The 44,953-nt window shown below is 68.5% G+C and carries 39 protein-coding genes; 31 read left to right on the top strand and 8 right to left on the bottom strand.

The window, feature by feature from the left end; translation table 11 throughout:
* On the top strand, positions 1–518 hold a 518-nt coding region (locus VGF12_RS08390; protein WP_331175580.1), incomplete at its 5' end, for a tryptophan 7-halogenase.
* Positions 519–594: 76 nt separating this feature from the next.
* Here the strand turns inward: VGF12_RS08390 and VGF12_RS08395 are convergent.
* Both VGF12_RS08395 and VGF12_RS08400 read right to left on the bottom strand, forming a co-directional pair.
* The gene (locus tag VGF12_RS08395; protein WP_331175581.1) at positions 595–3,723 is read right to left on the bottom strand and encodes a TonB-dependent receptor; all 3,129 of its coding nucleotides are present in this window, start codon (positions 3,721–3,723) and stop codon (positions 595–597) included.
* Between the two features lie 161 nt (positions 3,724–3,884).
* Positions 3,885–6,398, bottom strand: coding sequence for a glycoside hydrolase family 2 protein (locus VGF12_RS08400; RefSeq protein WP_331175582.1), 2,514 nt, complete (start codon positions 6,396–6,398; stop codon positions 3,885–3,887).
* Positions 6,399–6,709: 311 nt separating this feature from the next.
* Between VGF12_RS08400 and VGF12_RS08405 the strand changes: the two genes are divergently transcribed.
* The 7 genes from VGF12_RS08405 to VGF12_RS08435 all read left to right on the top strand — a co-directional run bounded on the left by VGF12_RS08405 (position 6,710) and on the right by VGF12_RS08435 (position 14,999).
* Entirely contained in the window at positions 6,710–7,933 is a 1,224-nt protein-coding gene (locus VGF12_RS08405) for an extracellular solute-binding protein (protein ID WP_331175583.1), read from the top strand.
* Complete coding sequence (locus VGF12_RS08410) at positions 7,930–8,817, top strand: sugar ABC transporter permease (RefSeq protein WP_331175584.1); 888 nt, start codon at positions 7,930–7,932, stop codon at positions 8,815–8,817. The genes VGF12_RS08405 and VGF12_RS08410 overlap by 4 nt, the downstream gene beginning before the upstream one ends.
* Complete coding sequence (locus tag VGF12_RS08415) at positions 8,814–9,695, top strand: carbohydrate ABC transporter permease (protein ID WP_331175585.1); 882 nt, start codon at positions 8,814–8,816, stop codon at positions 9,693–9,695. Before VGF12_RS08410 ends, VGF12_RS08415 begins: the two co-directional genes overlap by 4 nt.
* A 1-nt stretch (position 9,696) precedes the next feature.
* Positions 9,697–11,865, top strand: coding sequence for a GDSL-type esterase/lipase family protein (locus tag VGF12_RS08420; RefSeq protein ID WP_331175586.1), 2,169 nt, complete (start codon positions 9,697–9,699; stop codon positions 11,863–11,865).
* The gene (locus VGF12_RS08425) at positions 11,862–13,082 is read left to right on the top strand and encodes an AGE family epimerase/isomerase (protein WP_331175587.1); all 1,221 of its coding nucleotides are present in this window, start codon (positions 11,862–11,864) and stop codon (positions 13,080–13,082) included. Before VGF12_RS08420 ends, VGF12_RS08425 begins: the two co-directional genes overlap by 4 nt.
* The gene (locus VGF12_RS08430) at positions 13,079–14,089 is read left to right on the top strand and encodes a glycoside hydrolase family 5 protein (protein WP_331175588.1); all 1,011 of its coding nucleotides are present in this window, start codon (positions 13,079–13,081) and stop codon (positions 14,087–14,089) included. The genes VGF12_RS08425 and VGF12_RS08430 overlap by 4 nt, the downstream gene beginning before the upstream one ends.
* Before the next feature lie 109 nt (positions 14,090–14,198).
* Positions 14,199–14,999, top strand: coding sequence for a class II glutamine amidotransferase (locus VGF12_RS08435; RefSeq protein ID WP_331175589.1), 801 nt, complete (start codon positions 14,199–14,201; stop codon positions 14,997–14,999).
* 11 nt (positions 15,000–15,010) lie between these two features.
* Here the strand turns inward: VGF12_RS08435 and pgm are convergent, their stop codons facing one another.
* Positions 15,011–16,657, bottom strand: a complete 1,647-nt coding sequence (gene pgm / locus VGF12_RS08440; RefSeq protein WP_331175590.1) for a phosphoglucomutase (alpha-D-glucose-1,6-bisphosphate-dependent) — start codon at positions 16,655–16,657, stop codon at positions 15,011–15,013.
* Positions 16,658–16,768: 111 nt separating this feature from the next.
* Positions 16,769–18,361 (bottom strand): galactarate dehydratase, encoded by a 1,593-nt coding sequence (gene garD / locus VGF12_RS08445; RefSeq protein ID WP_331175591.1) that lies wholly within the window; start codon positions 18,359–18,361, stop codon positions 16,769–16,771.
* A gap of 116 nt (positions 18,362–18,477) precedes the next feature.
* Here garD and VGF12_RS08450 point away from each other — a divergent pair, with 116 nt between their 5' ends.
* The 6 genes from VGF12_RS08450 to VGF12_RS08475 all read left to right on the top strand — a co-directional run bounded on the left by VGF12_RS08450 (position 18,478) and on the right by VGF12_RS08475 (position 25,490).
* Positions 18,478–19,203 (top strand): FadR/GntR family transcriptional regulator, encoded by a 726-nt coding sequence (locus VGF12_RS08450; RefSeq protein ID WP_331175592.1) that lies wholly within the window; start codon positions 18,478–18,480, stop codon positions 19,201–19,203.
* 149 nt (positions 19,204–19,352) lie between these two features.
* Positions 19,353–20,264: a 5-dehydro-4-deoxyglucarate dehydratase gene (gene kdgD, locus VGF12_RS08455; protein WP_331175593.1), complete on the top strand. Its 912-nt coding sequence runs from the start codon at positions 19,353–19,355 to the stop codon at positions 20,262–20,264.
* 33 nt (positions 20,265–20,297) lie between these two features.
* Positions 20,298–21,260 (top strand): tripartite tricarboxylate transporter substrate binding protein, encoded by a 963-nt coding sequence (locus tag VGF12_RS08460; protein WP_331175594.1) that lies wholly within the window; start codon positions 20,298–20,300, stop codon positions 21,258–21,260.
* A gap of 6 nt (positions 21,261–21,266) precedes the next feature.
* Positions 21,267–22,598: a glucarate dehydratase gene (gudD, locus tag VGF12_RS08465; protein WP_331175595.1), complete on the top strand. Its 1,332-nt coding sequence runs from the start codon at positions 21,267–21,269 to the stop codon at positions 22,596–22,598.
* A gap of 5 nt (positions 22,599–22,603) precedes the next feature.
* A complete protein-coding gene (locus VGF12_RS08470) occupies positions 22,604–24,055 on the top strand; it encodes an aldehyde dehydrogenase family protein (protein ID WP_331175596.1) in 1,452 nt (483 codons plus the stop codon).
* A gap of 64 nt (positions 24,056–24,119) precedes the next feature.
* Positions 24,120–25,490 (top strand): MFS transporter, encoded by a 1,371-nt coding sequence (locus tag VGF12_RS08475; RefSeq protein ID WP_331175597.1) that lies wholly within the window; start codon positions 24,120–24,122, stop codon positions 25,488–25,490.
* Here the strand turns inward: VGF12_RS08475 and pelA are convergent.
* A complete protein-coding gene (gene pelA / locus VGF12_RS08480) occupies positions 25,474–26,775 on the bottom strand; it encodes a pectate lyase (RefSeq protein WP_331175598.1) in 1,302 nt (433 codons plus the stop codon). The genes VGF12_RS08475 and pelA overlap by 17 nt on opposite strands.
* Positions 26,776–26,869: 94 nt before the next feature.
* Between pelA and VGF12_RS08485 the strand changes: the two genes are divergently transcribed.
* Both VGF12_RS08485 and VGF12_RS08490 read left to right on the top strand, forming a co-directional pair.
* Positions 26,870–28,249, top strand: coding sequence for a metallophosphoesterase (locus tag VGF12_RS08485; RefSeq protein ID WP_331175599.1), 1,380 nt, complete (start codon positions 26,870–26,872; stop codon positions 28,247–28,249).
* 192 nt (positions 28,250–28,441) lie between these two features.
* Positions 28,442–29,875, top strand: coding sequence for a S41 family peptidase (locus VGF12_RS08490; protein ID WP_331175600.1), 1,434 nt, complete (start codon positions 28,442–28,444; stop codon positions 29,873–29,875).
* 70 nt (positions 29,876–29,945) lie between these two features.
* Here the strand turns inward: VGF12_RS08490 and VGF12_RS08495 are convergent, their stop codons facing one another.
* Positions 29,946–31,127: an MFS transporter gene (locus VGF12_RS08495; protein ID WP_331175601.1), complete on the bottom strand. Its 1,182-nt coding sequence runs from the start codon at positions 31,125–31,127 to the stop codon at positions 29,946–29,948.
* 73 nt (positions 31,128–31,200) lie between these two features.
* Between VGF12_RS08495 and VGF12_RS08500 the strand changes: the two genes are divergently transcribed.
* From VGF12_RS08500 to VGF12_RS08555, 12 genes are all read left to right on the top strand, one after another.
* Positions 31,201–32,124: a LysR family transcriptional regulator gene (locus tag VGF12_RS08500; protein ID WP_331175602.1), complete on the top strand. Its 924-nt coding sequence runs from the start codon at positions 31,201–31,203 to the stop codon at positions 32,122–32,124.
* Complete coding sequence (locus VGF12_RS08505; RefSeq protein ID WP_331175603.1) at positions 32,121–32,870, top strand: molybdopterin-synthase adenylyltransferase MoeB; 750 nt, start codon at positions 32,121–32,123, stop codon at positions 32,868–32,870. The genes VGF12_RS08500 and VGF12_RS08505 overlap by 4 nt, the downstream gene beginning before the upstream one ends.
* Before the next feature lie 63 nt (positions 32,871–32,933).
* Positions 32,934–33,809, top strand: coding sequence for an LOG family protein (locus VGF12_RS08510; protein ID WP_331175604.1), 876 nt, complete (start codon positions 32,934–32,936; stop codon positions 33,807–33,809).
* A complete protein-coding gene (gene rocF, locus VGF12_RS08515) occupies positions 33,806–34,726 on the top strand; it encodes an arginase (RefSeq protein WP_331175605.1) in 921 nt (306 codons plus the stop codon). Before VGF12_RS08510 ends, rocF begins: the two co-directional genes overlap by 4 nt.
* 22 nt (positions 34,727–34,748) lie before the next feature.
* Positions 34,749–36,176, top strand: a complete 1,428-nt coding sequence (locus VGF12_RS08520) for an amidohydrolase family protein (protein WP_331175606.1) — start codon at positions 34,749–34,751, stop codon at positions 36,174–36,176.
* Between the two features lie 17 nt (positions 36,177–36,193).
* Positions 36,194–36,736 carry a hypothetical protein gene (locus VGF12_RS08525; RefSeq protein ID WP_331175607.1) on the top strand — a complete coding sequence of 181 codons (543 nt, stop codon included), beginning with the start codon at positions 36,194–36,196 and terminating at the stop codon, positions 36,734–36,736.
* Positions 36,737–36,783: 47 nt separating this feature from the next.
* A complete protein-coding gene (locus tag VGF12_RS08530; RefSeq protein ID WP_331175608.1) occupies positions 36,784–37,155 on the top strand; it encodes a c-type cytochrome in 372 nt (123 codons plus the stop codon).
* Positions 37,156–37,209: 54 nt separating this feature from the next.
* Positions 37,210–38,082 (top strand): metallophosphoesterase family protein, encoded by an 873-nt coding sequence (locus VGF12_RS08535; protein ID WP_331175609.1) that lies wholly within the window; start codon positions 37,210–37,212, stop codon positions 38,080–38,082.
* Entirely contained in the window at positions 38,079–38,417 is a 339-nt protein-coding gene (locus VGF12_RS08540; protein ID WP_331175610.1) for a cupredoxin domain-containing protein, read from the top strand. Before VGF12_RS08535 ends, VGF12_RS08540 begins: the two co-directional genes overlap by 4 nt.
* Positions 38,414–38,680 (top strand): sigma factor, encoded by a 267-nt coding sequence (locus tag VGF12_RS08545; protein WP_331175611.1) that lies wholly within the window; start codon positions 38,414–38,416, stop codon positions 38,678–38,680. The genes VGF12_RS08540 and VGF12_RS08545 overlap by 4 nt, the downstream gene beginning before the upstream one ends.
* Positions 38,681–38,710: 30 nt before the next feature.
* Complete coding sequence (locus VGF12_RS08550) at positions 38,711–38,944, top strand: sigma-70 family RNA polymerase sigma factor (protein ID WP_331175612.1); 234 nt, start codon at positions 38,711–38,713, stop codon at positions 38,942–38,944.
* Complete coding sequence (locus tag VGF12_RS08555; protein ID WP_331175613.1) at positions 38,944–39,627, top strand: anti-sigma factor; 684 nt, start codon at positions 38,944–38,946, stop codon at positions 39,625–39,627. The genes VGF12_RS08550 and VGF12_RS08555 overlap by 1 nt, the downstream gene beginning before the upstream one ends.
* 392 nt (positions 39,628–40,019) lie before the next feature.
* Here VGF12_RS08555 and VGF12_RS08560 read toward each other — a convergent pair whose 3' ends face one another.
* Positions 40,020–40,832, bottom strand: a complete 813-nt coding sequence (locus VGF12_RS08560; protein WP_331175614.1) for a DUF429 domain-containing protein — start codon at positions 40,830–40,832, stop codon at positions 40,020–40,022.
* Between the two features lie 38 nt (positions 40,833–40,870).
* On the opposite strand from VGF12_RS08560, the gene VGF12_RS08565 reads away from it, so the two are divergent.
* Both VGF12_RS08565 and VGF12_RS08570 read left to right on the top strand, forming a co-directional pair.
* Positions 40,871–42,583 (top strand): diguanylate cyclase, encoded by a 1,713-nt coding sequence (locus VGF12_RS08565; RefSeq protein WP_331175615.1) that lies wholly within the window; start codon positions 40,871–40,873, stop codon positions 42,581–42,583.
* Between the two features lie 48 nt (positions 42,584–42,631).
* Positions 42,632–43,669, top strand: a complete 1,038-nt coding sequence (locus tag VGF12_RS08570; RefSeq protein ID WP_331175616.1) for an asparaginase — start codon at positions 42,632–42,634, stop codon at positions 43,667–43,669.
* Between the two features lie 10 nt (positions 43,670–43,679).
* On the opposite strand, the gene VGF12_RS08575 is transcribed toward VGF12_RS08570, so the two are convergent.
* Positions 43,680–43,955 (bottom strand): hypothetical protein, encoded by a 276-nt coding sequence (locus VGF12_RS08575; RefSeq protein WP_331175617.1) that lies wholly within the window; start codon positions 43,953–43,955, stop codon positions 43,680–43,682.
* A gap of 207 nt (positions 43,956–44,162) precedes the next feature.
* Between VGF12_RS08575 and VGF12_RS08580 the strand changes: the two genes are divergently transcribed.
* Positions 44,163–44,795: a TetR/AcrR family transcriptional regulator gene (locus VGF12_RS08580; protein ID WP_331175618.1), complete on the top strand. Its 633-nt coding sequence runs from the start codon at positions 44,163–44,165 to the stop codon at positions 44,793–44,795.
* Positions 44,796–44,953 lie beyond the last annotated feature (158 nt).

Genomic DNA, 44,953 nt, shown 5'->3' on the forward strand with positions numbered 1-44,953 from the left:
TCGGCATGTCGGCCGGCTTCGTGGAACCGCTGGAGTCGACGGCCCTACATCTGATCCAGATGGGGGTGGCCCGGCTCATCGAGGCCTTCCCGCACCGCGGCTTCGACCCAGCGGAGATCGCAGAGTACAACCGTGTGAGTCGCGAACGTTATGAGTCGGTGCGCGACTTCATCGTGCTGCATTACCACCTGAACCAGCGGGAGGATGGTGGCTTCTGGCAGGCGTGCGCCAACATGGCCATCCCCGACAAGCTGCGATGGCGCATGGACCTCTATGCCGCAAGCGGACGCCTCGTCTATGTCGAAACCGACCTGTTTCGCGAGCCGAGCTGGTTCGAGGTCATGGAGGGCCAGAACCTGCGCCCCAGGGGCTGGCTGGCCCTGGCTGACCTGCAGGGTGTTGAGGACACGGTGAACTACTTCAAGGGCGTGTCCGACACCATCTCCAATTGCGTGGCGGCGATGCCCGAGCATTCGGAGTTCATCCGCAGATACTGCGCAGCGGCGCCGCTGAAATAGGTCCTCAGATCGGCAATGAACAAGGGCACCAACAACGGTGCCCTTGCTGTTTGAGCCGGCTCCACCGGCGCGAAGGTCAGAAGTTGTACTGCGCGCTGAGCTTGAAGCTGCGCCCCGACGTGAAGTAGTTGTGGCCGATCATGCCAATGTGCTGCTGCATGATCTGCTTGTACGTCTTGTTCGTCAGGTTGGTCGCGTCCAGACCCATCGTGAAGTTGTCGGTGAACTTGTAGTGCAGGCCCACGTCCACCTGGCCATACGCGTCCGCCCACAGCGGCAGGCCCAGCGGCAGGCTGATGTCATGCCGGTTGTAAGTGGGGCTCGCTGGGTTGGTGTCCAGCGCATTGGTCTGGTTCGGGCCGGTGTTGTCAGAGTTCAACGCCACGCCGTACAGGTACCTGCCGCGCCAGTTGTAGGCAATGCGCGCGGACAGGGGGCCTCGATCGAACAGCAGCGCGATGTTGTAGGTGTTGCGCGAGAGGTTGTCCAAGGGCATGTCGCCAAAGGAGCGGCCATCGGTATCGCAGCCGTTGATGAACAGGTTCAGGTTGTCCTGCCCCGCCCCCGGCGTGCAGTAGGCGGAATAGACCGCGTTGTAACGCTTCACCTTGCTGTCGACGTAGGTGTAGTTGGCCTGCACGCCCAGGCCCTGCAACCAGGACGGCACCCAGTCGAAGTACTGCTGGTAAGCGAGTTCCGCACCCCGCGCATAGCCCTTCGCGCCATTGACGGGGCCGTTCATCACAAAGCTCACCGGCTTGCCGTCGCTGTCAGAGATGGTGCGCTTGAAGGTCTGGTTGAGGATGATGTCCTTGAGGTTCTTGTTGAACACCGCCATGGTCAACGAGCTGCTCTTGCCGAAGTACCACTCGGCCGTCAAATCCTCCTGCGTCGACCTGATGGGCTTGAGCGTCGGATTGCCACCGGCGTTGCCGGTCAGCTTGACGGTCTTGACGACCGGCGGAAGGGTGGAGCCCTCTTCCGGCTGGTCGACATCCAGCGTCAACTTCATCGGCAGATAGGCCTGCATCTGGCCCAATTGCGGACGCGACAGCGCGCGCGACACGGCGAAGCGGAACTGCAAATCCGGCGCAGCCTTGAGGCGCAGGTTCAGGCTTGGCAGGAAGTCCGTGAAGCTCTGCCGAATGTCCTGCATCGTGGTGTTCGCCGCAATCGCCGCTGCGGTGAAGTTGGGCAGCACGACGCCATTCGCCAGCACGGCACCGGCGGGCGCAGCCTGAACGCTCAGCGAGGTATAGCCTTGCGCCTCGTTCTTGGTGTGCACGGCGCGCAGGCCGATGTTGCCGTCCAACGGCAAACCCTTCTCCTCGAACGAGAAGCGCAACTGGCCGTAAGCCGCTGCCGTGGTTTCGGTCTGCGAGTTCGTGCCCTTGGGGTCGGTGCCGAAGGAGGCCACCTGCCACTTGCCGCCGCCCTGGTAGCTGTTGGCCTGCTGCGCGCAGCCTGCGCCATCCCAGCCTGCGGTGGCCGCGAAGGCCGCGCACTTGTTGAGATAGAGCTGGTGCAGCTGGTTATAGCTGTCGGGCCAACCGAATGCCACGGACGCGGCCGGGAAGTACAGCGAAGGCAGGTTGACCTTGCCGCCGCCCATGAAGTTGTTGAAGCTGTTCTTGTAGGTCGGAATGTTGGACTGGTTGATGTAGGCCAGCTCGCCAATGTTCCAGCCCAATTGCCAAGCGTGGGTGATGGTGGCCCAGTTGTAAGAGTCGCCTTGGCCATTCATGCTGTTGATGGTCTCGGCGTCGCGCTTGGCGATACGCACGCCGAAGCGGAAGTCCTCCAGGATGGGGTTGTCGCGGAACGTCCACCGCCCGTCGACCTTCCAGGCCTTCTGCGTTCCTTTGCCCTTGTCCAGGTGGTCCATCATCATGGCCCAGTAGTACTTGGACGGATCGTTCAGGATGCCCATCGCGCTGCTGTCGAACACCAGGCGCGGCATGGAGCCCGTGTAGTCCACCTGCTCGCTGGGCAGTTGCACACCCGTGCCTACGGTGGAGTCGAAGTTCTGGGTCTTGGACCTGATGTACTGCAGGTCTGAAGTCCATGTCAGCTGATCGTTCACCCGGCCCTGGATCTTCCAGGACAGGTCATCGGTCTGCGAGCTGCGCTTGGAGTAGCGGGTCTGGTTCTCGACCTCGATGCCGGTCACGTCGCCGCTGCCGTTCACGCCAGTCAGCGTGCCCTTGGTCATCACGCCATTGCTGTCATACGTGCCGTTGAGCACGCGGACGTTGTAAGGATCGACCTGGTTGCTGACATTGTTCTCGTTCCAGTCGAAGCGGTACTTGGAGCGGAAGAAGGTCAGCGAGGATTCGACATCGCCATTGCGCCATTGCGCCGCCGCGTAAAGGCCGTCGCGCACGCGCTCATAGAACTGCTGCCGCCACGTGATGCCGCGCGAAATCCAGGTGCTGCTGGTCGCCGACTGCTTGTAGAAGGGGTCGAGCACGAGACCGTCCGTGCGGTTGGCGCTGAGGGAATGCGCAACGTCAACCAGCAGGCCGATCTTGCCGATGTCGGTGTTCCAGGTGTTGGTCAGCAGGCCCGAGACACTGGGCTTGTTCTTCGCGGCAAGGCTGTTGCGGCTCACATCGACGGAGAGCGAACCCTTGAAGCCCGGGAAGTCGAAGGGCAGTGCCGTGCGCAGGTTCACGAGGCCGCCGATGGCACCCTCAATCTGCTCGGCCGAGGGATTCTTGTAGACGTCCACGCCCGCCATCAGCTCGGGCGGCACGTCCTCGAAACCCAAGTTGCGGCCCTGGTTGGCGCTGAAGGTTTCACGACCGTTGAGCTGGGCCGCCACGTAGGTCAGGCCACGGATGTTGACACCCGAACCCTCGACGGAAAAGTGCACTGGATCGTTGGATGCTGAAACACGCGACATCGTCGCCCCGACGATGCGCTGAAGCACTTCGGACACTGAGCGGTCCGGCAGCTTGCCGATCTCCTCAGCGACGACCGAGTCGACGATCTCGTCCGACTCCTGCTTGAGCTTCTGTGCCGACGCGAGCGCAGCGCGACGCCCGGAGACGATAACGGTCTCCAAAGCCTGCGGGCCTTTGTCCGTGGCCGGTGAGGCCGCAGGCGCCGGCGCCGCCGCGTTCTGCGCCAGCGCTGGTGTGGCTGCCCAAACCAGCGCCTGAACGGCCGCTAGTGACAGCGTTGTCCGCTTGAATTGTCTCATCCTCGTTGCTCCTCTTTGGTGGGAAACATCCAGTCCTTGACGGGCTTGGTGTCGGTCCTGCAGGTTCAATGACGCAGGTATCTGGTAACGCTACCAATGTTTGTTCCAGTCAACATTGGGACTATCAGGGATAGGGGATACACGCATTTCTGCCTTTGCACTCACCCACCTCCTTTCAGCAGATTGAAAGTTGTTGCGGGAAGGTCAAGCGCCGTTGCCGTCAACGACCTTGGTAGCGCTATCCCAGAGGCGACACACCGCCCAACACCCGGCATCAGGTCGATGAAGTTGTCGTTCAGGGCCAGGCCTTCGTGCCGAATCCAGAGGCCCTTGACGGGCCGGTCACAGCTCAGGCGCAAGACCTGGTCCTCGGCCGCGATTTCAAGACGCGCACCCGCCAGGCTGTAGAACTTGAAGGGCTCGGTCCAGGCGCAGTCACGCGCCAGTTCCCGGCCATCCCGCGGGTCCAGCGCCAGCACCTCAGCCACCACAGGTTCATCGAACCCGGGCAACGCCAGCACCGTCTCCACGCAAGTCGACGGCGGCGCCTCCTGGGCCACGCCGGTCTCAGCCAGCACCTGCCCGTCCATCGCGAAAACGCGCAGCTGCAGCTTCACTGCAGCCGGGGCCATGGCACCGTTCATGACGGCCAGCCGCGCCCCGCCTGCCTCCAGCCGCACGGCCACGGCCAGCATGTCCATCGCCCGACGCACCGCATGCCAGGCCGGCTTGACCGCACCCGACGCGTCGATGAGGGCCCAGCTCGTCACCGGCCAGCAGTCGTTGAGCTGCCAGACCAGCGCACCGCCCACCGCACGCGCACCGGGCCGCTGCCAGCGGCGGCGGAAGTCCTGGTAGGCCACGCGCATGGCCTCAGCCTGCACGAACTGCGTCGCGTAGACATGGTCTGCCAGCGTAGGGCCGACGCGCAGGTTGTCGGCCAGGTAAACCGCCAGGCGCCTGTGTCCGTCCGGCCCCGCGGCCGAGCCGGCCTTGTTGTGCCATTGCACGGTGCGGCTCTCGGGAAAGCGCTCGGCTGGCGGCAGCACCGACTCGAACAGCGCCAGCGATGGATGCGACTGCATGCCGAACTCACTGACAAAGCGCGCCTGGACGTCGCCATAGCGCTGGTAAGGCAGCATCTGCTGGTGCCAGACCTCCCAGCTGTGGCGATCGCCCACTGTCGCGTCGGAGGACTTGACGCCCTGGCCCGACGCATCAGCCGGCGTGAACGGGCTGCCGGGCCAGTAAGGGCGATCCGGATCCAGCGCCGCGCAGACCTCGGGCAACAAGCCTTCGTAGAGAGCGCGCGCCTCAAAGCGCTCCGCCGGCACGCCCGGGCCAGCGAGGCCGACCGACTCGGCCAGCATGTAGTCCTCGTTGTTTCCGCACCAGAGCGCTAGGCAGGCGTGATGGCGCAGACGCTTCACGGCCGCTTCGGCCTCCGCGCGTACGCTGGACATGAAGGCCGCATTGGCAGGGTAGAGGCCGCAGGCAAACATAAAGTCCTGCCAGACGAGCAGGCCTTGCTCGTCGCAGGCCTCGTAGAAGGCCTCGTGCTCGTAGATGCCGCCGCCCCAGACGCGCAGCATGTTCATGTTCGCTGCTGCGGCCTGTCCCACGCGCTCGCGGTAGCGCGCCGGTGTGATGCGCTCCAGCAGGTTGTCGTCGGGAATCCAGTTCGCGCCGCCGGCGAACAAGGCCTGGCCGTTGACCTCGAAATGAAAGCTGCTGCCGACCTCGCCGTCCACGGGCTCCTGCACCAGGCGCAGTGTGCGCAGGCCCACACGGCGGCGGCTTTCAGCCAACATGCGCTCGCCGTCAAGCACGCGTGCGACGAGCGTGTAGAGCGGCTGGCCGCCCAGGCCCCGGGGCCACCACAGCCGGGGATCGGCCACCACGAGCGTCGCACTCGCCCTCGCACGCCCGGACGTGGGCACGGCTTGCGTCGCGACGCTGCGGCCTTCAGGGTCCAGCAGTTCGAACTCGCAGCGCCCCCCCTCCCCCTCGAGTTGGGCTTCGACCCGAAGCGTTGCCATTCCGGCGCCCAGTTCACTGCGCATGCTGAGGTCTTCGATACGCGCGCTCCAGCCGTGGCGGCGCACGGCGCGCCACGGCCCCGCGACGATGAGCTCGGGGCCCCAGTCCCAGCCGAAGTGGTACTGCGCCTTGCGCACATGCAGGCGAGCACTGTCGCCATTCCACAGTTGGCGCTTGCCTTGCACCGCCTCGACATCGCGGGCGCGCGCCAGTGCCGGCTCAAAGCACAGCAGCAGCTCGTTGCGGCCCGGCTTCAAGCGCTCACGCACGTCCACGCGCTGCGGCACGAACATGTTGTCGGACACCAGCAGGCGTTCGCCGTTGAGCCAGACCGCGCAGTAGGTGTCCAGGCCCTCGAAGACCAGGTCCTCCTTCAACGCCAGTTCACCGGCCTCGAAGCCCAGCCGCCAGGCCCAGCGACGCTCGCCCACCCAGCGCACGTCGGCTTCATTGCGGCCATAGAAGGGGTCGGGAATGCGGCCGGCTGCGAGCAGCGCACCATGGGCCGTGCCAGGCACGGCGGCTGGCAGCCAGGCGTCGGCCGGCAGGGCCGCCAGCGCCGGGCCGTCCAGGCCCTCTGGCACCTCGGCCATTTGCCAGCCGTCATGCAGATCGATCAGTCGTTCGAGGCTCACGGGTGGGAGTCGTTGCGGTTGCGTTGCACGCCCGCCCGCGGCGGGAAACGCGCGCGCCCGGCATTGCCGGACAGCCGCTGCACCGCGCGTCAGGACGATCGCGGTTCGTCTCCTGCCTCGCCTTGGGCAAAGCTAAACAGTGTTTTGTTGCGCATTCTGTTTCTCTAAAACACTGCCGACACTCGGGGATATTCCCGATGTTTTCTGGATGAGACAGCCAACACGACCCGGTTGTGCACGAACATAATTCAGTCCGTTTAGTAAACATCAAGAGACAAGATGGCCTTGCAGGCCATGCGCTTCCCAACGTCATGAAAGCCCTGCTCGTACAGGTGGCGCTGGCCTTCGGCCTCGCGGCCAGCGCGCCGCCGACCCAAGCTGCCGGCCTGGTCATCTGGATGGTGGGTGACGACAAGACGCCCCAGCTGATGCAACCCGCCGTCGCCGCGTTCCGCGCCGCCCATCCGGATATCGCCGTCGAGGTGCGTGACGTGCCCTGGGCCGACGCGATGACCAAGTACTCCGCCGCCCTGGCCAGCCGTCGCGGACCGGACCTCGTCACGGGCAGCACGTCCTACGCCATCGCATTGGGCGCCAAAGGTGCGCTGGTGGACCTGAACGAGGCAGCGCCCGACCTGGCCCACCAGCTCGAACAGCACGCCAACCCCGGGGCACTGCGCGCCATCCGTCGCCCCGACGGCAGGCTCTTCGGGGCGCCCTTCGACATGCATGTGCAGCTGCAGTACTACCGCAGCGACCTCCTGCCCAAAGCGCCTGCCGATTGGGCCAGCTTCCTCGCCGCCGCACGTGCGCTGCGCGGTCAAAACCATGGCTTTGCACAGCAGTGGGGCAACACCAGCTGGCTGGGCTTCTATCCCTACCTGCGCCAGGCCGGCGGTGCGGTCTACGACGCAAGCTGCCGGCGCGCCGTGATTGACAGCCCCGAAGCCGTCCGCGCGCTGTCTTACTACGCCCGCCTCTACCGCGAGCTGCAGGCGCCCACCGACGCGTGGCCCGACGCCGACGGCGGCCTCGAGAGCGGCGCCTACGGATTGATGCAGTCCGGCAGTTGGCTGCTGTCGCGCATGGACATGGTGCACAAGGGCCTGATGGGCCGATGGGCCGCCGCGCCGCTTCCCGCCGGCCCGACGGGCAGGCGCACCGCAGTGCTGGGCGGCACGGTGCTGGCCATCACGCGCTTCTCGCCGCGTCGCGAGCTGGCGCTGCAGTTCATGCGTACCGTCTACCGGCCCGAGGTCACGCGCCGGATGGCCGAAGCGGCCCTGGTCCATGGCGGCATGTGGCTGCCATCCGGCCGGCAGGATCAGATCGCCAGCCTGCCGCTGCCCCACCGCGACGCGCTGCTGGCCCAGCTCGACGACGCCGAGGGCCCGCCACCTTGTCCCGCCTGGATGCGGCAGGACTACCTCGTCACTCGCGCCGTGCAGCGTGTCGTCCTGGCCGGCGGCGACGCGCAGTTGGAGTTGAGCCGCGCGGCGGCCGTCATGAACCGCGCCTTGGGGACCCGGCAATGAAGATGTGGCGCCGCCATGGGCGAGACATGCTGCTCGTCTCGCCCTTCTTCGCGCTGTTCGGGCTGTTCGGCGTGTGGCCCGTGCTTCGCTCCGCGTGGCTGAGCCTCACGGACTACCACGCCACCGATACACCGGTCTTCATCGGCCTGGGCAACTATGCCGAGCTGCTCGCCGACGAGCGTTTCTGGACGGCGCTGGTCAACACCGCCGCCTACATGACCTCGGTGTCCGTCATCGCAGTAGGGCTGGGGCTGCTCCTCGCGTTGAACTTCGGCAGCAACTCGCGTCTGCATCAATGGGTCCGCGTGGCCTTTTTCCTGCCGGCCGTTGCCGGCGGCGTGGGCGCCATCTCGGCCTGGAAGTGGCTGGCCAACTCAGAAACCTACGGCCTCTTCAACAGCCTGCGCGCCGCGCTGGGCCTGGAGCCAGCACGCTTCCTCGGGGACCCGCAGTGGGCGTTGCCGGTCCTGGTGCTGGTCGGCGTCTGGTCGGTGCTGGGCTACAACCTGGTCATCTTCGTCGCCGGCCTGCGCGCCATCCCCGAGGAGCTGTACCAGGCCGCGCGGCTGGACGGCGCGTCACGCTGGCAGCAGTTGCTGCACGTCACCCTGCCCAACCTGAGACCCACGCTGGTCTACGTCAGTGTGGCCGGCATGGTCGCCAGCTTCCAGGTCTTCTATGAGCCCTACCTGCTCTACGGCGCGGTGGACACGCTGGGCGGTCCGCTGGACTCGGCACTGATGCTGGTCACCTACCTGTTCGACCGGGGCTTCCGCCACCTCGACCTGGGTCTTGCCTCCGCAGTCGCCTGGGTGCAGACGACACTGCTGTTCGGCCTGACCTGGTTGAACCTCAGGCTGATCGGGCGGGAGGGCCGCCGATGACCTGGCTCCCTCGACTGCTGCGGCTGCCACTTTGGCTGCTGGTGCCCGCCGTGCTGCTGCCGTACTACTGGATGGCCATCGGCGCCTTCAAGAGCTCGGCCGAGCTGCTGCGTCAGCCGCCCACGCTGTGGCCGCAGGTCGCCACCTCGCGCAGCTTCTTCAACCCCGACTGGGCCGGCACCACGGCCGACCCCGACCGCCTCGCCGGCATCCTGCAGATCGCCGTCGAGGGCCATGGCTTCCTGCGCTTCTATGCCAACAGCCTGCTCGTCACTACGGTCGTGACGGCGGTGAGCCTGCTGGCAGCGTCGCTCGTTGCCTTCGTCCTGACCCAGCGCCCCTTTCCCGGCAGCCGCTGGCTGTTCCGCACGCTGCTGCTGTCCATGATGCTGCCGTGGGAGGTGACCATCGTTCCCAACTTCGTGACGGTGGCGCAGCTGGGCTGGATCAACACGTACGCGGCGCTGATGGTGCCAGGGCTTGCGAAGGCTTTCGTCGTCTTCTACTTCCGCCAGGCCATGCTCTCGGTGCCCGACGACCTGGTCAACGCTGCGACGCTGGACGGTGCGGGCACGCTGCGCATCTGGTGGAGCGTCGTACTGCCTATGCTGCGGCCTGCACTCACGGCCATCGCCATCCCGGTGGCGGTGGGCGAGTGGAACAACTTCCTGTGGCCGCTGCTCGTCGTGAACGACGCGGCCACACTGACCCTGCCGCTTCAACTGGGCAAGATGGCAGGCGACCTCAGCTTCAATCCCCAGTCGGCCGCAGTGCTGATGGCGGGCTCGCTGCTCGCGTCGCTGCCTGCCATCGTGCTGTTCCTGCTGTTCCAGAAGCAGTTCGTCGTCGGGCTGCAGGCCGGCGCAACCAAGGGCTGAGATGAATGTGCTGAAAGGATTTGCGTTGGCTCTGTCTTTGATGCTGCCGGCCGACAGCACGGCGGCCGATTCCCGGCTGCAGGACGTCATGCAGCGGCTGGAAGCCGGCGACCCCGTCACGGTCGCCGTTCTTGGCGGCTCCATCACGACCGGCTACGCCGCCCAGCCGCCGCGCGAACGCGGCTGGGCGGCCCTGCTGGCGAGGTCACTGGGGCCCAAGGTCAGGCTGATCAATGCCGGCATCAGCGGCACGGACTCGGCGGCCGGCGTGCAGCGGCTGGAGCCGCACGTGCTCGATGCACAGCCCGATCTCGTGATTGTCGAGTTCGGCGTCAACGACCAGTGGCTGGCCCCCGCCGTGCGCGGCAGCAGCTACGAAGCCCTGCTGCGCCGCCTGCTCAGCGCGAAGCGGCCGCCCGCCGTTCTCGTGCTGGGACTTGCCCAGCAGGGCAACCTTGCCCGCGAGGCCGTCGACCTTCAACTGCGGCTGGCTGCCCATTACGGGCTGACGGCGCTGGACTTCGGCCGCTGGATGCAGGCCCGCGTCGATGCCGGCGAGGACCGCTGGGCCACGCTTTACGACGAGCCCATCCACCCCAATGGCACCGGTCACCAGCGCATTGCGCTCGCACTGGCCGAAACCTTGCGTGCCGTGGCCCACGGCCCGGCGACTGCTGCCGCGCCGCTGCCCGATCCGATCCATGGCCGCGCGCATGAGTTCACGCGCTTGCTCACCGGCGACACGCTCAAGCCCTACCAACTGCACGGTTTCGCACGCGGCGGCGACGTCCACCCCGAATGGGTCGGCCAGCAGCCCGGCTGGGTCACAACAGCCGACGACGCCGAAGCCCGATTCCTCGTCTACGGCAGCGAGATCGCCATCTTCCACGCCGAGAGCGAGCGGTACCGCAACCTCGAGGCCCGTGTCGACGATGGCCCCTGGGTGACGCTGAAAGGCCATGTGCCGGAGCGAAAGGGCTATCTCGGCTGGCATTACACCGTCGTCGGCCGCGACCTCGAACCCACCGCACACCTGATGCAGGTGCGCGTCAAGCGCGACGAATGGGCGGGCAGCGGCCGCCCGGCCAGCCTGCTGGCCGTCATGTCGGCCGGCATTTACCCGGCAGCCCTGCGTCCCAGCGACTTCGAGCGTGAGACGCCCACCAACCGCATGGGCCTGATTCCGGCCACCGACGCCCGGCTGCGTTGGTCGGGCCGTATCGGCCCGGGGGCCATGCCCCGCACGCGGCTACTGGCCTGGAGCGGCAGCGAACTGCGCGCCCGCTTCACCGGCCGCACACTGAGCCTGGAGTTCTCGTCCACGCACTGGGGCACCAGCCATTTCACCGTCGAGATCGACGGCCACCGTCACTCGCTGGCCGTCCCCGGCCAGGGGTGGACGGCATGGCGACTGCGTGAGCCTCTGGCCGACGGCGATCACACGCTGCGCCTCGTCAAGCGCACCGAGGGCTCCATGGCCGAGGTTTCCTTCCACGGCCTGCGCCTGGCGGACGGCGCGCAACTGCTCGCCCCGCCGCCCGAGCGCCCGCTGAAGCTGGCGTTCTACGGCGATTCGATCACCGCCGGCGCCTGCAACGGCGACGTCGCCGAAGACCAGTACGAAGACCTCTATCCCCACGACGGCACGCGGGCCTACGGCGCCGTGACAGCTGAGCGTCTGGGCGCGGACTATGTCGGCATCGCCGTCAGCGGCATTGGCATCACGGCGACGTGGCACGACCTGCTGATGCCCCAGGTGTGGAACCGCGACGCGCCGCGCAAGGACGCCGCGATTGCGCCGCCCGACGCGCGCGCGCCCGACGTCGTGCTGCTGAACCTGGGCCAGAACGACCACGGCTTCCCGGCGTCCAAGGGCTTGTCCATCGCAGCCGATTTCGGCGAACGCTACCTCGCCTTCGTGCGCCAGCTGCGCGGCCGCTATCCGCAGGCCAAGCTCGTGCTGCTGATGGGCGGCATGTCCGCCCCGCAAGAGCAGCCCGCCATCCCGCAGGCCGTGTCGCGCGCCGTGCAGACGCTGCGCGACGAAGGCGACACCCGGGTCTGGAGCTACCGCTTCCAGGCTTTCTCCTGGGCCCATCCGCGCATCGACGTGCATGCCCAGATGGCCGACGAGTTGACCCGATTCCTGAGCAGCGAGGTGCTGAAATGATCCCTGTCCCCGATATGCGCCAGCCCCCGGCGCTTTGGGCTCACATGCGCCACACGCTGGCTTTCTACGCGCCGCGCTCAAAGGACGCCACCGGCGGCTGCTTTCAGTTCTTCAAGGACGACGGCACCGTCTACGACCGCCGCACCCGTCACCTCGTCAGCAGCACGCGCTTCGTGTTCAACCACGCGCTGGCCTGGCGCTGGTTCGGCGGGTCGGCCGCCGACGTGGCGCACGCGCTGGCCTTCGTCAATGACGCCCATGGCCAGCCGCAAGGTGGCTACGCTTGGGTGCTGGACTGGCACGATGGTCGCGCCACCGTTACCGACGGCACCCACCACTGCTACGGCCTGGCCTTCGTGCTGCTGGCCCACTCGCATGCCGCTGAGGCCGGGGTTCCCGGCGCACGTGAAGGCATCGCCGCCACGTTCGACCTGATGGAGCGTCGCTTTTGGGAGGCCGCCCATGGCCTCTACGCCGACGAAGCGACGCCGGACTGGCAGGTCGGCGCCTATCGCGGCCAGAACGCCAACATGCACGCCTGCGAAGCCATGCTGGCCGCCCATGCGGCGACGGGTGAAGACCGCTACCTCCAACGGGCGCTGACATTGGCCACATCCATCGCCCAGCGTCAGGCCGCCCTTGCGGGCGGCCTGGTCTGGGAGCACTACAGGAGCGACTGGACACCCGACTGGGACTACAACCGCCACGACAAGACCAACATCTTCCGCCCCTGGGGCTTCCAGACGGGCCACCTGACGGAGTGGGCCAAGCTGCTGCTGATGTTGGAGCGCCGCCTGGGCGAAGCGCGGCCCAGCTGGCTGGTGCCCACGGCACGCCACTTCTTCGATTCCGCCATGAAGCACGGCTGGGACGCGACGCACGGCGGCCTCGTCTATGGCTTCGCGCCCGACGGCGAGATCTGCGACGCCGACAAGTACTTCTGGGTGCAGGCCGAAAGCGTGGCCGCCGCCGCCTGGCTGGCAGTTCGGACGGGCGACAACGCCTATTGGGGCTGGTACGACCGGCTCTGGGCCTACGCCTGGCAGCACTTCGTCGACCACAAGCACGGCGCCTGGTATCGGATCCTGGGGCCCGACAACAGCAAGCTCACCGACGAGAAGAGTCCCGCCGGCAAGACCGACTACCACACCATGGGTGCCTGCCAGGACGTGCTTGCCGCGCTGGGCGTGCAGCCGCCCGCCAAGGAGACCGCATGAGGACCTGGATCGCCACCGCATTGTTGGCCGCCACCACCGCCGCCGCCGCCGCCCCGCTCGAATGGCGCGGCGTCAGCCTGTCCAGCGCCGAATGGGGTGAGAAGCTGCCCTTCCCCGGCGTCTACGGCAAGGACTACGTCTACCCCAGCGTCGCCAGCACCGCCTACTACCAGGCCCAGGGCATGAACCTCATGCGCGTCGGCTTCCGCTGGGAACGCCTGCAGCCCATGCTGATGGGCGAGCTGGACGCGGCCGAGCTGGCCCGGCTGCGCGCCTTCGTCGACGGCACCACGGCCCGCGGCCTGCACGTGCTGCTGGACCCGCACAACTACGCCGCGTACAAGGAGGTGCGCATCGGCACGCCCGAGGTGCCAATCGCCGCCTTCGCCGATTTCTGGCGCCGGCTGGCCCTGCAGTTCAAGGACAACCCCCGGGTGCAGTTCGGTCTCGTGAATGAGCCACACAGCCTGAAGACCGAGACCTGGGGCCAGGCCGCGCAGGCTGCCGTCGACGCCATCCGGGCCGCGGGCGCGACCAACCTCATCACCGTGCCCGGCAACGGCTACACCGGCGCATGGAGCTGGTTCGAAAGCACCTGGTACGGCACCCCCAACGCCGACGTCATGGGTCGCGTCCGCGACCCGCTGGACCACCTGCTCATCGAGGTGCACCAGTACTTCGACAAGGACGGCTCGGGGACGCATGCCGAGTGCGTCAGTCCCGAGATCGGTGCAGAACGGCTGAAACACTTCACCGCCTGGCTGCGCCAGAACCAACGCCGCGCCCTGCTCGCCGAGCTGGGGGGCGGCGCCAACGCCGTCTGTGAGCAGGCCGTACGCGGTGCGCTGCAACACCTCCAAGACAACGCGGACGTCTGGGCCGGCTGGCTGTGGTGGGCCGGCGGGCCGACCTGGGGCGACTACTTCCTGTCGCTAGAACCCCACAGCGACGGCCGCGACAAGCCGCAAATGCGCTGGCTGGCCCCCTTCCTGCCCGCCAGGCCGTGACACCGTGCACAGGGAATGAGCTCATGACAAAAGCTTTGTTGGCGTTTCTGTCATCCACCACCAGACTTGCGACGTTGCAACCTGCACCGACAGCTTCCGCCCTCGTCCGATGTGTGAGCTTTTCGCCCTCAACAGCCGCCAGCCGGCTGCCGCCACCTTCTCGCTGAGCGGCTTCGCGGCCCGCGGTGGCCGCACTGCAGACCATGTCGATGGGTGGGGCGTCGCCTTCCACGACGGTGAGCGCTGCGAGGTCAGCGTGGAGGACAGCCCGGCCGCCGAATCGGCGCTCGCCCGTCACCTCGGCCACCACCCGGTCCGGGCCCGCAACATCCTGGCTCACATCCGCAAGGCCACCCAGGGAGCCCGTGCGGTGGAGAACTGCCACCCCTTTCGCCGCGAATGGGCCCGCCGCACCTGGGTCTTCGCCCACAACGGTGACCTGAAGGACTTCCACCCGTCCCTGGACGGCAGCTTCACCCCCGCGGGCCAGACCGACAGCGAGCGCGCCTTCTGCTGGCTGATGCAACGCCTGCAGCAGCGCTTCGGTGACCAATTGCCTGGTTGGCCCGAGCTGGCCGAGACGCTGACGCCGTGGATTCACGAGATCGCCGAGTTCGGCCGCTTCAACCTGTTGCTGACCGACGGCCGCGCGATGCTGGCCCACGCCTCCACCAAGCTGCATTGGCTGCAGCGCCGCCCGCCTTTCGGCCACGTGTCGCTGCGCGACGGCGACCTCAGCGTGGACCTGGCCACTGTCAACAATCCGGCGGACCGCATGGCGCTTGTCTCCACCGAGCCGCTCACCCACGGCGAGGCATGGCAAGCGTTCGCACCCGGCGAGGTGCGCGTGTTCGAGCACGGCGAGTGCGTCTATCTCAGCGAGGGCGTGGCCGAACTGGCCGCTGCCTGAATCAAGCCGTCTCAAGCCGTCGTCAGCGCCGCGTCCACCAGACTGCGTGCCTGCTGCAGCAATTGCTGCAGATGCGTCTCGTCACGAAAGCTCTCCGCGTAGATCTTGTAGATCTCCTCGGTGCCCGAAGGGCGCGCGGCGAACCAACCATTGGCCGTGCACACCTTGATGCCGCCGATTGCCGCCCCATTGCCCGTTGCGTGGCTCAGCACCGCCGTGATGGGCTCGCCACCCAGCTCGGCCGCCTTCAGGTCCGCGCCTGTCAGTGCAGCCAGGCGCAGTTTCTGCTCGCGCGTGGCCGGGCCTTCGAGCCGGTCGGCATGCGGCGTGCCGAGGTCGGCAGTCAGGGCCTGGTAGTACCGGCCGGGATCGCTGCCGGTGCGGGCGGTGATCTCTGCAGCCAGCAGCGCGCTGGCGATGCCGTCCTTGTCCGTCGTCCACACACGGCCATCGCGTCGCAACAACGTCGCGCCGGCACTTTCCTCACAGCCCAGCCCCAGACTGCCATCCAGGAGGCCGGACGCAAACCACTTGAATCCGACCGGGACCTCGACCAGTGGGCATCCGAGACGCCGAGCGACGCGGTCGAGCAGCGCCGTCGTGACGACGGTCTTGCCGATGGCCGTCTCCGCCCTCCATCCGGGCCGATGGCGAAACAGGTAGTCCGCCACGACGCTGAGGTAGTGATTTGGCGGCATCAAGCCAGTGCTGCGCGTGACGATGCCATGGCGATCATGGTCGGTGTCGCATGCGAAGGCCACATCGAAGCCATCGCGCAGCTGCGTCAGCCGGCGCATTGCCCAGGGCGAAGAAGGGTCCATGCGAATCTTGCCATCCCAGTCCAGCGTCATGAAGGCGAAGCGTGGATCCACCTCGCGGCTGACGATGGTGAGCGGCAGGCGGTAGCGCTCGGCAATAGCCGGCCAATAGGCCACGCCCGCGCCGCCTAGCGGGTCCACGCCCAGTTGCAGGCCGGCTGAGCGGATCAGCTCGAAGTCGATGACCTGCTCGAGCCCCGCGACGTAGTTGCCAAGGAAATCGTGTTCGTGACAGCCATGGGCGGCGAGCGCGCGTTCGGGGTCCTGCCGTAGCACGCCCTTGAGGCCCTGGCGCAGGTAGTCGTTGGCCGCGGCCTGGATGGCGGTGGTGATGCCGCTGTCCGCTGGCCCGCCATGCGGCGGGTTGTACTTGAAGCCGCCGTCGCGCGGCGGGTTGTGCGAGGGCGTCATGACGATGCCATCCGCCCGCGTCCAGCCCTCGCGGCCCCGGTTGTATTCCAGGATGGCAAGCGACACCGCCGGCGTCGGTGTGAACTGCCCGGCAGGCGCCAGCATGACCTGTACCCCGTTGGCGACAAGGACCTCCAGCGCCGTCAACGTGGCGGGATGGGACAGTGCGTGGGTGTCGGCGCCGAGAAAGAGCGGGCCGGCGATGTCGAGCTGCTTGCGGCGATCGCAGATGGCCTGGGTGATGGCGAGCACATGCCACTCGTTGAACGAGCCATCCAAGGACGAACCGCGATGGCCGGACGTGCCGAAGTTGACCTGCTGCTCCGCGCAGGCGGGGTCGGGCTGGCGTGAGTAATAGGCCTCGCGCACGGCTTCGACGTCAATGAGGGTATCGGGCGGGGCCAGTTGGCCGGCCATGGGGTGATGCATTCAGGCTCCCATCTTGAAACGACGGAACCATGCTGCCCAGCACGACGCGCCATCGGGGCCGGACGGCATCGCCGGCCATTGCAGGCCTTGACCTACACAGTCGGCGCTGCCTCAGGTTACCGGCGCCGGGTTGAACAACACCAGGCTGTTGTGCAGCTTCCAGTGCTCGGACCAGGTCTTCCTGCGGCCGCTGGCGACGTCCAGCAGCAAGTGAAACATCGCCCAGCCGACCTCCTCGAGGGTGGCGTCCCCATCGGCGATCCGGCCCGCGTTGACGTCCATCAGGTCGTGCCAGCGGCGGGCCAGGTCCGTGCGCGTGGCGACCTTCACCACGGGGCACTCGGCCAGGCCGTAGGGCGTGCCGCGGCCGGTGGTGAAGATGTGCAGATTCATGCCCGCGGCCAGTTGCAGCGTGCCACAGATGAAGTCGCTGGCGGGTGTGGCGGCATAGACGAGGCCGCGCTGGTCACGCCGCAGCTTGTCGCCGGGCGACAGCACATGCGCGATGGCCGAGCTGCCGCTCTTGACGATGGAGCCCATGGCCTTCTCGGCAATGTTCGACAGGCCGCCCGCCTTGTTGCCGGGCGTGGTGTTGGCGGCGCGGTCGACGCGGCCGCGGTCCAGGTAGCGGTCGTACCACCCCAGCTCGCGGACGATGGCTTCGGCGACCTCGGGCGTGGCGGCACGACGGGTCAGCTGCTCGACGGCGTCGCGAACTTCGGTGTTCTCACTGAACATGATGGTCGCGCCTGCACGCACCAGCAGGTCGGCACAAAACCCGACGGCCGGGTTGGCTGTCACGCCGGAGAAGGCATCGCTGCCGCCGCACTGCACGCCGACAACCAGTTCACTGGCCGGCACAGTCTCGCGCCGGCGTGCATTCAGGCGTTCAAGGTGCGGCCTCGCGCTGCGCACGATGTCGTCCAGCATGGACATGAAACCCACGTGCACGTCGTCCTGAAGGCAGATGGTCTCGGGGCCGGCGCCAGCGTCACGTTCGTCAGTGATCGGGAACGATCCCGGCGGCAGCAGGCGCGCGGGCTGCAGTTTCTCGCAGCCGAGGCTGACCACCATCACCTCGCCGCCGAAGTTGGGGTTCAGGGAGATGTTCTTCAGCGTGCGGATGGGGATGATGGCGTCCGGCGCGTCGATGGCCACGCCGCAGCCATAGCTGTGCTCCAGGCCGATGACATCATCGACATTGGGGTACAGCGGCAGCAGTTCGGCCTTGATGCGCGCCACGGCCTGGGCGACGACGCCGGCCACGCACTGCACCGTCGTCGTGATGGCGAGGATGTTGCGCGTGCCCACCGAGCCATCGGCATTGCGATAGCCCTCGAAGGTGTAGCCCTCCAGGGGCTCGGTGGCGGGCGGCTTCACGGTAGCGATGGGCAGTCCCTCCAGCGCACGGGCCGGCGGCATCTGCAGCAGCCGCTCATGCACCCAGCTGCCGGCGGGGATGGATTCCAGCGCGTAACCGATGGGCACGGCGTAACGCAACACCTCCTCGCCCTGGGCGATGTCGCGCAGAGCGACCTTGTGGCCTTGTGGAACCTTGTCTCGCAACACGATGCCGGCGCCGGGCACGCCGTCCGGCAGCCGCGTGCCCTCCGGCAGCCCCCCGTCGTTGGCGACGATGGCGACGTTGTCCTCGTCGCGCATGCGGAGGGTCAGCGGGGAGCGTTGGGGGGAAACGGCATTCATATCCGGCGGCGGAGTGGCTAAAGTGCAATACATCTCGTTGTACGTCGTCTAGTTGTCGTACAACTGACCTGACTTTAGACGCCGCATCCAGTTCAAAACCCCGGGAAAACCCGCGAATGCACGCCCCTCTCACGCGCCGCCGGCCCCGCACGCTGGCCCTCGAACTGGTCGATTCGCTCGGAGACCGCATCCGCGCTGGCCGGTTGCAGGCCGGGGACAAGTTGCCCACGGAGGCCGCCATCATGGAGGAGTTCGAGGTCAGCCGCACCGTCGTGCGCGAGGCGATTTCCAAGCTTCAGGCGGCAGGGCTCGTCGAGACGCGTCATGGCATCGGCACCTTCGTGCTCGGGCCCGGCGACGGTCCATCGTTCAAGATCACGCCGGAGCAGTTCAGCACGCTGCAGGACGTCATCGCCGTGTTGGAACTGCGGATCGGCCTGGAGACCGAGGCCGCCGGCCTGGCGGCCCTGCGCCGCAGCGAAGCCAACCTTGCCGCCTTGCGCAAGGCGCTGGATGCAGTGATCGCCGCCGTGGACGCGGGTCAAGATTCGGTGGCGGCCGACTTCCAGTTCCACCTCGAAATCGCCCGCGCGACGCAGAACAGCCACTTCGCCGACCTGATGGCCACGCTGGGAGCCCAGATCATTCCGCGCTCGCGGCTGGAGCCGGCGGCGGACATGAATGGAGAGCGCCTGGCCTACATGCGACGCGTGAACACCGAGCACGAGAACATTCTGGATGCCATCGCCAACCAGGATGCCGAGTCGGCGCGCGCAGCCATGCGCACCCACCTCAGCAACAGCCGCGAACGCCGCCGCCGCGCGCAGGCGGGTGTTGGCTGAGGTTCATGTAAAGCACCCGATATTGCGGGTTTTCCCCAGCATTCCCGGATTTGACCCAAGTTGTACGATGACCTACAACATAGGCAACCGCTGCCCTTTGCCGGCCTTGTTTCGCCAGTCATCCCAACTCTCATCCTGGAGACCCGCTCATGTCGCCCCAAGAACTCAAAGCCGTCCTGCAAGCCGGGCTGTTGTCTTTCCCGCTGACCGATTTCGACGCCCAGCTGAACTTCGCGCCCAAGGCCTATGCCGATCGACTGGAATGGCTGCAGCCGTATGGCGCCTCGGCACTCTTCGCGGCCGGCGGCACCGGCGAGTTCTTCTCGCTGGAGCCGGGCGAGTACAGCGACGTCATCCGGGTGGCCCTGGACACCTGCCGAGGCCGCACACCGATCCTCGCCGGCGCCGGCGGTGGCACCACGCTGGCCATCAAGTACGCGCAGGAGGCTGAACGGCTGGGCGCGCAGGGCGTCCTGCTGCTGCCCCACTACCTGACCGAAGCCAGCCAGGAAGGCCTGATCGCCCATGTCGAGGCCGTCTGCAAGAGCGTCAAGTTCGGTGTGGTCGTCTACAACCGCGGCGCCTGCAAACTGACCCCTCAGAGCCTGGCCGTCCTGGCCGACCGCTGCCCCAACCTGATCGGCTTCAAGGACGGCCTGGGCGACATCGAGAAGTTCGTCGCCATCCGCCAGACGCTGGGCGAACGGTTCGCCTACCTGGGCGGCCTGCCCACGGCCGAGGTGTTTGCCGGTGCCTACAAGGCCATGGGCTGCCCCGTCTACTCGTCCGCCGTCTTCAACTTCATTCCCGGGACGGCCATGGCCTTCTACAGGGCTCACGCGGCCAACGACACCGCGACCTGCGACCGCCTGATCCGCGACTTCTTCCTGCCCTATATCGCGCTGCGCAATAGGGGCGAGGGCTATGCCGTGTCCATCGTGAAGGCCGGCGCCACGCTGGTCGGCCACAGCGCCGGCCCGGTGCGCCCGCCGCTGTCGGACCTGGCGCCCGCCGAGGTCGACCAACTTGGCGCACTGATCTCGAAACTGGGTCCCCAATAAGCCGATCGACTGGAGAACCACCGGAGACGCCCCATGAAGCGACTGCTGACCGCCATGCTGATGAGCCTCGTGACCGCTGGCGCCGCCATGGCGCAGGCTTGGCCCGCCAAGCCGGTGACCCTGCTGGTGCCCTTCCCGCCCGGCGGCTCCACCGACGCCATTGCCCGCTTGCTGGGCAACAAGCTGCAGGAGAAGCTCGGCGGCAGCTTCGTCGTCGACAACCGCGGCGGCGCCGGCGGCACCATTGGCACGGCGGCCGTCAGGCGCGCAGCGCCGGACGGCTACACCATCCTCGTCTCCTCCCTGGGTCCCCTGGTCATCGGCCCGCATCTGCTGAAGAACATCGGCTACGACCCGACCAAGGACCTCGACTACATCAGCGTCGCGGTGCAGGCGCCCAATGTGCTGGTGGTGCCGAGCGCGTCACCGCACAAGAGCATGGCCGAGGTTCTGGCCTTCCTCAAGGCCCACCCGGAGAAGATGAGCTTTGCCTCCTCGGGCAACGGCTCCAGCGACCACATCACCGCCGAGCTCTTCTGGCAGCAAACCGGCACCAGCGGCCTGCACATCCCCTACAAGGGCGGCGGCCCCGTGATGACCGACCTGCTGGGCAACCAGGTGGACTCCAGCTTCATGAACATCAATACCGCGCTGCCGCAGATCAAGGCCGGCAAGCTGCGGGCGCTCGGCATCACGAGTGCCCGCCGCTCCCCGGTACTGCCCGACGTGCCCACCATGGACGAGCTGGGCATCAAGGGTCTGCAGGTCTATTCGTGGCAGGGCGTGGCCGCACCCAAGGGCCTGCCCGCTGACATCAAGACCAAGCTGAACGCCAGCATCGTCGCCACGCTGAACGCAGCCGACGTCAAGCCGAGGCTGCTTGAGCAGGGATTCGAGATCGTCGCCAACACGCCCGAACAGTTCACCACCTTCCAGGCCGCCGAGTTCGAGCGCTGGAAGAAGGTCATCACCGAACGCAAGATCACTGCCGATTGACTTCCCATGAGCAGTTCAACCCCCATCATCAAAGAGCTGCGCGTCGTGCCCGTCGCCGGGCGCGACAGCATGCTGCTCAACCTCAGCGGCGCCCACGCCCCCTACTTCACCCGCAACCTGCTGATCCTGACCGACAGCGCCGGCAACACCGGCGTCGGCGAAGTGCCCGGCGGAGAGAAGATCCGCCAGACGCTGGAGGACGCCCGCTGCCTGGTCGTGGGTCAAGCCGTCGGAGCCCACCAGGGTCTGCTGAAAGTCGTGCAGAAGACCTTCGCCGACCGCGACGCCGGTGGCCGCGGGCTGCAGACCTTCGACCTGCGCACCACCATCCACGCCGTCACGGCCATCGAGTCGGCGATGCTTGACCTGCTAGGCCAGCATCTCGGTGTGCCGGTCGCGGCTCTTCTGGGCGAAGGCCAGCAGCGCGAGTCGGTCGAGATGCTGGGCTACCTCTTCTACGTGGGCGACCGCAGCAAGACCGACCTGCCCTACGACAGCGCCCCAAATGCCGACAACGACTGGTTCCGCCTGCGCCACGAGGCGGCGCTGACGCCCGAGGCCATCGTCAGGTTGGCCGAGGCGGCCCGCTCGCGCTACGGCTTCAACGACTTCAAGCTCAAGGGTGGCGTGCTGCGCGGCGACGAGGAGATCGAGGCGATTCGCGCGCTGCACGAGCGCTTCCCGCAGGCGCGCGTGACGCTGGACCCCAACGGCGGCTGGATGCTGAGGGACGCCATCCGCCTGATGCGCGACATGCACGGCGTGCTTGCCTATGCCGAGGATCCCTGCGGCGCCGAGGACGGCTTCTCCGGCCGCGAGGTGATGGCCGAGTTCCGCCGCGCCACGGGCTTGCTCACGGCCACCAACATGGTCGCGACCGACTGGCGACAACTGGCCCATGCGCTGTCGCTGCAGAGCGTGGACATCCCGCTGGCCGACCCACACTTCTGGACCATGGCTGGCTCGGTCCGGGTGGCCCAGACCTGTTGCGACTGGGGCCTCACCTGGGGCTCGCATTCCAACAACCATTTCGACGTGTCGCTGGCCATGTTCACCCACGTCGGCGCCGCCGCCCCGGGCAAGGTCACGGCCATCGACACGCACTGGATCTGGCAGGACGGCCAGCGGCTCACGAAAGAGCCTCTGAAGATCGTCGGCGGCCATGTCGAAGTCCCCAAGAAGCCGGGCCTGGGCGTGGAGTTGGACATGGCAGAGGTCGAGAATGCACATGCCCTCTACAAGCAGCATGGTCTTGGTGCCCGCGATGATGCGATGGCGATGCAGTACCTGATCCCTGGCTGGACCTTCAACCCCAAGCGCCCCGCGCTGGACCGATAAGCAACATGCACAAGAACCTCATCAACGGCGAATGGCTGGACGGTCAGGCCGTCTCTCGCAACATCAACCCGTCGGACACCCGCGACGTCATCGGCGAGTACGCACAGGCCGACGCAGTGCAGGCCGAGCTGGCCATCACGGCCGCGACGGCCGCCTTCCCGGCCTGGAGCCTGTCCACGCCGCAGCAGCGCTTCGACATCCTGGACGCCGTCGGCACCGAGATCCTGGCCCGCCGCGCAGAGCTGGGCGACCTGCTGGCTCGCGAAGAAGGCAAGACACTGCCCGAGGCCATCGGCGAGGTTCAGCGCGCCGGCAACATCTTCAAGTTCTTCGCCGGCGAGGCGCTGCGCCCAGGCGGCGAGAGCCTGCCCTCGGTGCGCCCCGGGGTGGGCGTGGAAGTGACGCGCGAGGCCATCGGCGTCGTGGGCCTCATCACGCCGTGGAACTTCCCCATCGCGATTCCCGCCTGGAAGATCGCGCCGGCCCTGGCCTGGGGCAATTGCGTGGTCTTCAAGCCGGCCGACCTCGTGCCCGGCTCGGCCTGGGCGCTGGCCGAGATCCTGTCGCGTTCGGGCCTGCCGGCCGGCGTGTTCAACCTCGTCATGGGCCGTGGCTCGGTGGTCGGCGAGAAGCTGCTGACCGACCCGCGGGTGGCGGCCATCAGCTTCACCGGCTCGGTCGCCACCGGCCAGAAGGTCGCCGCTGCCTGCATCAATCGGGCGGACGGACGCATGGCCAAGTTCCAGCTGGAAATGGGTGGCAAGAACCCCATGATCGTGCTGGATGACGCTGACCTGGGCATCGCGGTGAACGCCGCTGTCAACAGTGGCTTCTTCTCCACCGGCCAGCGTTGCACGGCGTCGAGCCGCCTCATCGTCACCGACGGCATCCACGACCGCTTCATCGCGGCCATGGTCGAGAAGATGAAGGCCCTGAAGGTGGATGACGCCCGCAAGGCCGGCACGGACATCGGCCCCGTCGTCGACGCCAGCCAGCTCGGCCAGGACGTGGACTACATCGGCATCGCGCAGGCCGATGGCGGCCGGCTGGCGCAGGGCGGCCAGCGCATCGAGCACAACGCGGCCGGTGCGCCGGGCTTCTACCTGACGCCGGCCCTCATCACCGACACCACGCCCGAGATGCGCATCAACCGCGAGGAAGTGTTCGGCCCGGTCGTCAGCGTCATCCGCGCCCGCGACTATGACCACGCACTGGCCCTGTCCAACGACACGCCGTTCGGCCTAGCCGCCGGCATCGCGACAACCTCGCTGAAGCACGCCACCCACTTCAAGCGCCACTCTCAGGCCGGCATGGTGATGGTGAATCTGCCGACCGCGGGCGTGGACTACCACGTGCCCTTCGGTGGCCGCAAGGGCAGCAGCTACGGTCCGCGCGAACAGGGCCGCCACGCCGCCGAGTTCTACACCACCGTCAAGACGGCCTACACCCAAGCCTGATCCACCTCGTTCGGCAGACCCGCCCGGCAGAAGGCGGAGCCGCCGCATTGCCCGGAGACAACCGATGAACACCTCCACCGTCACCTTGGCACAAGCCGCCGGCGGCAGTGCCTTGCGCACAAAGAAGCGCTTCGCCATCCTGGCCATGCTCTTCATCGTGACGACGATCAACTACGCCGACCGCGCCACGCTGTCCATCGCGGGCCCGGCGCTCTCGAAGGAACTGGGCATCGATGCGGTGACCATGGGCTACATCTTCTCGGCCTTCGGCTGGTCCTACGTCATCGCCCAGTTGCCGGGCGGTTGGCTGCTGGACCGCTTCGGCTCCAAGCTGGTCTACGCCTGCAGCATCTGCTTGTGGTCGGTGTTCACGCTCCTGCAGGGCGGCATCAGCTTCATCACCGCCAACGTCGGCCTCGCCGTCGTCACGCTGTTCGCGCTGCGCTTCCTTGTCGGCGCGGCCGAGGCGCCCTCCTTCCCGGCCAACGGCCGCATCGTGGCCTCCTGGTTTCCGGCCAACGAGCGCGGCACGGCGTCCGCCATCTTCAACTCGGCGCAGTATTTCGCCACCGTCCTGTTCGCACCGCTGATGGGCTGGATCACGTACAGCTACGGCTGGCCGGCGGTCTTCGTCGTCATGGGGCTGCTGGGAATGACACTGAGCATCGTCTGGTTGAAAGCCGTCTTCACGCCGCGCACCCACCCCGGCATCAATCAGGCCGAACTGGACTACATCGCCGCCGGTGGCGCCCTGGTCAACATGGACCAGCCCGGCACCCAGAGCCGCAGCTTCGCGCCCGACGCACCACGCCTGAGCTATGTGAAGCAACTGCTGTCCAACCGCATGCTGATGGGCGTCTACGTGGGCCAGTACTGCATCACCACACTGACCTACTTCTTCTTGACGTGGTTCCCCGTGTACCTCGTCAAGGAACGCGGCATGTCCATCCTCAACGCCGGCTTCGTCGCCGCTCTGCCCGCCATCTGCGGCTTCGCTGGTGGCGTGCTGGGCGGACTGATCTCGGACGGGCTGCTGCGCCGGGGCAAGAGCCTGACCACCGCCCGCAAGACGCCCATCGTCATCGGCATGCTGCTGTCCACCAGCATGATCCTGTGCAACTACGTCGACAGCGCGGCGGTCGTCGTCGCCATCATGTCGCTGGCCTTCTTCGGCAAGGGCCTCGGCGCGCTGGGCTGGGCCGTCGTGTCCGACACCTCGCCCAAGGAGATCTCGGGCCTGTCCGGCGCGCTGTTCAACACCTTCGGCAACACCGCCGGCATCACGACGCCCATCGTCATCGGCTACCTGGTCAAGGGCACGGGGTCGTTCAACGCAGCGCTGGTCTTCGTTGCCGCGAATGCACTGATCGCCGTCTGCTGTTACCTCTTCGTCGTGGGCGACATCAAGCGCTTCGAGCTCAGGAAGGCGTCTTGATCCGGGCGACCCAGACATCGTAGGCCGCCAGCGTCTTCATCGGCCAGGTGCCCCACCAGGCATAGCCGTTTCGACGCTCCAGGCTGAGGTCGTTGACGTCGTCGTGCAGGCTTTTGTCGCGATCGCCGAAGACGGGCTTGAGCGTCCCGGCGTCGTAGTACCGCGCCCACAGCGGGCCGGCGCCGGGCTGTTGGACCAGACGGCGCCCCTGGGCATCGTCCACCCGGACCCAGGCGCGATCGCGCACGGCCAAGGCCCTCAGCGTCGCGATGCCGGCATGAACCGCCTCGACGATGGCCGGCGAGGGCTGGGGCAGGCTCATCAGGAAAAGCAGTGCCCGGGCGCTCTCGCCGCTGCTCAAGGCCGGCGGCTCATAGTTGCGCGCCGAGGCCGGTGCCAGCGTCAGCGCGTCATGCTGCTGGGCCCAAAGCGTGAGCCGGCCCTCGACGCGGATCTGCATCGCCAGCAGCAGCCGCGCGGCGCGCTCCTTGGCCGACGCCGCGTCGGCCTTCAGCGCCGCGGGCAGGAAATCCAGGTCCGCCTCGCCCCGCGAGGCCCAGCCCATCAGCTCGGCCACCTCGACGAAGGCGTTGTCGTTCAGCGTGATGGCGTCGTGGTAGCCGCCCTGCAGCGGCCACACCTGCGGCCAGCCGCCATTCGGAAACTGCGCCGCCAGCAGGTAGCGCAGGCCGCGCTCGGCCGCCTGCCGGTAGACACCCCCCGCTTCGCCCGGCTGCTGGGCCGCCACGCGGGCCAGGAAGCGGATCTCGGTGATGGTGGCGTCGTTGTCTATGGTGCCCACATAGCTCCACTGGGCATCCTGCGCTGCATCGAAGTCGCCCGGCCCCGCCCTCTTGCCGTTGTTGTCGGCCACGAAGGCCTGGCCTCGCAGTCGCGGCGCGCGGTCGCGCGGCTGGTTCTTGCCCCAGCCGCCCGCCGGCGTCTGGAAGCTGAGGATGTTGCGGGCCACGGCCAGGGCGGCCTCGCCGGCATACCAGGCGGACGGCTTGTCCAGCGGCATGCTGCCTTCGCCATGGCCGCCCTCTGGGGCCGCCGGCCAAGCCGCCAGCCCCTGCCGCTCCGAAGCCAGGGCGGCGCGGTCGGCGGCGCGCTGGGCCTGCGAACGGACCAAGTAGGCCTGCCAGGCCCCTCGCTCAGCGGCCGGCAGGCTGGCCACGCGTTCGGCCGTCAGCGCCCGGGCAGGCGGGATCGTGCCGATCGTGGCGGCGTGGCCTACCGACGCGAGCGCCAGGGCGAACAGGGCGAGGGTGCGGATGCCGGGCATGACAGAGTGGCGCAAGTGGGGTGGCCGACAATCTACCGGCTTGCGGCCCCCCGGAGGGCTTCCACCTCGCGCCGCTCACACAGTTGATTGACAGATGATCCATTGCGCGCGTTTTCCGCTGCTGGCCGCCCTGCTGACCCTGGCCGGCTGCGCTGCCCCGCCCCCACCACCCGCGGAACCCCCCGTCCCCGCCGGCCTGCAACAGGCCTGGGTGCAGGCCGTGGCCGGCCCCGCCTGGGCCGTGCGCGCGGTAACCGGCGACGCCACCTGTCCCACGCTCAGCTGGGCCGGCGGCAGCGTCGTCATGCAGGAACGCAGCGCCCCCGGCACTGAGCCCTCGCCACCCGGCAACACCCAGGCCGAGCGCAAACCCACCCGCTTCACGCTGCGTGCCTGCGAGGCGCCCTGGCCGTCCGACGCCGCCAGCGTGCAGCTTGGCGACGTCACCCTGCAGGCACCCGCTGCCGAGCTGCGCCGCATCCTCGTCATCGGCGACACCGGCTGCCGCCTCAAGGCCTCCGACCAGGAGTTCCAGCCCTGCGACGAGGCCAGCGGCTGGCCCTTCCCTCGTGTGCTGGCACGTGCGCTGACGCTCGCGCCCGACCTCGTCATCCACGTCGGCGACTACCACTACCGCGAGAGCCCCTGCCCCACCGGCATGACGGGCTGCGCCAACAGCCCCTGGGGCTATGGCGACGACACCTGGCAGGCCGACTTCTTCCAACCTGCCAAGGCCCTGCTGGCCGCCGCGCCCTGGGTCTTCGTGCGCGGCAACCACGAGGCCTGCAGCCGCGCCGGCCAGGGTTGGCTGCGCTACCTGGATGCCGGCAGCGGCCCGGCGCGCACCTGCCAGGCCCAGGCCGAGGGCGTCAATGACGGCGACTTCACGCCGCCCTTCGCCGTGCCACTGTCGCCGCGCAGCCAGCTCATCGTCTTCGACTCCGCCGAGATCGGCAGCCGCACGCCACCGCGCGGCTCGCCTGCCTGGACGCGCTGGCGCGAGCAGCTCGACCGCGTGGCCGAACTGTCCGGTGACCGGGCGCAAAGCCTCTTCGTCAGCCACCATCCGAGCCTGGCCTTCAGCCCCAGCCTGCTGGGCGTGCCCAGTCCGGCCCGCTCCGGCCTGACGCCGCTGCTGCAGGACGCCTTCGGCCAGCGCCTCCTGCCGCCCGGCGTTCAGGCCACGCTGCATGGCCATCTGCACATCCACCAGGTGCTGGGCTTCGCGAGCAACCAGCCCGCCAGCCTCGTCATCGGCAACGGCGGCTCGGCGGCTTCGGGCCGCATCAACGTCGCGGCGGCGCTGAACGCCGAGCCCCGGCCCGGCGTGCGCGTGGAAACCTTCCAGAGCCATACGGAATTCGGCATGACGCTGCTGAGGGCCACCCCCCAGGGCTGGCAGCTGAAGGCCTTCAACGCACTGGGCCAGCCCTTGGCAACGTGCAGCCTGGCGGGCCAGAAGCTGCGTTGCTGATGGGCACATCTGTCACCCATGACCTTTGCCATGTGACGGCATCGGTAACGCCCGCGCATTCCGTCACTTCGACCCCGAATTGAAGGGTTTCCGCAGGGTAAATCGGGCCTGCCTACCGAACCGCCCCGCTACACTGGGGCAACCTGTCAAGCTGTTTTCGACAGGATTACGTTGATCACAGGACTCGCCTTCATGAGCTCCAAATTGAAAGTCGCCGGTTGGGTTGCCCTCGGCGCCGTCGCAGGTGCCCTCACCACGATGCAGCTCCAGGCCAATGCGCGGAGCAGTCTGTCACCCCTGCCGCTGGACGAAATGCAGCAGCTCGCTGCGGTCTTCGGCCTCGTCAAGAGCGACTACGTCGAACCGGTTGACGAGAAGAAGCTGATCAACGATGCCATCGCCGGCATGGTCTCCGGCCTGGACCCGCATTCGCAGTTCTTCGACAAGAAGAGCTTCAAGGAATTCCGTGAAGGAACGACCGGCAAGTTCGTCGGCGTCGGCATCGAGATCGGCATGGAAGACGGTCTTGTGAAGATCGTCTCGCCGATCGAAGGCTCGCCCGCCTTCCGCGCCGGCCTGAAGAGCGGCGACCTCATCAGCCGCATCGACGACACCGCGGTGCGCGGCCTCTCGCTGGATCAGGCCGTCAAGAAGATGCGCGGCGACCCGGCCACCAAGGTCAGCCTGTCCATCTATCGCAAGGCGGAGAACCGCTCCTTTCCCGTGACCATCGTGCGCGAGGAGATCAAGGTCCAGAGCGTGCGAGCCAAGGTCATCGAGCCTGGCTACGCCTGGCTACGCGTCAGCCAGTTCCAGGACCGCACCGTCGACGACTTCGCCAAGAAGCTCGAGGAGATCTACAAGCAGGAGCCCCACCTGAAGGGTCTGGTGCTGGATCTCCGCAACGACCCGGGCGGCCTGCTGGATGGCGCCATCGCCATCTCCGCAGCCTTCCTGCCCAGGGACGTGGAAGTCGTGTCGACCAATGGCCAGATCGCCGAGTCCAAGGCCAGCTACAAGGCCAACCCGGATGACTACCGCGCGCGCAGGGGCGACGACCCGATCAAGCGCCTGCCCGTCGCGCTGAAGACGGTGCCGCTGGTGGTGTTGGTCAACGAAGGTTCCGCCAGCGCCAGCGAAATCGTCGCCGGTGCCTTGCAGGACCACAAGCGCGCCACCGTCATGGGCGCCCAGACCTTCGGCAAGGGCTCGGTGCAGACGGTGCGCCAGCTCGGCCCCGAGACGGCCCTGAAGATCACCACGGCGCGCTACTACACGCCCAGCGGCCGCTCCATCCAGGCCAAGGGCATCGTGCCCGACGTGATGCTGGACGAAACCGCCGAAGGCAACGTCTTCGCGGCGTTGCGCATGCGTGAGGCCGACCTCGAGAAGCACCTGAACAACGGCCCCGAGGACAACGATGCGCGCCAGAAGGCCCGCGAGGAAGCCCGCCAGAAGCTGGAGGCCGAGTTCGCCAAGCGCGCCGAGCCGCCCAAGCCCCTGCCCGAGTTCGGTACCGCCGAAGACTTCCCGCTGGTTCAGGCCCTGAACCAGCTCAAGGGTCAGCCTGTGATTGCGTCCAAGACGGCTCTGGAACGCAAGGCCGAAGCCAAGACTAATGACTAACCGTCGCTCCTGACCTCAAGCACCACGGGCCTCGCAAGAGGCCCGCTTTTTTTGTCCGTCTGCCCTCGCCTCAGCGGGAGCGCCAGGCAATCGCCAGCGCACCTAGGGCCGCCATGGCCCCCAGCGCCGGCACCGCGCGCCAGCCCAGGGCGGCCAGCAGGGCCGACCCCAGCGCCGCGCCGCTGGCCATGCCAATGAACATCGCGCTGACAAGGACCGCATTGAGCCGGCTGCGCGAGGCCGGATCCAGGCTGTAGACGACGCTCTGGTGCGAAACCAGCGCCGCCTGCACACCCAGGTCGAACAGCACCGCCACCACCACCAGCAGCCACAGCGAGGCCGGCGCCAGAGCCTGGACTGCGAAGGACAGGAAGACCAGCAGCGCCGCGACGCGGATCACGGCCTGCGGTCCGCGCCTGTCGGCCATGCCGCCGGCCAGCGGCGCCGCCAGCGCACCAGCCGCGCCCGCCAGGCCGAAGGCGCCGGCGACCGCGCTGCCCTGATTGAAGTCCGGTCCAGCCAGCACCAGGGCCAGCGTCGACCAGAAGGCGCTGAAGGCGACCGACAGCAGGCCCTGGGCCAGCGCAGCCCGGCGCAGCCCCGCGTGTTGCCGCCACAGCCCGGCCATGGACGCCAGCAGCGCACCGTAGCCGGCCTGCGTCGCCGGCACGAAGCGCGGCAGGCTGTGCCAGAGCAACGGGATCAGCAGCGCGACCGCGACGGCTGCGCTGGCGTAGACCGCCCGCCAGCCGGCGAGCGCCGCCAGCGACCCTGCCGCCACGCGCGACAGCAGGATGCCGAGCAGCAACCCCGTCATGACCTGGCCCACACGCTTGCCGCGCTCGGCCTCGGGCGCCAGCGTCGCCGCGGCAGGCACCAAGTCCTGGGCCAGCGTGGCGGTGAGCCCGATCGCCACGCTGGCCACGCACAGCGCCGCGAAGCCAGGCGCCAGCGCCGCGAGGGCCAGAGCCGCCACCAGCGTCCAGGCCTTGACGACGATGATGCGGCGGCGGTCGAAACGGTCACCCAGCGGGGACAGCAGCAGGATGGCCGCGCCATAGCCGAGCTGAGTCAGGGTGGGCAGCAGGCCGATGGTGGCACTGCCCACGCCGAACTGCTCGGACAGCAGGCCCAGCAGCGGCTGGATGTAGTAGATGGACGCGACGGCCAGGCCGGTGGCCGTGGCGAGCAGCAGCGTCAGCGCCGGGCCCAAGGTGGCCGGCACGGAGGCAGGAGAGGGGGTGGACTTCATGGCGCCGCAGTGTGGCCAGCCCGGGCAAGACCCGCTAGACGCAGAGCACGCCTGACTGCCATACGCTACACGTATGAGCACCACCTCCGATCGCCTGCAGCTGATGCAGACCTTCATCCGCATCGTCGAAGCCGGCAGCTTGTCTGCCGCGGCACGCCAGCTCGGCACGACCCAGCCCACCGTCAGCCGGCGCCTGCAGGCGCTGGAGCAGCAGTTCGGCCAGCCGCTGATCCAGCGCTCCACGCACGCGCTGCGCCTGACCGACACCGGCGAACGGGCGCTGGAGCGCGCCAAAGCCCTCGCGGCCGAATGGGAAGACTTCGAGCACTCGTTGCGTGCCGAACCCGCGCGGCCCGCCGGCCTGCTGCGCGTGCAGGTGCCGCATGCCTTCGGTCAGGAGCACCTGATCGCGCCACTGGTGCGCGCCCTGCAGGATGCGCCCGGCCTGCGGGTGGACTGGCTGCTGAACGACGCATCGCCCAACTTCATCGAACAGGGACTGGACTGCGCCATCCGCGTCGGCGGCCGCGCGGAGGGTGCCGTCGTCGCCATCCCGTTGGCGCGCGTGCCGCGCGTGCTGGTGGCGGCGCCCGGGCTGCTGGCCGGGCGCAGCTTCGAGGAGCCCGAGTCGCTGGCCGAGCTGCCCTGGATCGCCATCTCGACCTTCTACCGCCAGGAGCTGCAGCTGGAGCGCGACGACGGCGTCCGCCAGCGCCTGCCCATCCGGCCGGTACTCGCCACCGACAGCCTCTATGCCACCCGCGAGGCCGCACGCCTGGGCCTGGGCGCAGCACTGGTGTCGGGCTGGGCAGTGCATCAAGACATCGCCGAAGGGCGCCTCGTGCACCTGCTACCGCGCTGGCGCGGCCCTGCCTTGCCGGTGCAGCTGCTCTACCCCAACCCGCCGGCGCCACCCGCGCGGCTGCGCTACTTCATTGAGGCCATGCGGCGCAGCATGGCCGAACCGCTCTGGCCCGATATGCTGCCAACGCCATGACTGACGACGACCTGCTGCGCTATTCCCGCCACCTGCTGCTCGACGAGATCGGCATCGAGGGCCAGCAGCGCCTGCTCGACGCCCGCGCGCTCGTCATCGGGGCGGGCGGCCTGGGCTCGCCCGTCTCGCTCTACCTTGCCTCGGCCGGTGTCGGGCACATCACGCTGGTCGACCACGACACCGTGTCGCTGACCAACCTGCAGCGCCAAATCGCCCACGACATGGGCAGCCTGGACCGGCTCAAGGTGGATTCAGCCGCGGCCCGCATGGCGGCGCTGAACCCCGGCGTGCGCACCCGCACGCTGACCACCCGGGCGGACGCCGCGCTGCTCGACGCCGAGGTGCCGGCTGCCGACGTCGTCATCGACTGCACCGACAACTTCGCGACTCGCCACCTCGTCAACGCCGCCTGCGTGCGCCATGCCAGGCCACTGGTCTCCGGCGCGGCCATCGGCTTCGACGGCCAGATCAGCGTCTATGACAGCCGCTCCGGCGAGCACCCCTGCTACGCCTGCCTGTTCCCACCCGAATCCGGCTTCGAGGATGCGGCCTGCTCGACGATGGGCGTGTTCGCGCCGCTGGTGGGCATCGTCGGCAGCGTGCAAGCGGCCGAGGCCCTGAAGTTGCTGGCGTGCGTGGGCGAGCCGCTGGCTGGCCGGCTGTTGATGCTCGACGGCCGCCGCATGCAGTGGAGCGAGATCGCGATGCAGCGCGACCCCGAATGCCGGGTCTGCGGCGGCCGGTGAATTCCTGCCAGCGCCCCGAATGGGGCTGAAAATCCGCCCCGACCTGCCCTAGATGCCCTACCCATGAAGCCCACCGACGTCCCGACGCGCAACTTCCCGACCGCCCTGGAGGAATGCTGCACGCTGCAACCCCACCCCGACTACGACCGCCCGGGCAGCGCCTATGAGCTGGCCTTCAAGGACGAAGGTTTCCTGCTGCGTGAGGACATGCGGCCCGTGCGCATGCAGCTGGAGCTGATGAAGCCCGAGGTCATCCTGAACGAACAGGGCGTCAAGTCCACCATCGTCATCTTCGGCAGCGCGCGCATCCTGCCGGCCGAGGCGGCCCAGGCCCTGCTGACCGTGGCGCTGGACCAGGGCGACGAGGCTGGCGCCGCCAGGGCCCGCCGCCAGCTTGCGATGAGCCGCTACTACGAGGAGGCACGCCGCTTTGCGCAGATCGCGACCAGCACCTGTGCCGAACGCGGCCGGCCCGTCGTCATCGCCACCGGCGGCGGCCCCGGCATCATGGAAGCTGGCAACCGCGGCGCCTACGAAGTGGGGGGTAAGAGTGTGGGCCTCAACATCGTGCTGCCGCACGAGCAGTACCCCAACCCGTACATCACGCCGGAGCTGTGCTTCCGCTTCCATTACTTCGGTCTGCGCAAGATGCACTTCCTGATGCGCTCCATTGCGCTGGTGTGCTTCCCGGGCGGCTTCGGCACGCTGGACGAACTCTTCGAGACGCTGACGCTGATCCAGACCGGCAAGAGCCGCCCCCGCCCCATCTTGCTGTTCGGGCGCGATTTCTGGACCAAGCTCCTCAACGTCGACCTGCTGCTGGAAACCGGCATGATCAGCCCGGGCGACGAAAAGCTCTTCCACTACGTCGAGACGGCCGAGGAAGCTTGGGCCGTGCTTGAAGCCCAACCCGAACTATCGAGCGAAAGCCCCGCATGACCAAGCTCAGGAACGTCTCCCTCATCGGCGCGCCCACCGACGTCGGCGCCGGCGCGCGCGGCGCCAGCATGGGCCCCGAGGCCATGCGTGTGGCAGGGCTGTCCGAAGCGCTGCGCGCGCGCGGCGTCGACGTGGTCGACCGCGGCAACCTCGCCGGCCCGTCCAACCCCTGGCAGCCGCCTGTCGACGGCTACCGCCACCTGGACGAGGTCGTCGCCTGGAACCGCACGGTGCACGATGCCGTCTACGCCGAGCTGAAGACCGGCCGCCTGCCCATCATGCTGGGCGGCGACCACTGCCTGGGCCTGGGCTCCATCAGCGCCGTGGCCCGCCACTGCCGCGACACCGGCAAGAAGCTGCGCGTGCTGTGGCTGGATGCGCATGCCGACTTCAACACCAGCGAGCTGACCCCCAGCGGCAACATCCACGGCATGCCGGTGGCCTGCCTGTGCGGCTTCGGCCCGCAAGAGCTCATCGAGATCGGCGGCCGCGTGCCGGCCATCAGCCCGAAGTGGATCCGACAGATCGGTATTCGCAGCGTCGATGAGGGCGAGCGTCGCTTCGTGCACGAGCACGACCTGGAGGTGTTCGACATGCGCTTCATCGACGAGATGGGCATGCGCCACACGATGGAGCTGGCGCTGGCCACGCTGGACGACAACACCCACCTGCACGTCAGTTTCGATGTCGACTTCCTCGACCCGGTCATGGCGCCCGGCGTCGGCACCACCGTCAGCGGCGGCCCGACCTACCGAGAGGCCCACCTCTGCATGGAAATGATCGCGGACACCGGCCGCATGGCCTCGCTGGACCTTGTCGAGCTCAACCCCGCGCTGGATGAGCGCAACAAGACGGCGCTGGTGGCCGTGGACCTCATCGAGTCCCTCTTCGGGAAATCGACGCTGATGCGCAAGTGAGTCCGGTGCGAGGATGGCAGGCATGAAGACCCTGCCCAGTCTGCTTGCCTTGCTCACCCTGGGCGCCGGCGCCGCCCTCGCCCAGACCCAAGCGGCCCCTTCGGACACCGAGCGCTACACCCTCTTCCACGCGCCCGTCACGCTGTTGCGCAACGCCCAGCTCTTCGACGGCACGGCCCGGCCGCCGCGAGAGCACATGAGCGTGCTGATCCGCGACGGCCGCATCGCCGCCGTGGCGCCCGAGGCCGAGCTCAAGGCCCCGGCCGGCGCGCTGGTGAAGGACCTGAATGGCGGCGCGCTGATGCCCGGCTTCGTGTTGCTGCACGAGCACCTCTTCTATCCGACCGAACGCGGCAGCTACGGCGCCTTCTTCCAGAGCTTCCCGCTGTTGTACCTCGCCGGCGGAGTGACGACGATGCGCACGGCCGGCAGCATGAGCCCGTATGCCGATCTGAACACCTGGAAGGACATCCGCGACGGCAAGGCGCCCGGCCCCGACCTGGACGTGACAGCCCCCTTCCTCAACGGCATTCAGGCCTTCGTCGCCCAGGTGCCGCGGCTGGCCTCGGCGGACGACGCGGTGCACCAAGTGCGCTACTGGGCCGACGTCGGCGCCACCTCCTACAAGGGCTACATGCACCTGACGAGGGAGCAGCTCGCGGCCATCGTCCAGGCGGCGCACGACCGCAAGGCCAGGGTCACGGCCCACCTCTGCGCGGTCACCTATGCCGAGGCGGCGGCCATGGGCATCGACAACCTGGAGCATGGCTTTTTCGCGTCCAGCGATTTCGTCGACGGCAAGGCCCCCGACACCTGTCCCAGCGGCGACGCCGTTCCCAGGTCCCTCGATGCCCTCCCCGTCGACGACCCGCGGATGGCCGCCCTGCAGCACCAGATGATCAGCGCCAAGGTGGCCCTGACCTCCACACTGACCATCTTCGAGACCTTCTCCTACGGCCGCCCGATGGCGCCGACCGCCGCGCTGGACCTCCTGATGCCACAGCTGCGCGAGCAGTACGTGGCCCGCTACACGGCCATCCAGCGTGGCGGCCCAAACCCGTATGGCCGCATCTTTCCGAAGAATATGGTCTGGGAGAAGCGCTTCCACGACGCGGGTGGCCTGCTCGTCGCCGGCACCGACCCGACGGGCTATGGCGGCGTCATCCCCGGCTGGTCGTCGCTGCGCCAGCTCGAGCTGCTGCGCGAAGCCGGCTTCGATGACGCCACGGCGGTCCAGGTCATGACGGCCAATGGCGCGAGATACTTGAATCGCGAGACCGAAGTGGGCGGCATCGCACCCGGCCTGCGCGCCGACCTCGTCGCCTTCGCAGCACCGCTGGATGCCACCAAGCCTGCACTGCCCGAGGTGGCCTGGACGATGAAGGCCGGGCGTGCCTGGGACCGCGCCAAGATCCTGAATGCCTGGAAGGGCCAGGTCGGCCTGCGTTGACCAGGGCGGTTCATCCCATGGAGGAATTCCAGCGCTTTACCGCCTCCGATGCTGCCGCTCTGGAGGCCGGCATCCGGGACCACCGCGACAAGCTCGCCGCGGCGGTTCGCGCCGGTACTGCCGCCGCCATCATCGAGCACGCTGCCGACCTGGGCACCCTGCTCATCACGGCGCGGCGGGAAACCGAAGCGCTGCAGGTCCTGCAGGAGCAGCTGACGCTGGCCGGGGCTCTGCCGGAACTGGAGGCGACGGGATGGTTCTGGAACGCCTACGCCACCGCGTTGCAGTACCTGGACCGGCGCGACGAAGCCGACAGCGTCTTCGCCAAGGCCTTGGCGCTCACCCGCGAGGGAGGCTGGCGGCGCCTGCAGTCGTTCGTGCTGCAGCACCGGGGCCGCAGCCAGGTCGAGCAAGGCCGATGGCAGGACGCCGAGGCCAGCTTCTGCGAGGCCTTGCACCTGCGGCAGCAGCTGAACGACCCGCTGCAGGCCTCGACGCAGCGCGCGCTGGACGGGCTGATGCAACGGCGCAAGTCCCGCCCGGGAGAGGGTGCGGCCTGACATCGCCGGCCCGGGAATAAGGCCACGCTTGCGGCGGTAGAGCAAGCATGCCCCAGATGCTTTTTCTGCTCGTCGCGCTGGTTGCCATGGCCCCGCCAGCGCATGCCTCTGACGCCACTCGCGGCCAGGCCCTCTACCAGGCCCGCTGCGCCGCCTGCCACTCGCCGGACTTCAACGGCGTCGGCCCGGCCCACCGCGGCGTGTTCGGCCGGCGGGCCGGAACGGCCCGGGGCTTCGCAGGCTACTCGCCGGCGTTGAAGAGCTCCGGCCTGGTCTGGACCGAGGCCAACCTCGACCGCTGGCTGGCCAACCCCGAGGCCCTGGTGCCCGGTCAGGCCATGGGCATCAGCCTGCCCGACCCCGACGAGCGGGCCGACGTCATCGCCTTCCTGCGCAGCCTCGCGAAGGCCAGGGAATAAAACCCGGCAAAAGCTGGTATCGCATCAAGTCACCACTCTTGCGAGCGAACGGCTATGCAGCGACGCGCCTTCCTCCACCTCGCCAGCCTTGGCGGCGGGGCGATCTTCTCGACCGGGCTGACTGGTTGCGCAACCGCGGGCCGGCCCCAGGACGAGTTCTATTTCGTGCAGCTCTCCGACACGCACTGGGGCTTCCAGGGCCCGCCCAACCCCGATGCGCGCGGCACCCTGCCCAAGGCTGTCGCAGCAGTCAACGCGCTGCCCCGCCCGCCGGACTTCATCGTCTTCACCGGCGACCTGACCCATACCACCGACGACCCGGCCGAGCGCCGCCGCCGCATGGCCGAGTTCAAGCAGGTGGTCAGCGACCTCCAGGTGAAGACCGTGCGCTTCATGCCTGGCGAGCACGACGCGTCGCTGGACCGCGGCGCAGCGTTCAAGGAGATGTTCGGCGACACCTACTACCGCTTCGACCACAAGGGCGTGCACTTCATTGCGCTGGACAACGTCTCCGACCGCGGCACCACGCTGGGAACCGAACAGCTGGCCTGGCTGCAGGCCGAGCTGGCCAGGCTGGACCGCGATGCCCCGCTGGTCGTGCTGGCCCATCGACCGCTGTTCCCGCTGGCACCCAAGTGGGACTGGCACACGCGCGATGGCGACCAGGCGCTGGCCCTGCTGATGCCGCACCCGAACGCGACTGTGTTCTACGGCCACATCCACCAGGAACACCATCAGATGACGGGCCACATCGCCCACCACTCGGCGCGCTCGCTGATGTTCCCGCTGCCCGCCCCCGGCACCGCCGAGAAGCCCCTGCCCGTGGCCTGGGATCCGGCCATGCCCTATCGCGGCCTGGGCTGGCGCGAGGTGGACGTGGAAGACGCCAGGGCCGAGCGCATTGAACACGCGGTGTCGGCCACATGAAGCGCCGCCACCTGCTGCTGATGGCCGCCGGCGCGGCGCTGGGCGGTGCACGCGCCGAGGTGCCACGCGAGATCGAGCTCACGGCGCAGCGCTTTCACTTCACGCCCCGCGTGATTGCGCTGAGGTCCGGCGAGCCGATCGTGCTGCTGATACGCTCACTGGACTTCGCGCACGGCTTCTTCGTGCCCGACCTGGACCTGCGCACCGACCTCATGCCCGGCCGCGTCATCCGCCTCGCCTTCACACCTCCGGCCTCGGGACGGCTGGCCTTCCTGTGCGACAACTTCTGCGGTGACGGCCACGAGGGCATGGATGGCCATTTCGAAGTCACATGACGGACGCGCGCCGCTTCGAGACCACCGTGCTGCCGCTGCTCGACGCGGCGCACAACTTCGCGCGCTGGCTGCTGCGTGACGCCGCGACCGCCGAGGATGCGGTTCAGGAGGCTTCGTTGCGCGCCTTCCGGTACTTCGCCTCACTGCGCGCCGGTGAAGACGCGAAGCCCTGGTTCCTCGGGATCGTGCGCAACGCCAGCTTCACGGCCCTGGCGCGCGAGCGCGGCCGCTCCGATGTGACGCTGCTCGACGAAGAGGCCTAGGACCTGCTTGAGGCCCAGTCGCCCAGCCCCGTGCCCGACCCGCTCGTGGCGCTGAGCCGACGGCGCGAGCAGGTCCTTGTCGACACGGCGCTGCGGCGCTTGAGCCCGCCGATGCGCGAGGTCATCGTGTTGCGCGAGCTCGAAGGCCTGGACTACCGCGACATCGCGCGGATCGCGGACCTCCCCATCGGCACAGTGATGTCGCGGTTGTCGCGCGCCCGCGCCCAACTGAAACGCCAGCTCAGTCTGGCCGGACTGCCCTGATGAACGACGACGACCTCTCCCGCCTTTTGCAGCAGCACGCCAGCCGCCATCCAGCGGATGAACGCCTGCGCGCGGCCGTGCGCACGCAGATGACGCTGCAAGCGGCTGCGCAGGAGCCGCGGGCCGCGGCGCCGGCACGGTCAGCATGGCGCGCGCGCTTCGCACCGCGCATCCATCCGGCCGTGGCCGGTGCTGGCGGCTTGATGCTGGGCATCGCGCTGACGCTGACGGCCGTGCTGATCGTGCCGCGCCTGACGCCCGACGGCACGTTGCCCGACGACCTCGTCGCCGCCCATGTGCGCGCACTGCAGGTGGGCCCGCCGTACGAGGTCGCCTCCAGCGACCGTCATCAGGTGAAGCCCTGGTTCCAGGGCAGGCTGGACTATGCGCCCACTGTGCTGGACTCGCCGCTGCGCGAGCAAGGCTTCGCGCTGCTGGGCGGCCGCGTGCAGGCCGTGCGGGGCAAGCCCACCGCCGTGCTGGCCTACCAGTTACGGCTGCACAAGATCGACCTCTACGCCTGGCCCACCGAGCACGGCGCGGCACCCGAGAAGCTGCAACGCCGCGGCTTCAATCTCGTGCGATGGAGCGATGGCGCGATGCAGTACTGGGCCGTGTCGGACGTGGACGGCGCGGAACTCGAGCGCTTCGCCGCGGCTTGGCGCGCGGTGGCGACGCATTAGCGTCGCGAGCGGCTGCCCTGAACGAGCGCGATGCCGCCCAGGATGACGCCGAGGCGAGCGCCGGCCTCGGCGTCAGCGCCTTGGCCAGCAGCAGCCGATGCAACGCAGCCCTCGACGATCGTCCGAAACGAAGGCCGACCCGGGCCGGCGGCGGCCGCGCCAATCCTCGAGGACACAGCTCAGCGACGCGCCGCATTTCTGCGGTCAACGGTGCTTGTGCGGGTCGGACTGGAAAGGGCCGGCGCCGGCAATGAGGCCGGCGCCAGTCAATCGGCCATGCCAGCACCGGCGCGCGGCTCACCCGGTGAGTCGGGCCTCGCTCAGTGCGTGGGCGAGCACCCCGCAGAGCGCCAGGTCGTCAGCCAGCCCGGGCCCTTCGCAGCGAAGCCACCCTAGGCGCTGGCGATCCAGCCTTCCAGCGGGTCCACGTTCTCGGGCCAACCGTAGCGCGGCTGCGTTGCCGCCCACGCCGCCTGCAGCATTGCCAGCACCGCATCGAGACTGTCGCCACTCGCGTCGGCCACCAGTTCGTCGCGCTGCGCATGGCTGAGCTTGAGCCGCAAGCCCAACCGCGTGCGGCCCTGCTCCAGCGCATCGACGATGTCTTTGCGCGCAATCAGACGCTCGGGGGTTTGCGCGGCCTTGGTGTCGCTTTTGTAGGAGCGCCGTCCGATCAGCTCACGCGCCAGCAGTCCGGGGTAGGCCTCCAGCGCAACGCGGCCCTCGTCGCCGGCCCGAAGACCGGGCAGATGCACGCCCGCCGCGATCATCCGCGGCACGCCGGCATGCAGCATCCAGGCCACCGGCGGATTCACCCACTTCATGCTGGGGCTGGCGCCCGCCGGCCCGTCACAGCCTCGGTGGGCGAACTTGGCGCCGGCGGGACGAGCGTCGCAGAAGGCGGCGAAGCGGTCGCGAATCGCCTCGCGGCGCATCGCCGCGTAGTGCGCCATCAGTGCCACGTATTCGGTGGGCCAGCCCAGTTCCTCGACCAGCTCGCGCGGCAGGCCGAAAGGCAGGTCCAAGCCCGCCACCCAAGGCCCCGGCTGGACCAGCCAGGCGGAAAAGGCCTCCAGGTTGTGTAGCGCTACCAGTCCGGTCAAGCGGACGACGGCCCCCTGGCGCCGGCCGCCGGCCACCCGGATGGGCTTGGCTGCACGCGGCGCACTCGTGAAGTCGATCCCGAAAACAACGATGTCAGACATGCTCGGCATTCTGGGGCTAGGCAAAATCGCCGGCTTCAATGCCCGCTCCGCTCGTCACCGCCGTTTCTCCAGGCAACGCCGCGCTGTTCGACGCTACCGCGTTCGACGCCGCCGTCGCGGCGGCGCACCAGCAGGCCCTAGCGGGGTTCTATCAGGCGTCCAACGACGCGCTGGAACAGCTGTTGCTGGGCTGCCCGGCGACGGAGTTGCGCCGCCGCGGAGAGACCCTGGCCTTGCTGGCCCACCAGTACCCGCGCCTGGGCCGGCTGACCTCCAGCGCGCGCTGCGCCACCGAGGCCCTGGCCCTGGGTGAACGCCTGGGCGACGACGGCCTGCGGGCCGACGCGCTGACCAGCCAGTGCTTCGTCTACGGCCATTTGCTGATGGGCCGCGAGGCGCTGGAGTCGGGCATGAAGGCACTGGCCGCGGCCCGCCGAACGGGCGATCCGGTGCGCGAGGCCTGGGCGCTGAACCGCATCGGCGTCGCCTATTCGAGTCTTGAGAACCAGGCCCAGGCCTGCGCCTCCACCGAACAGGCGATGGAGATCGCCGCCAGCAGCAATTCGCCGGAGGTGCTGTTCTCGTGCCACAACAACCTGGCCTATTTCTGGCTGCGCCGCGTCGAGGATGCCCAGGTGCCGGGAACCCCGGCCGCCGTGCTGGTGGAGGCCCTTGCGAGCGCTCGTCGCACGGCCGAGCAGGCCACCGAGCTGGCGCGCAGCTCCTGCAGTCCCTTCCAGGTCACCGTCGCTGTCTCCAATCTCGTCAGCGCGCTGCTGACCGGCGGCCTGCTCGATGAGGCCCTGCCGCTGCTCAACGAGTTCGGCCATCTCGCCCACGACCATGGCTACCGCACGCTCGCCATCGAGGCCGACGTGCAGCGCGCCATTTTCCTGCGTCTGAAGGGCGAGCCCCTGCAGGCGGCGCGCCTCCTGGCAGCCCTGCTGAGCGCCGCCGCCGAGCCACCGCCCAACCTGCGCCGGCGGCTGGTACGCGCCCTCTACGAAACGCACAAAGCCTGCGGCCAGTACCGCGAGGCGCTGAGCTGGCTGGAGGAACTCGTCGGCCTGGACCGCCAGTTCAGCCGCGACAACCTGGTGCTCCAAACCGAAGTCATCCTGATTCGTGACCAGGTCGAGGAAGCCCAGGCGCGTGCCGACAGCGCGGCCGCCGACGCCCGCCGCGAGCGCGCACGAGCGGCCCATCTCGAGAACGAGCAGCAGCGCCTGCGCGAGCATGCGATGGCGCTGGACCGCGCCGCCCACGAGGACGTGTTGACCGGGCTTCACAACCGACGCCACGCCGAGTTCGCTCTGCCCCTGCTGGTGGAAGGTGCACGCGTGGCCGGCCAAGTCATCAGCGTCGCGGCCCTGGACGTGGACCATTTCAAGAGAATCAACGACACCCACGGCCACGCCGTGGGTGACGCCGTGCTGCAGCAGCTCGCCCAGCTGCTGCGACACCGCCTGCGCAGCGCCGACCTGATGGCGCGCATCGGGGGCGAGGAATTCCTGGCCGTGCTGGTGGGCATCGCACCGCCACAGGCCGCCGAGATCTGCGAACGCCTGCGCCTGGCCGTTGTCGAACATGACTGGGCCGCCATCACGCCAGGGTTGATCGTGCGCATCAGCGTTGGCATCGCCGGCGGTGCCCTGCAGCAGCAACAGCAGGGCGACAGCCTGCTCAATCGCGCCGACCGCGCCCTCTACGCAGCCAAGCGCGGCGGGCGCAATCGCGTGCACGTCGACTAGGGTCGCGGCGGTCATGATCACCGGCCCCGGCCACCCTAGACTGGCGACATGAACCCCGTTCTCATCGAAGTCCTGCGCGGCGGCGCCGTCGAGTCCCGTCATGCCGGCGCGCTGGCCGTCGTCGACGCCTCTGGCGGCGTGCACACGGCGCTGGGCGACATCGACCGCCCCGTCTTCCCGCGCTCGGCCGTCAAGCTGCTGCAGGCCCTGCCTCTGGTGGCCAGCGGCGCCGCCGACGCCTACGGGCTGAGCGATGCCGAACTGGCCCTGGCCTGCGCCTCGCACAGTGGCGAGCCTGAACATGTGACCACAGCCGCGGGCGTGCTGGCCCGGCTGGGATTGACGGCCGACGCGCTGGAATGCGGCACTCAATGGCCCAGCCGAGAACCGGTGCTGCGCAGCATGGTCGCCCGCGGCGAGCTGGCCACGCCGCTGCACAACAACTGTTCCGGCAAGCACAGCGGCTTCGTCTGCGTAGCCTGCCTGATGGCGCGCAGTGGTGGCACGGAGCCGGCGGCGTTTGTGCGCGGCTACGTCGCGGCTGAGCACCCCGTCATGCGCGAGGTGTCTGCGGCACTGTCAGCCGCGACAGGCGTCGACGTCGAACGGGCACCGCGCGGCACGGACGGCTGTTCCATTCCGACCTTCGCGCTGCCGCTGCGCTCGCTGGCCCTCGCGTTCGCCCGCTGCGGCACAGGCCTGGGCCTGTCGGAGGGCCATGCACGCGCGGCACGCCGGCTGCGCCAGGCCGTCGCGGCGGCGCCTTTCATGGTGGGCGGCACGGACCGCTTCGACACCCGCGTCATGCAGACCTTCGGCGAGCGCCTGTTCTGCAAGATCGGCGCCGAGGGCGTCTACTGCGCGGTCTTGCCGGAGCTGGGCCTGGGGCTGGCGCTGAAGATCGACGACGGGGCTGCACGCGCCGCGGAGGCCACCATGGCCACGGTGGCCCAGGCCCTGCTGCGCAGCGGGGACGAGGTGCTGCGCAGCTACAGCCACCTCGCGCTGCGCAATTGGCGCGGCATCGACGTCGGCTCGCTGCGGCCCGCGCCGGACCTGGTCCGGGCTTTCGCGTCCTCGCAGTGACGGGCCTCGTTCAGTTGCGGTCGCTGCGCGCCGGCAAGGGCTGATTGCTGCCCGGCGCGATGGCCGGTGGGGGCGACGGGTTGGCGTCTGCCACCACCGTGGCCGGCTTCGCCACCGGCATCGCCGGTTCGGCCTGAGCCTCGGTTTGCGGCGCTTGGCCCGCATCGCTCGACGGGGCCGTGTCATCGCTCGACCGCGCTCCCATCGCGCCACCGCCAACGGTCACGGTCAGGCCGGCCGTCACCGTTGCGACCGAAGCCGACAAGGGGTTGCATCTCCTGCTCACGATGAACTCTCCAGCCGTTGAAGGAGTGAGACACGCTGCCATTGCCAGGCAGCCGGGTGCGGCGTTGGCCGCCCGCCAACGTTGGCAGGCACCGTTCCCGCTGCCCAGCCAGCCTCGGTCCGACGGACGTCGGCCACTCAACCACGAGAAGAAACGATACAAATCGCGACCAAGCAAGCGCTTGATTGGCTTTACAGTTCGGCCTCCATGCCCGCCGACAAGCCGCCCGCCGCCCCGCCCCCTCGCGACCGCCTGTTGCAGGAAGCGATGCGCCTGTTCGGCGAGCGAGGCTTCGACGCCGTCACGACCCGCGAGATCTGTGCCGCCGCCGGCGTGAACCCCGGCGCCATTCACTACCACTTCGGCGACAAGGACGGCCTCTACGCCGAGGTGTTGTGCCTGCCCGTGCGCGAGTTGCAGCAACTGCTCACGGGTTTCGACGATCCGGCCCTGAGCCTGCACGAATCGATCTGCCGCTTCCTGCGGCCCTTCCTGTTCGATGACGGCGCCTGCAGTGCCCAGCTGTTCTTCCGCGAGATGCAGGCGCCCAGCCCCATCTTCATGCGCACCGTCGCGCAGGAGATCGGCCCCCTCTTCGATCGCTTTGCGGGCCTGCTGGCCCGCCATGCCGGTCTGACCCAACCCACGGCCGCCCTCTACCAGCTCGCCATGGGATTGCAGGCCATGGCGCATGACTACTCCATGACGCGCCCCATGCTGGACAGCTTCCACCCCGAACTGCTGGCCGACGACCCCCAGCTCGAAGCCACCTGCCACCGTCTCGCCGACTGGGGCTGTGCGCTGCTCGAGTACGAACGCCAACGCCACGCCTCCCGATGATCACCACCCGCTTGACCCTTGCGACGCCCATGCTGGCGCTGTTGCTGAGCGCTTGCATGACGCTCCCGCCCGCCCCGCCACCGACGCCGGCGGCCGTGCCCGTCGCATGGCGCTCGCCCCTGCCGCACGGCGGCAGCAGCGCCGCGCTCAGCGCCTGG

It is taken from the genome of Roseateles sp. (genome assembly GCF_036404855.1).
Classification (GTDB): Bacteria; Pseudomonadota; Gammaproteobacteria; order Burkholderiales; family Burkholderiaceae_C; genus Pelomonas.

What these genes read in the sequence shown, in the direction of transcription:
- VGF12_RS08430 (WP_331175588.1), top strand. Translation starts at nt 13,079, where the DNA reads ATGAGGACCTGGATCGCCACCGCATTGTTGGCCGCCACCACCGCCGCC.
- kdgD (WP_331175593.1), top strand. Translation starts at nt 19,353, where the DNA reads ATGTCGCCCCAAGAACTCAAAGCCGTCCTGCAAGCCGGGCTGTTGTCT.
- VGF12_RS08470 (WP_331175596.1), top strand. Translation starts at nt 22,604, where the DNA reads ATGCACAAGAACCTCATCAACGGCGAATGGCTGGACGGTCAGGCCGTC.
- VGF12_RS08500 (WP_331175602.1), top strand. Translation starts at nt 31,201, where the DNA reads ATGAGCACCACCTCCGATCGCCTGCAGCTGATGCAGACCTTCATCCGC.
- VGF12_RS08580 (WP_331175618.1), top strand. Translation starts at nt 44,163, where the DNA reads ATGCCCGCCGACAAGCCGCCCGCCGCCCCGCCCCCTCGCGACCGCCTG.
- VGF12_RS08520 (WP_331175606.1), top strand. Translation starts at nt 34,749, where the DNA reads ATGAAGACCCTGCCCAGTCTGCTTGCCTTGCTCACCCTGGGCGCCGGC.
- VGF12_RS08530 (WP_331175608.1), top strand. Translation starts at nt 36,784, where the DNA reads ATGCCCCAGATGCTTTTTCTGCTCGTCGCGCTGGTTGCCATGGCCCCG.
- pgm (WP_331175590.1), bottom strand. Translation starts at nt 16,657, where the DNA reads ATGCATCACCCCATGGCCGGCCAACTGGCCCCGCCCGATACCCTCATT.
- VGF12_RS08535 (WP_331175609.1), top strand. Translation starts at nt 37,210, where the DNA reads ATGCAGCGACGCGCCTTCCTCCACCTCGCCAGCCTTGGCGGCGGGGCG.
- VGF12_RS08555 (WP_331175613.1), top strand. Translation starts at nt 38,944, where the DNA reads ATGAACGACGACGACCTCTCCCGCCTTTTGCAGCAGCACGCCAGCCGC.
- pelA (WP_331175598.1), bottom strand. Translation starts at nt 26,775, where the DNA reads ATGCCCGGCATCCGCACCCTCGCCCTGTTCGCCCTGGCGCTCGCGTCG.
- VGF12_RS08460 (WP_331175594.1), top strand. Translation starts at nt 20,298, where the DNA reads ATGAAGCGACTGCTGACCGCCATGCTGATGAGCCTCGTGACCGCTGGC.
- VGF12_RS08510 (WP_331175604.1), top strand. Translation starts at nt 32,934, where the DNA reads ATGAAGCCCACCGACGTCCCGACGCGCAACTTCCCGACCGCCCTGGAG.
- rocF (WP_331175605.1), top strand. Translation starts at nt 33,806, where the DNA reads ATGACCAAGCTCAGGAACGTCTCCCTCATCGGCGCGCCCACCGACGTC.
- VGF12_RS08545 (WP_331175611.1), top strand. Translation starts at nt 38,414, where the DNA reads ATGACGGACGCGCGCCGCTTCGAGACCACCGTGCTGCCGCTGCTCGAC.
- VGF12_RS08505 (WP_331175603.1), top strand. Translation starts at nt 32,121, where the DNA reads ATGACTGACGACGACCTGCTGCGCTATTCCCGCCACCTGCTGCTCGAC.
- VGF12_RS08560 (WP_331175614.1), bottom strand. Translation starts at nt 40,832, where the DNA reads ATGTCTGACATCGTTGTTTTCGGGATCGACTTCACGAGTGCGCCGCGT.
- VGF12_RS08435 (WP_331175589.1), top strand. Translation starts at nt 14,199, where the DNA reads ATGTGTGAGCTTTTCGCCCTCAACAGCCGCCAGCCGGCTGCCGCCACC.
- VGF12_RS08485 (WP_331175599.1), top strand. Translation starts at nt 26,870, where the DNA reads ATGATCCATTGCGCGCGTTTTCCGCTGCTGGCCGCCCTGCTGACCCTG.
- VGF12_RS08415 (WP_331175585.1), top strand. Translation starts at nt 8,814, where the DNA reads ATGACCTGGCTCCCTCGACTGCTGCGGCTGCCACTTTGGCTGCTGGTG.
- VGF12_RS08525 (WP_331175607.1), top strand. Translation starts at nt 36,194, where the DNA reads ATGGAGGAATTCCAGCGCTTTACCGCCTCCGATGCTGCCGCTCTGGAG.
- VGF12_RS08425 (WP_331175587.1), top strand. Translation starts at nt 11,862, where the DNA reads ATGATCCCTGTCCCCGATATGCGCCAGCCCCCGGCGCTTTGGGCTCAC.
- gudD (WP_331175595.1), top strand. Translation starts at nt 21,267, where the DNA reads ATGAGCAGTTCAACCCCCATCATCAAAGAGCTGCGCGTCGTGCCCGTC.
- VGF12_RS08450 (WP_331175592.1), top strand. Translation starts at nt 18,478, where the DNA reads ATGCACGCCCCTCTCACGCGCCGCCGGCCCCGCACGCTGGCCCTCGAA.
- VGF12_RS08565 (WP_331175615.1), top strand. Translation starts at nt 40,871, where the DNA reads ATGCCCGCTCCGCTCGTCACCGCCGTTTCTCCAGGCAACGCCGCGCTG.
- VGF12_RS08490 (WP_331175600.1), top strand. Translation starts at nt 28,442, where the DNA reads ATGAGCTCCAAATTGAAAGTCGCCGGTTGGGTTGCCCTCGGCGCCGTC.
- garD (WP_331175591.1), bottom strand. Translation starts at nt 18,361, where the DNA reads ATGAATGCCGTTTCCCCCCAACGCTCCCCGCTGACCCTCCGCATGCGC.
- VGF12_RS08395 (WP_331175581.1), bottom strand. Translation starts at nt 3,723, where the DNA reads ATGAGACAATTCAAGCGGACAACGCTGTCACTAGCGGCCGTTCAGGCG.
- VGF12_RS08570 (WP_331175616.1), top strand. Translation starts at nt 42,632, where the DNA reads ATGAACCCCGTTCTCATCGAAGTCCTGCGCGGCGGCGCCGTCGAGTCC.
- VGF12_RS08410 (WP_331175584.1), top strand. Translation starts at nt 7,930, where the DNA reads ATGAAGATGTGGCGCCGCCATGGGCGAGACATGCTGCTCGTCTCGCCC.
- VGF12_RS08495 (WP_331175601.1), bottom strand. Translation starts at nt 31,127, where the DNA reads ATGAAGTCCACCCCCTCTCCTGCCTCCGTGCCGGCCACCTTGGGCCCG.
- VGF12_RS08405 (WP_331175583.1), top strand. Translation starts at nt 6,710, where the DNA reads ATGAAAGCCCTGCTCGTACAGGTGGCGCTGGCCTTCGGCCTCGCGGCC.
- VGF12_RS08420 (WP_331175586.1), top strand. Translation starts at nt 9,697, where the DNA reads ATGAATGTGCTGAAAGGATTTGCGTTGGCTCTGTCTTTGATGCTGCCG.
- VGF12_RS08540 (WP_331175610.1), top strand. Translation starts at nt 38,079, where the DNA reads ATGAAGCGCCGCCACCTGCTGCTGATGGCCGCCGGCGCGGCGCTGGGC.
- VGF12_RS08475 (WP_331175597.1), top strand. Translation starts at nt 24,120, where the DNA reads ATGAACACCTCCACCGTCACCTTGGCACAAGCCGCCGGCGGCAGTGCC.